Origin of the sequence: Aquimarina sp. MMG016 (assembly GCF_018100805.1) — a bacterium.
GTDB lineage: Bacteria > Bacteroidota > Bacteroidia > Flavobacteriales > Flavobacteriaceae > Aquimarina.
Genome location: NZ_JAGJEA010000012.1, coordinates 1 through 57671 on the forward strand (window position 1 = coordinate 1; position 57671 = coordinate 57671).

54 protein-coding genes (1 of these 54 running past the window's edge) are annotated in these 57671 nt (G+C 33.8%); 22 read left to right on the top strand and 32 right to left on the bottom strand.

Going from position 1 to position 57671, the window contains the following annotated elements:
• Positions 1–88 precede the first annotated feature (88 nt).
• On the top strand, positions 89–349 hold the full coding sequence (locus tag J8M14_RS18160; RefSeq protein WP_211076247.1) for a hypothetical protein: 261 nt from the start codon (positions 89–91) through the stop codon (positions 347–349).
• Positions 350–726: 377 nt separating this feature from the next.
• Here the strand turns inward: J8M14_RS18160 and J8M14_RS18165 are convergent, their stop codons facing one another.
• Positions 727–1239, bottom strand: coding sequence for a hypothetical protein (locus J8M14_RS18165; RefSeq protein ID WP_211076248.1), 513 nt, complete (start codon positions 1237–1239; stop codon positions 727–729).
• Between the two features lie 770 nt (positions 1240–2009).
• On the opposite strand from J8M14_RS18165, the gene J8M14_RS18170 reads away from it, so the two are divergent.
• Positions 2010–5780, top strand: coding sequence for a T9SS type A sorting domain-containing protein (locus J8M14_RS18170; RefSeq protein ID WP_211076249.1), 3771 nt, complete (start codon positions 2010–2012; stop codon positions 5778–5780).
• A 202-nt stretch (positions 5781–5982) separates the two neighbouring features.
• Here the strand turns inward: J8M14_RS18170 and J8M14_RS18175 are convergent, their stop codons facing one another.
• The 5 genes from J8M14_RS18175 to J8M14_RS18195 all read right to left on the bottom strand — a co-directional run bounded on the left by J8M14_RS18175 (position 5983) and on the right by J8M14_RS18195 (position 9191).
• Positions 5983–6732: a DUF6503 family protein gene (locus J8M14_RS18175; RefSeq protein WP_211076250.1), complete on the bottom strand. Its 750-nt coding sequence runs from the start codon at positions 6730–6732 to the stop codon at positions 5983–5985.
• Between the two features lie 13 nt (positions 6733–6745).
• Complete coding sequence (locus J8M14_RS18180; RefSeq protein ID WP_211076251.1) at positions 6746–7606, bottom strand: hypothetical protein; 861 nt, start codon at positions 7604–7606, stop codon at positions 6746–6748.
• Between the two features lie 94 nt (positions 7607–7700).
• A complete protein-coding gene (locus J8M14_RS18185; protein ID WP_211076252.1) occupies positions 7701–8066 on the bottom strand; it encodes a TfoX/Sxy family protein in 366 nt (121 codons plus the stop codon).
• A complete protein-coding gene (locus tag J8M14_RS18190; RefSeq protein WP_211076253.1) occupies positions 8066–8731 on the bottom strand; it encodes a DUF2461 domain-containing protein in 666 nt (221 codons plus the stop codon). The genes J8M14_RS18185 and J8M14_RS18190 overlap by 1 nt, the downstream gene beginning before the upstream one ends.
• A 97-nt stretch (positions 8732–8828) precedes the next feature.
• Entirely contained in the window at positions 8829–9191 is a 363-nt protein-coding gene (locus J8M14_RS18195; protein ID WP_211076254.1) for a VOC family protein, read from the bottom strand.
• Between the two features lie 92 nt (positions 9192–9283).
• Here J8M14_RS18195 and J8M14_RS18200 point away from each other — a divergent pair, with 92 nt between their 5' ends.
• A complete protein-coding gene (locus J8M14_RS18200) occupies positions 9284–10672 on the top strand; it encodes a hypothetical protein (RefSeq protein WP_211076255.1) in 1389 nt (462 codons plus the stop codon).
• Positions 10673–10817: 145 nt separating this feature from the next.
• Here J8M14_RS18200 and J8M14_RS18205 read toward each other — a convergent pair whose 3' ends face one another.
• Together J8M14_RS18205 and J8M14_RS18210 are read right to left on the bottom strand one after the other, a co-directional pair.
• Positions 10818–11528, bottom strand: a complete 711-nt coding sequence (locus J8M14_RS18205; protein ID WP_211076256.1) for a LytTR family DNA-binding domain-containing protein — start codon at positions 11526–11528, stop codon at positions 10818–10820.
• The gene (locus tag J8M14_RS18210) at positions 11518–12564 is read right to left on the bottom strand and encodes a histidine kinase (RefSeq protein WP_211076257.1); all 1047 of its coding nucleotides are present in this window, start codon (positions 12562–12564) and stop codon (positions 11518–11520) included. Before J8M14_RS18210 ends, J8M14_RS18205 begins: the two co-directional genes overlap by 11 nt.
• 207 nt (positions 12565–12771) lie before the next feature.
• Here J8M14_RS18210 and J8M14_RS18215 point away from each other — a divergent pair, with 207 nt between their 5' ends.
• From J8M14_RS18215 to J8M14_RS18230, 4 genes are all read left to right on the top strand, one after another.
• Positions 12772–13353 carry a hypothetical protein gene (locus J8M14_RS18215; RefSeq protein ID WP_211076258.1) on the top strand — a complete coding sequence of 194 codons (582 nt, stop codon included), beginning with the start codon at positions 12772–12774 and terminating at the stop codon, positions 13351–13353.
• A gap of 122 nt (positions 13354–13475) precedes the next feature.
• Positions 13476–14507 (top strand): SMP-30/gluconolactonase/LRE family protein, encoded by a 1032-nt coding sequence (locus J8M14_RS18220; RefSeq protein ID WP_211076259.1) that lies wholly within the window; start codon positions 13476–13478, stop codon positions 14505–14507.
• Complete coding sequence (locus tag J8M14_RS18225) at positions 14476–15003, top strand: hypothetical protein (protein WP_211076260.1); 528 nt, start codon at positions 14476–14478, stop codon at positions 15001–15003. Before J8M14_RS18220 ends, J8M14_RS18225 begins: the two co-directional genes overlap by 32 nt.
• 182 nt (positions 15004–15185) lie before the next feature.
• Complete coding sequence (locus J8M14_RS18230; RefSeq protein ID WP_211076261.1) at positions 15186–15443, top strand: SRPBCC domain-containing protein; 258 nt, start codon at positions 15186–15188, stop codon at positions 15441–15443.
• A 72-nt stretch (positions 15444–15515) separates the two neighbouring features.
• On the opposite strand, the gene J8M14_RS18235 is transcribed toward J8M14_RS18230, so the two are convergent.
• On the bottom strand, positions 15516–17810 hold the full coding sequence (locus J8M14_RS18235; protein WP_211076262.1) for an N-acetylmuramoyl-L-alanine amidase: 2295 nt from the start codon (positions 17808–17810) through the stop codon (positions 15516–15518).
• Between the two features lie 256 nt (positions 17811–18066).
• Here J8M14_RS18235 and J8M14_RS18240 point away from each other — a divergent pair, with 256 nt between their 5' ends.
• Positions 18067–18957, top strand: a complete 891-nt coding sequence (locus J8M14_RS18240) for a hypothetical protein (protein WP_211076263.1) — start codon at positions 18067–18069, stop codon at positions 18955–18957.
• A gap of 82 nt (positions 18958–19039) precedes the next feature.
• On the opposite strand, the gene J8M14_RS18245 is transcribed toward J8M14_RS18240, so the two are convergent.
• Complete coding sequence (locus tag J8M14_RS18245) at positions 19040–20617, bottom strand: solute:sodium symporter family transporter (protein ID WP_211076264.1); 1578 nt, start codon at positions 20615–20617, stop codon at positions 19040–19042.
• A 377-nt stretch (positions 20618–20994) separates the two neighbouring features.
• On the opposite strand from J8M14_RS18245, the gene J8M14_RS18250 reads away from it, so the two are divergent.
• Complete coding sequence (locus J8M14_RS18250; protein ID WP_211076265.1) at positions 20995–21561, top strand: hypothetical protein; 567 nt, start codon at positions 20995–20997, stop codon at positions 21559–21561.
• A 13-nt stretch (positions 21562–21574) separates the two neighbouring features.
• Complete coding sequence (locus J8M14_RS18255; RefSeq protein WP_211076266.1) at positions 21575–22075, top strand: nuclear transport factor 2 family protein; 501 nt, start codon at positions 21575–21577, stop codon at positions 22073–22075.
• Here J8M14_RS18255 and J8M14_RS18260 read toward each other — a convergent pair.
• The 6 genes from J8M14_RS18260 to J8M14_RS18285 all read right to left on the bottom strand — a co-directional run bounded on the left by J8M14_RS18260 (position 22072) and on the right by J8M14_RS18285 (position 30931).
• Entirely contained in the window at positions 22072–22752 is a 681-nt protein-coding gene (locus J8M14_RS18260; RefSeq protein ID WP_348772858.1) for an HAD family hydrolase, read from the bottom strand. The two genes, J8M14_RS18255 and J8M14_RS18260, sit on opposite strands and share 4 nt — an antisense overlap.
• A complete protein-coding gene (locus J8M14_RS18265; protein WP_211076268.1) occupies positions 22742–25168 on the bottom strand; it encodes a TonB-dependent receptor in 2427 nt (808 codons plus the stop codon). Before J8M14_RS18265 ends, J8M14_RS18260 begins: the two co-directional genes overlap by 11 nt.
• On the bottom strand, positions 25152–25871 hold the full coding sequence (gene recO, locus J8M14_RS18270; RefSeq protein ID WP_211076269.1) for a DNA repair protein RecO: 720 nt from the start codon (positions 25869–25871) through the stop codon (positions 25152–25154). The genes J8M14_RS18265 and recO overlap by 17 nt, the downstream gene beginning before the upstream one ends.
• Complete coding sequence (locus J8M14_RS18275) at positions 25871–28105, bottom strand: two-component regulator propeller domain-containing protein (RefSeq protein WP_211076270.1); 2235 nt, start codon at positions 28103–28105, stop codon at positions 25871–25873. Before J8M14_RS18275 ends, recO begins: the two co-directional genes overlap by 1 nt.
• 240 nt (positions 28106–28345) lie before the next feature.
• Positions 28346–29689, bottom strand: a complete 1344-nt coding sequence (gene gdhA, locus J8M14_RS18280) for an NADP-specific glutamate dehydrogenase (protein ID WP_211076271.1) — start codon at positions 29687–29689, stop codon at positions 28346–28348.
• Positions 29690–29791: 102 nt separating this feature from the next.
• Positions 29792–30931 carry a cystathionine gamma-synthase gene (locus J8M14_RS18285; RefSeq protein WP_211076272.1) on the bottom strand — a complete coding sequence of 380 codons (1140 nt, stop codon included), beginning with the start codon at positions 30929–30931 and terminating at the stop codon, positions 29792–29794.
• 114 nt (positions 30932–31045) lie between these two features.
• Between J8M14_RS18285 and J8M14_RS18290 the strand changes: the two genes are divergently transcribed.
• Positions 31046–31825: a DUF3298 and DUF4163 domain-containing protein gene (locus J8M14_RS18290; protein WP_211076273.1), complete on the top strand. Its 780-nt coding sequence runs from the start codon at positions 31046–31048 to the stop codon at positions 31823–31825.
• 233 nt (positions 31826–32058) lie between these two features.
• Positions 32059–32676: a hypothetical protein gene (locus J8M14_RS18295; RefSeq protein ID WP_211076274.1), complete on the top strand. Its 618-nt coding sequence runs from the start codon at positions 32059–32061 to the stop codon at positions 32674–32676.
• On the opposite strand, the gene J8M14_RS18300 is transcribed toward J8M14_RS18295, so the two are convergent.
• Positions 32671–33126 carry a DinB family protein gene (locus J8M14_RS18300; protein ID WP_211076275.1) on the bottom strand — a complete coding sequence of 152 codons (456 nt, stop codon included), beginning with the start codon at positions 33124–33126 and terminating at the stop codon, positions 32671–32673. The genes J8M14_RS18295 and J8M14_RS18300 overlap by 6 nt on opposite strands.
• An 89-nt stretch (positions 33127–33215) precedes the next feature.
• Between J8M14_RS18300 and J8M14_RS18305 the strand changes: the two genes are divergently transcribed.
• Together J8M14_RS18305 and J8M14_RS18310 are read left to right on the top strand one after the other, a co-directional pair.
• Positions 33216–33563 (top strand): ArsC/Spx/MgsR family protein, encoded by a 348-nt coding sequence (locus J8M14_RS18305; protein WP_211076276.1) that lies wholly within the window; start codon positions 33216–33218, stop codon positions 33561–33563.
• A 3-nt stretch (positions 33564–33566) separates the two neighbouring features.
• Entirely contained in the window at positions 33567–34460 is an 894-nt protein-coding gene (locus J8M14_RS18310) for a DMT family transporter (RefSeq protein ID WP_211076277.1), read from the top strand.
• On the opposite strand, the gene J8M14_RS18315 is transcribed toward J8M14_RS18310, so the two are convergent.
• A complete protein-coding gene (locus J8M14_RS18315) occupies positions 34452–34928 on the bottom strand; it encodes a thioesterase family protein (RefSeq protein ID WP_211076278.1) in 477 nt (158 codons plus the stop codon). The genes J8M14_RS18310 and J8M14_RS18315 overlap by 9 nt on opposite strands.
• A 92-nt stretch (positions 34929–35020) precedes the next feature.
• Here J8M14_RS18315 and J8M14_RS18320 point away from each other — a divergent pair, with 92 nt between their 5' ends.
• From J8M14_RS18320 to J8M14_RS18335, 4 genes are all read left to right on the top strand, one after another.
• Positions 35021–35929, top strand: coding sequence for a helix-turn-helix domain-containing protein (locus J8M14_RS18320; protein ID WP_211076279.1), 909 nt, complete (start codon positions 35021–35023; stop codon positions 35927–35929).
• A gap of 116 nt (positions 35930–36045) precedes the next feature.
• Positions 36046–36813, top strand: coding sequence for an SDR family oxidoreductase (locus J8M14_RS18325; RefSeq protein ID WP_211076280.1), 768 nt, complete (start codon positions 36046–36048; stop codon positions 36811–36813).
• Between the two features lie 97 nt (positions 36814–36910).
• Positions 36911–37912 (top strand): bestrophin family ion channel, encoded by a 1002-nt coding sequence (locus J8M14_RS18330; RefSeq protein ID WP_211076281.1) that lies wholly within the window; start codon positions 36911–36913, stop codon positions 37910–37912.
• Entirely contained in the window at positions 37912–38877 is a 966-nt protein-coding gene (locus tag J8M14_RS18335) for an alpha/beta fold hydrolase (protein ID WP_211076282.1), read from the top strand. The genes J8M14_RS18330 and J8M14_RS18335 overlap by 1 nt, the downstream gene beginning before the upstream one ends.
• Positions 38878–38926: 49 nt before the next feature.
• On the opposite strand, the gene J8M14_RS18340 is transcribed toward J8M14_RS18335, so the two are convergent.
• The 9 genes from J8M14_RS18340 to hemB form a co-directional block, all read right to left on the bottom strand.
• Positions 38927–39640 (bottom strand): 3'-5' exonuclease, encoded by a 714-nt coding sequence (locus J8M14_RS18340; RefSeq protein WP_211076283.1) that lies wholly within the window; start codon positions 39638–39640, stop codon positions 38927–38929.
• Positions 39630–40790 (bottom strand): serine hydrolase, encoded by a 1161-nt coding sequence (locus J8M14_RS18345; protein ID WP_211076284.1) that lies wholly within the window; start codon positions 40788–40790, stop codon positions 39630–39632. Before J8M14_RS18345 ends, J8M14_RS18340 begins: the two co-directional genes overlap by 11 nt.
• 77 nt (positions 40791–40867) lie before the next feature.
• The gene (locus J8M14_RS18350; protein ID WP_211076386.1) at positions 40868–41344 is read right to left on the bottom strand and encodes a methylated-DNA--[protein]-cysteine S-methyltransferase; all 477 of its coding nucleotides are present in this window, start codon (positions 41342–41344) and stop codon (positions 40868–40870) included.
• A complete protein-coding gene (locus J8M14_RS18355; protein WP_211076285.1) occupies positions 41344–42429 on the bottom strand; it encodes a CNNM domain-containing protein in 1086 nt (361 codons plus the stop codon). The genes J8M14_RS18350 and J8M14_RS18355 overlap by 1 nt, the downstream gene beginning before the upstream one ends.
• A 193-nt stretch (positions 42430–42622) precedes the next feature.
• On the bottom strand, positions 42623–43747 hold the full coding sequence (locus J8M14_RS18360; RefSeq protein WP_211076286.1) for a T9SS type A sorting domain-containing protein: 1125 nt from the start codon (positions 43745–43747) through the stop codon (positions 42623–42625).
• 213 nt (positions 43748–43960) lie between these two features.
• A complete protein-coding gene (locus J8M14_RS18365; RefSeq protein WP_211076287.1) occupies positions 43961–44476 on the bottom strand; it encodes a DinB family protein in 516 nt (171 codons plus the stop codon).
• The gene (locus J8M14_RS18370) at positions 44476–44874 is read right to left on the bottom strand and encodes a c-type cytochrome (RefSeq protein ID WP_211076288.1); all 399 of its coding nucleotides are present in this window, start codon (positions 44872–44874) and stop codon (positions 44476–44478) included. Before J8M14_RS18370 ends, J8M14_RS18365 begins: the two co-directional genes overlap by 1 nt.
• A gap of 8 nt (positions 44875–44882) precedes the next feature.
• The gene (locus J8M14_RS18375) at positions 44883–45272 is read right to left on the bottom strand and encodes a TerB family tellurite resistance protein (protein WP_211076289.1); all 390 of its coding nucleotides are present in this window, start codon (positions 45270–45272) and stop codon (positions 44883–44885) included.
• A 15-nt stretch (positions 45273–45287) separates the two neighbouring features.
• A complete protein-coding gene (hemB, locus tag J8M14_RS18380) occupies positions 45288–46262 on the bottom strand; it encodes a porphobilinogen synthase (protein WP_211076290.1) in 975 nt (324 codons plus the stop codon).
• A gap of 132 nt (positions 46263–46394) precedes the next feature.
• Here hemB and J8M14_RS18385 point away from each other — a divergent pair, with 132 nt between their 5' ends.
• The 4 genes from J8M14_RS18385 to J8M14_RS18400 all read left to right on the top strand — a co-directional run bounded on the left by J8M14_RS18385 (position 46395) and on the right by J8M14_RS18400 (position 54230).
• Positions 46395–47276, top strand: coding sequence for an ABC transporter ATP-binding protein (locus tag J8M14_RS18385; protein ID WP_211076291.1), 882 nt, complete (start codon positions 46395–46397; stop codon positions 47274–47276).
• A 2-nt stretch (positions 47277–47278) separates the two neighbouring features.
• Positions 47279–50878, top strand: coding sequence for a M1 family aminopeptidase (locus J8M14_RS18390; RefSeq protein WP_211076292.1), 3600 nt, complete (start codon positions 47279–47281; stop codon positions 50876–50878).
• 203 nt (positions 50879–51081) lie between these two features.
• Positions 51082–52596: a carboxypeptidase-like regulatory domain-containing protein gene (locus tag J8M14_RS18395; RefSeq protein WP_211076293.1), complete on the top strand. Its 1515-nt coding sequence runs from the start codon at positions 51082–51084 to the stop codon at positions 52594–52596.
• Positions 52597–52760: 164 nt separating this feature from the next.
• Complete coding sequence (locus tag J8M14_RS18400) at positions 52761–54230, top strand: carboxypeptidase-like regulatory domain-containing protein (protein WP_211076294.1); 1470 nt, start codon at positions 52761–52763, stop codon at positions 54228–54230.
• A gap of 8 nt (positions 54231–54238) precedes the next feature.
• Here J8M14_RS18400 and J8M14_RS18405 read toward each other — a convergent pair whose 3' ends face one another.
• The 5 genes from J8M14_RS18405 to J8M14_RS18425 all read right to left on the bottom strand — a co-directional run.
• Positions 54239–54637: a hypothetical protein gene (locus tag J8M14_RS18405; protein WP_211076295.1), complete on the bottom strand. Its 399-nt coding sequence runs from the start codon at positions 54635–54637 to the stop codon at positions 54239–54241.
• A gap of 72 nt (positions 54638–54709) precedes the next feature.
• A complete protein-coding gene (locus J8M14_RS18410) occupies positions 54710–55318 on the bottom strand; it encodes a membrane lipoprotein lipid attachment site-containing protein (protein ID WP_211076296.1) in 609 nt (202 codons plus the stop codon).
• A 75-nt stretch (positions 55319–55393) separates the two neighbouring features.
• On the bottom strand, positions 55394–56296 hold the full coding sequence (gene hemF, locus J8M14_RS18415) for an oxygen-dependent coproporphyrinogen oxidase (protein WP_211076297.1): 903 nt from the start codon (positions 56294–56296) through the stop codon (positions 55394–55396).
• Between the two features lie 23 nt (positions 56297–56319).
• A complete protein-coding gene (locus J8M14_RS18420; protein ID WP_211076298.1) occupies positions 56320–57108 on the bottom strand; it encodes an EI24 domain-containing protein in 789 nt (262 codons plus the stop codon).
• Positions 57109–57195: 87 nt separating this feature from the next.
• On the bottom strand, positions 57196–57671 hold the 3' portion of the coding sequence (locus tag J8M14_RS18425) for a hypothetical protein (protein WP_211076299.1). The gene runs 13 nt beyond the window's last position; 476 of the gene's 489 nt are visible here — the last part of the coding sequence; its start codon lies off the right edge, out of view; the stop codon is at positions 57196–57198.

Sequence of the window (57671 nt, forward strand, 5' to 3'; positions counted from 1 at the left end):
AACTAGCGGCAGCGAGGGGAATGTTAAGAAAATAAAATCTTCTTTGCCAATGGAGTTTTAGTTCTTAATAAGTTTAACTAAATATAGTATGGAGTTGAAGAAAAAAATAGGCGATTTTATAGATAAATTAATATTGCCCAGTGTAGAAACACATAAAAAAAGGTATGCAAAAAATAAAGTGAGCATACAAAAATCTATTATATCTAATTTGACTTCAAATAGAGATGATTTAAAAGATATTATTTTAGATACTTATGAAGATAAAGATTCTGCATATGTTTACTTCAATGATTACGACAATCTAATAAAAGATCTAAAAGAACGTGAACACATATCACCGAAGTATTAAGAGGACGTTGTTAGAAAGGATATTATGCTTAATTTTTATAAGGTTAAAGATAAAAAAGATCAGACATGGTTTTTGGTAGTCGATATAACCAATTCTCCAAATATTGGTTTACGAGATTATTGGAAAGTGAATTCTGATTTATGATATAAACTTAAAAAGATATACCCGATCGCGCGGAATTGCATTCCGTGCCACATAAGAGTATGTAAGAACAGTAATAAATAATGTAAAAAGCCAGCAACAATTTAAGGTAACTGGCTTTTTTAGCATTTTTATATCAATATCATTAATCTATTTCCGGAGTTCATTCATCAAAAAACTAAAACACAAAAAGGCTACTCATACGAGTAACCTTTATGAATTATAGATTAGCATTATTATGCTACCTCTTCTTCTGTAGTAGGATCCCCTTCATCGGTAATAGGTTCCGTAGTATTTCTACGAGCCTTAAACAATACTTTCATATCATTATATACCGTTTTGGCTCCCGGTTCATCCTCATCTGCCAGGTATCTTACCTTACGATGAAAGCTCAACGCATTGGTATAATTATCATGATCCAGTAAGGTTTTAGTATCAATCAACTGCTGCGTATAATTCTCCAATAACTGGATCATCTCTTCCATTTGTTCTCGGGTTATATAATCCCTATCGAACCGCTCTTTGTCCAAAAAACCGGGTATCCAATCCGGATGCTGTTTCATATAGCTTTTAGCTTTAGCTACAATCAGCTTGTTTTGATTGGCAATACGGCCATACTTAGTACGCTCTTCTCCGGTAAGGTTTACCATTTTACCATTCAGGGTTTGTTTGATCCCTGCTAAATGTCCTGTTAACGCAGTTACTTCTTCCTCAGTAAAACTTACGTTTATCAAATTGTTCAACGACATAGTTTTTAGTTTTTTAATTAATAATTCATTTTACTTTGTAAAGTATGCCGTACTATCATTGATACCAATCCCTGGTATCTATCGAGTGCGTCCAAACAACAGATACTAATTATCGATATCGCTGATCGTAATGACAACTTTACTGCCTTATGTAGGTCAAGAGTTGTTCCAAAATGTTAAAAAATCCAATTGGAACAAAGAATTAAACCTAAAAATCGGAGGTAACATTCTTATAGTCAAATATTTGTTTATGAATAAAATTTCGCAACAAAACACCTGACATAATGACAATTTCCTATGTTTTTAACATATATGCTGAATTTTATGCAGGGGTCAGTCCTGTCTCAGAGATACCTATGAGGTATGTTACTGATGGTAAAGAGGTATCTCGCTAAGGGTAACAAGGCATCTGGTCAATGGGTTGTTACCCGTCTCAGGGAGGGGTCAGACCCATCATCATAAGGGGTCTGTCAGGTGGTTGTCACCTATATGAACCCCTACCTGTCATATGATGTATGCGTCTTGTCGAGGGGTACATACCCTTCAGAAACATAGCTCAGAGCTATCTCGCAGATAGGTATAGGGTATCAACCAGGTCGCTCTCTACTATCACAGAGATAATGCTGTGGTAGCATAGAGACAGGTATTTACTGTCTAGCAGATTGCTATAATGCTAGATAAAAGTTCTTAATTATGTGTTTTCAGGTTCTAAAATTTAATTACTTTTACCAATCTCATCTAATTAACTCAATTTTAAACTTATACATAGTATGATGAAAAAAATATTTTTCTTTTTGCTCATCTTTTCTTTTGGAGCACTGCAAGCTCAATTTAACCAGGATGCACCCTGGATGCAAAACATTATTCAGAAAAAAAGTCAAAATCCAAATTATAAACCAACTTTTAAAGAAGTTCAACAAGCTTTTAATGCTTATTGGAAAACCCACGACCCTAACGCCAAAGGAAGTGGATATAAACCATTTAAGAGATGGGAATATATATGGGAACATGTAGTTGACGATGAAGGATATCTACCAACGGTAAAAGATCAGTGGGTGGCTTGGGAACATAAAAAAGCTATACAAAAAGCATCTACAGATCTTAGTAGTTGGCAAGCTTTTGGCCCTTTTACACATACCAATACAGGATCCTGGTCCTCGGGTCAGGCTAGAATCAACACTATTATTGTAGATCCTAATGTATCTACCACCTGGTACGTGGGAGCTCCGGCCGGTGGACTATGGAAGTCTACAAACTCTGGTGTAGATTGGAGCCCCTTAACCGATAACCTACCTCAAATCGGTGTTTCGGGGATTGCTATTGATTATAATAATTCTAATATTATATATATCGCTACAGGAGATGATGATGGAGCAGATACCTTAAGTGCAGGGGTTTTTAAATCTACAGACGCAGGCCAAACCTGGAATCAGACAGGGCTAAATCCCGAAAATACTCCTTCTTCTATGAATGATATTTATATGCACCCTACCAATTCTAATGTGTTATGGGTGGCTACAAATAATGGGGTTTTTAAGTCAACCAATGCAGGTAGTACCTGGAATGTTACCTTAGCTGGTAATATAAAAGATATCAAACTTAAACCAGGGGACCCTAATACGATATATGCAGTTACTACCAATGAGTTTTATAAATCTACTGATGGAGGGGATTCATTTACCCAAATCACCAATGGGGTACCTACCGGAAGTGGTAGAATGGTTATCGATGTTACTCCTGCAGACGCCAATTATGTTTACATTCTAAGCGCGGCTAGTGACCGCACTATACAAGGCGTATATCGTTCTGTAGATAGCGGAACTACCTTTTCTGCAAGAAATACGACTACTGATGTTTTAGAAAGCAATCAGGCATTTTATGACCTTGCTCTAGGTGTGTCTTCTACAGATGCCGAAGAAATCTATGTAGGTTGTCTTAATGTATGGAAATCCATTAACGGAGGTACTTTGTTTACTAAAGTGAACAACTGGAGTTCACCTTTCAGTTCTTCTTACACCCATGCAGATATCCATATGATAAGAGACTTTAATGGTAGCATGTATGTATGCTCTGATGGTGGAATTTATTCAACGACTAACGGAGGAAGTAATTTTACGGATCATACCGGGGGAATCCAAGCAAGTCAATTTTATAAAATCGCAGTATCTCCTGATAATGCCAATAAAATGGTAGGGGGATTACAAGATAATGGTGGACATGCCTATAATAATGGTAATGGTAACTGGCAAAATTATTATGGAGCAGACGGAATGGATACTGCCATTGATCCTACCAATGAAAATAAATACTACGGATTTATTCAGAACGGAGGAGGTTTATACATCTCCAGCACAGCAGGAAGCAGCAGCACAGGATATGCTGACCCTCCAATAGGAGCTGATGGTAATTGGGTGACTCCCCTGGCTATGGATTCTAACGGAGAACTGTATGCCGGATATGATAAATTATATCGTCTCAATGCTGACGAAAACGGATGGATCGAACTAGCAGATCTTGGGGCCTCTGCTAATCAAATGGAGATTGCTCCTTCTGATGATACGGTATTGTATATTGCTGTGGGCACAGTCCTTAAAAAAAGTAACGATTCCGGAAGTACAGTCGCTGATGTATTTACTTTTGCAAATACAATAAAAGGAATAGCCGTTCATCATACAAATCCCAATATTGTATGGGTTACCACATCCTCTGCCGTTTTTAGATCTGATGACGGAGGAAGTACTTTTGATAATATAACAAAAAATTTACCTGCAACTGATAAGTACTTCTTTCTTAATGACATTGTGCATCAAAGCGGAAGTGCTCAAGATGCTATTTATTTGGCAACCAGTATTGGAGTATACAGAAATGTTACTGATGGTGTTTGGACTCCATTTTTTAACAACCTCCCCACCACCATTGTAACCGATTTAGAAATCAATATCCTGGACAACTCTATTACAGCAGCCACTTATGGCAGAGGAATATGGAGATCATCACTCCCCAGCTGTACCACTGTTGTAGCAGATCAAGCAACATCAATAGATGGAGCAACATTTGAAGAGCGTTTATCACTAGGACTCTGTACCGGTCAATCCGCTACATTACAACTAACCGTTACTACCGGTAATAATCCTACCTATAACTGGTCAGGCCCGAATGGATTTTCTAGTAGCGCTTCATCTGTAACACTAAGTGATCTTAGTATGAACCAGGCAGGTCTATATACCGTAGCGGTTAACTCTCCTGAAACATGTGGTGCTGTAGATTACAACTTTTCTATAGACTTACAAGAGGCAATTCAACCTATTGCAACGGATATTGATATTTGTAATAATAATACCGCTACTTTAACCGCTAACGGAAGCGCAGGTTACAAATGGTATGATTCAGCAAGTAGTGGAACAGAAATAGCAACAGGCTCTTCTTTTACCACTCCTGCTTTGAACACTAATACTACATATTTTGTGTCAGGGTTATCAAAAGTAATCGTTTCTGAAGCTTCACCATCGCCAGCAGTAAATACTGCTGCTGATTATAATTTTCCTCAAGGATTGATTTTTAATGCTAATGATGATATCGTTTTAGAATCATTTACTATGTCTGCCATGTCATCAGGAGATAGACTTATTCAAGTGAATGATGCATTCGGAAACATTATAGCATCTACTACGATAAATATCCCTGCTGGTGAATCGCTTGTAACTGTTAATTTTGATATTCCGCAAGGTGATGGTCACGTACTTTCTATTCCAAGCGGTTTGGTAGAAATGAGAAGGACTCCATCAGGAAACGGAGTAAGTTATCCATATACCTCACCATCGGATGTGGTTTCAATTATCGGGAATACTGTAAACGCTCCGGAGTTTTATTACTTTTTCTATGATTGGAATTTTACTTCTAAAGGAGGACGCTGTGAATCCGTAAGAACGCCAATAAATATCAATGTAAATGCTGACAATCCAGATCTATCTGATGGAGATACACTATATGCTATTGATGGAGGAAGTACTACTAGTTTTAGTGATGGAGCTACAATAATGATAGGAGAAGATTCTGATCTGGAATTAAGTTTACCTGCTTCTCAATTTAGTGGTTCATTGATATGGACAGCTCCCGGTGGTGCAACTTATACTACAAATACTGTTAATCTAACGAATATTCAGGATAATGGAGATGAGGAAGGAAACTGGACGGTAGCCGTAACTTTTGCCCCTAATTGCGGTACAGCAACCCAAACTATTAATTTTCGCGTTAATGTTGAAGCTACTTTAAGCACCAATGAAAACAGCTTCGAAGAAGGTTTGATCGTATACCCTAACCCTGTGGAGGATATACTTATCATTAATAGTCCGGTTAGTTTAACCAATACAGTAGCAAGTATCGTAGATATTCAAGGAAGAAAATTAAGTACTTCTTTTGATGTTCAATATATACATTCTAATCAAATAGAGATCAACACAAAGCCACTGGCTAAAGGACACTATTTTGTTATTATTAAAAACGACCAGAAACAACTGGTTAAGAAAATAGTAAAAAGATAAACCTTAGATCTTATTATATACAGAGCTAATTCTTCATCAGAATTAGCTCTGTATTTTTACACATTTCCTTATCTTCCAATAAATTTATAAAACTTTGCAGAGCTTAGGTAGGTGGCAAAGATACTATATGTCTACATTAGCGAATGGCGGGCACTGTTTTAAATAACTGATTATAAGATTAATATTAACCGAACTCAGGTTGTTATTTAAAGTTCAAAACTTTATAAGAATACTCAGCTCTTAGGAATTTTATGTTCCTAAGACTATCTGTCCTATAACTTTTTCGTTCTGCATTAAGAAACAACCCTGTTTGGTTTTCGTATTTAATATTCTTAATAAAACTGTAAGTTGGGCTATGATGTACCATATTGCCCACTAATTTATTGGTTTTAGTATCAAAATAATACCACCAGGTATTTGCAGGTGAACCATCTTCATTGTTGTACTTTGCTTGTATCACATAAACAGGTTTATTATCTATTTCTTCTTTTCCTATATAGGTGAGTTTAGCTGTTTTATCCAGCAATTTATAGGGTTGCCAAAACACATAATTGGCGGCAATGATACTTTTATAAGATTGTTTTTTGAGTTTCGCATCGGTTTGCAAAGAATCGTTGTGAAACAATGATATCTTCCCTTTTTTAAGAATAACTTTTTTGGTCATGGAATCTTCTTCCCATTCCATTGCTGCAGAGAACTCCGGTTTAAAAATATTTTTATGTTTTTGAACTAGTTTTTTCTCTATGTTCCCAAGGCTATCGTATAAAATAGTAGTTTTTAGATATGAAATTTCCTTTACCTTCTCCCAATTTTCAATTCCTCTGTGAGCTTCTAAAGATTGTATTATTATATCTGAAGGATCAGTTTCTGTTTGTTGGCAGGAAGTTAACCAACCGATCAACACCATTAAAAAAATGATGCCATATTTTTTACCTAAGCATATGAAGTACATGGTTTACAATCTTTTATATATTCCTCTTTGTCATTTGAACTTGATACGGGAAATGCGAAAAACTATATGTTTTATTATCCAGTCCTACAATAGTGGCCTCGGTTTTAAATATTTTAAATCTTTTAGGGGTATCAGTGTTTTCTCCCCAAAGCCTTTTTGGGATGCATAAAAGCAATCCTTTTTCATCTCCCATCGCCCACCAAAAATTACTGTTTTTAGGATACACATCTAAGCCAAATATATCATGTAGTTTTTCTGATTCTCCTTGTTGATCATCTACTACAAAGGCAATTTCGCTAACATTCAGAATGTCATTAGAGGTGAACTCTCCTTCTGTTCCGTTCTTAAGATCATGTCTGGCAATAAACTCTAATAAGTTTCCCGCAGGATCCCAAAAGAAAATAGAATGTGCATTCCAGTTCCTGAAATGTCTAACATCATCCGGAAACTTAGGATCTCTAGCTCTTTTGGGTGTTGGAATTATATCTGTTCTTTCTAGTAACCATCGTCTAGACCTTAGTAGCTTGTTTTCTGGAATATTAAAGGCAAAATGATACCAGGGATTACCAAGATTTGGGTTAATTTTTATAAAGGTAATTGTAGAAACTCCTGCAATAAATGTTATTTCCGCATCTTCCTGGCTTTCAATTGAAAAACCTAATTTATCAACATAAAAAGCTTTCATTTTATCCAATGAAGTACTGGTTAGTAATCGGATATTTTTGATGAGATCAAATTTGGAAAGGTTTACTGCTGCGATATTTTTAGGATGATTGTCATAAGCAAAACAAGACTCAGGGTGTAATGCTATAAGCATCATTCCTAGTGAAGTATTTTTTACAAATGCTCTTCTAGATATATCAGAATCCTTCATCACTTTGGATTTTAATTGCAATAAGTTACCCATTCCAATTAACAAAGCGCGTTAATAAATCCTGAAAAGATATATATAACAGACTTTAGAGATACTATTTTTTTCTTTTCTTACTCCGCTTAGCCAAAGGATTAAAGTCTAAACATAGCTGTATCCAATACTCTAGATCTATATCCAGATCAAAACCATCCGGAGTTACAAAAACATAACCTCTCATAGGACGACCTGTAAAATCCATAGGTAGACAACCCTCTTTTTGCATGGCTTCAGGGGTAGCTTCTTCTCCTATCCTGGCCATCAATAGATCTGTCTCCTTCTTTTTATCATAATGAATACCACAACACATTTTATCATCTACCATAAAACAGAGCCCTCCCATCATTTTCTTTGCATAATAGTTCACCTTTTTTTCTTTTAAGACCTGATGAATCCGATCTGCCATATATTCGCTATAAGCCATTATTGTATTGCTTTGGTTAAATACTCATTTACCGGCCACATCACTTTCCAATAGTTCATAAGTTCTTCAACCAAGGACTCACTCGTAATAAGTGATGGAGCTTCTTCTCCCACAAAATAAAATTGTTTATTAGCGATCAGCGGTTCTTTTTTATGAGCATCCTGCCATTCCTTAGGAATCCGCTTTATGGTTTCTCCTCTAATCTCACCAAATTTCTGAACAAAATCCTTATCCTCTAACAACTTCCTAAATCCCGAACCATCACGGCTAATGGTAGTCCTTATGTTATGAAGTTGCTCTTTTGAAGGTCCAAAACAGCCACCCATTATACCAACCATCTCAGGAGAAAAACGTAAAAAGATACCAGGAATGCTTTTATCTTTGCGACCTCCTCTAGAAATAAAAGCGGTGTAATGCAGATTATACGGTGATTTATCTTTAGAAAAGCGAATATCCCTATTGATACGAAGTATACAATCCTTAGGTTCAACCTTTAGGTCAGGATCATATCGCTGTATTGCTGAAATCATAACACCCACAAATACCTCAAAAGGTTTTTTTACACTAGCTTCATACCGTTTTTTATTCGCATGAAACCAATCCTTATGGTTGTTACTAGATAATTCTTGGAAAAAGCCAATAAAATCTTCTGTAAAATATTGCATAAGTTAGCATATAACATTTAAATATAACCAAACTGTCATCTTGAGCCTGCCTGCCATTCGCCGGGTAGGCAGGCTCAAGATGACAGTTAACATAACACTACCCCATAGAGTGAAAAGCTACTCTATTTCCTTCGGTATCAAGGAAAACAGCCATAAAACCATTTTCTCCCAAAGAAGTTTTAGGCATTACTATTTTTCCTCCTGCTTTCTCCACACGGGCTAATGGTACCGATAAATCATCTCCTCCATTAAGATAAGCAAAGGTTCCTTCTTGCGAAGGTTGATTACCATTGCCATGAGTAACACAGCCTCCTACTCCCCCATCTTTATATGGAAAGAAAGCCATTTTAAAATCCATTTCCATAGGTTGTAACTCAGCAGCTAAAATTTCATTATAAAACTTTACTGCTCTCTCGAAATTGGTGCTTGGTATTTCGAACCAGCTAATTGCACTTGACATGATTTGTTGATGTATTGATTAATAACTATTCAAATGTAAATGATCTCTAGCTCGAAAAAAATTATATTTTTGAAAAAACATAGGTTTCTAAAATGAAGAAAAACGAAGAATTATTCTACTTAATCAAATCATTGTCCAAAAGTGAAAAACGCTATTTTAAGCTAAACTCACAAGGAAACGAAGCTGCAGAATACCTAATTCTATTTGATGCCATTGAAGCTCAGAAAACGTATAACGAAGCCGAAATCAAAGATGTCTTTAAGGATAAAGCATTCGTAAATCAATTGACCACCATCAAGAACTACTTAAAACATCGTATTCTACAGTCTTTAAGAAACTATCATGCTAAACTCTCAAAAAATGCAGAGCTCATTGATATTATACGTAACGTAGAGATCTTATTTTACAAAGGGCAATATGCAATTTGCGAAAGCGAACTAAAACGCGCTGAGAAAAAAGCAAAAAGCTTCCAAAATGACTTATTACTATTTCATATTCAAGACTGGAACAGAAAAGTTTATCAAGCACTATATCCTCAGGATTTTTCGGGACTCAAATCTATCATACAACAACAAAAAAGCACATTGCAATCCACTAATGATTATATAGATCTTTTATTAGCTAATACTGATCCTACACAATTTTCTATATCACATAAAAAAGGGGTTTCTCTTCAGAACAAAACACTAAAAACATTACATAAATACAGAAAACTACTGATTTCTAAAGATCATGACAAAGCAAAACGGATTATTGAAGAATTAATTAAGGAATGGGAACAATATCCAGAATTATTAAAAGAGTTCTTTCCGATGTATTTTTCTGTTAACAATAACTTACTCGGTTTTTTGGTCTTCAAAAAACACTACAAAGAAGCTTTTGTGAGAATACTATTAATTAAACAAAAGGCTGAGGCTATAGAAAATATTTCTGCCTCATTCATTAAAGAAAAACTACGCCTCTATAATATAGAATTAGAAATCCATAGAACGCTCAAAGAACTCCATACCACCCATGAGGTTATTGATGAAATCCAGGATTTTATTGCTACTCATAAAACATTAGTTCCAGACAACTATTGGCTTTCTTTTAGGTTTCAGTTTGCTAACATTTACTTCACGAAAAAAGATTACAAAAAATCACTGAGCTGGATTAATGACATCCTTAATAATCAGACCAAAAAAGACAGAAAAGATCTTATCAATTACACACAATGGCTTAATCTACTGGTTCATTATGAGTTAGGCAATGGGTTTTCTTTACGTTATTTGATCAATAATATGAAAAAACTTCTAAGAAAGGATAAAAACATAGATTTCTATGAAAAGGTGATCTTAAAATTTTTGTCTAAAACAGTAGAGCATTCTTCTTCAGAAAAAACAAAAGCTTTTGTAAACCTTAGTGAACAATTATTAGAACATCCTATTCCAGAACAAGTTCTGGGATATGTAGATTTTAATGAGTGGATGGAGAGAAAATAGTTAACCTAAATTGCTGATTATTTCAGTTTGTGGTTTCTTCTCCTTCTGAGAGAGGACTAAGGTGATGGTTTTGATATAGAACCTCCTCATCCTAACCTTCTCGCATAGGGAAAAGGAACTTCTATCGTTTTGTAAAAAGCTTAAGTTAACCATTTTTATTCTTCTCAGATAATTTTGAAAAAAAGTGATCTTTATAGGTATTCCCAATGGATAGCTGTTTGTCTAATATCTCTACATAATCATTGCCATAAGCTTTGATTTTATCTACAGCTATGATATAAGACTTATGAATACGAATAAATTGATTGTCTGGTAATAATTTTTCTAAATCAATCAATTTATGGTACACCACAAGATGCTTGTCCTGTAGATGAATCTTTACATAATTACTTAATCCTTCTATATAAATAATATTATCGTAATCAACCCTGATATTTTTGCGATCTACTTTAAAATATTCATAGGTTTTGGAAGAAACTTTAGTTTCGTTATGTTCTCCTGCTTTGTGATCACAAACTTTATTTACGGCTTTTAGAAATCTTTCGAAAGAAAATGGTTTTAACAAATAATCAACGACATCCAGCTCGAATCCTTCCAATGCAAACTCTCGATATGCCGTAGTAATGATTGTAGCAGGTGGTTTGGACAATGTTTTTAAGAAACTTAATCCTGTGATTTTTGGCATTTCGATATCTAAAAACAGGATGTCTACCGATTGCTCCTGAAGTATCTTCAGGGCTTCCATGGCATTGTCGCACACACCTAATACCTCTAGATTAGGAATATCAGTGATAAATCCTTTGACAATATTCTGAGCAATAGGCTCATCATCTACTATGAGGCATTTAAGATTCATGCGCTAACAATTTGATAGTTAAATCTACAATATATGTATCGTCTGTTTTATGAATCAACAATTCTTTTTGGTCTCCATATAATAAATCCAACCTTCGAGATACATTCTGAAGCCCTAATCCTCCTCCATTATTATTCTCTTCATCTTCAATTTTAGCAATGCTATTCTCGATTCTAAAAGATAAAGTACTCTTTAGTGCTTTGATATTAATCTTAATCCAACCTTTTTTTACTTCATTCTTTAACCCATGTTTAAAAGCATTTTCTATAAATGGTACAAGTATCAAAGGTGGAATTTTAATCCCCTCAATATCTCCTTCTAATTTATAATCAATTACAACTCGTTTCTCATATCGTTCTTTTTCTAAGGCAATAATGTTTTCAATAAGGGTTAATTCTTTACGCAGTGTTACTCTTTTGACATTGGATTCATATAATGTATAGCTTAGAATATCCGAAAGTTTTAAGATCAAGCTTGGTGTTTTTTCAGACTTTTCGAGTGCTAATCCATATATACTATTCAATGTATTGAACAAGAAATGAGGATTAGTCTGAGATTTCAAAAACTTTAACTCCGCATCAATTTTTTCTCTTCTTAGAGCTTCTGTTTCCCTTCGTTCTTTATACCAATCTATAAACAACTTAAAACCTGTAGTAAACGCAACTGGTGATATAATGATCAGCGCAGTCTGAACCAATCGAGAAAATTTCCATACTTGAACATATTCTCCATCCATCCATTGTGGAAAAAACTTAGGATAACCCCAATACAACACAAAATACCTATGCAAAACCGAAACAACTGCCAGAAGTAATACTAACTCAATAAAATAAATCAAGAATTTGTTTTTATACAAAACCATCGGGATCAACACAAACCAATTGACATATACAGCAATTATTCTAGATGGTAGGTATAACAGTTCAAAAATAATAGCATCGGCAAAACTTTGTCTGTATCCCCATTCTGATATGGCGAACGAAAACATAATAACCAACCAGAAAATAATATGATATGTAACCTGCTTAATATTCAAATCAATTACAATATAGTAAACAAAGCTACTTTTTACGTTTCCTCTTTCTGCTTTTTATGTTTAACGCTTAATAACTTATGTCAAATACTTATTCCTAATTAACATAAATACAATTCTAGTTCACCCTATATGTATGCTATTTTATATAAAAAACATTCTTTATAAAACAAGGTTAATTAAATTACTATGATTAAAAACCCTAGTTATATGAGATGTACACCATTCTTGCTAGCCTCTGTTCTGTGTATTATTTTTCATTCTGAAAATGTTTTTTCTCAAAAGCAAGAAAACCCTTTGGAGCAATTATCATATTATATTGGTACCTGGGGACCGCCTTCTGATGATCCTATTATTAAGAGAGATGCCAAGTATAAAGACCTGAAGGTAATTGATTTTAAATGGGGTCATAATAAAAGAGTCATTTGGTCTAAAACAGGATTGTTTTCAGATCAAAAAAAGGAGGTCTATTCTGAAGGTATGATTACATATAACCCTAATACCCAAAAGATAGTTTGGTTAGAGTACCAAATTGATAATGAGATCCTTTTTGAAGGAGAATATATTATGCTTGGTGAGCATAAAGTACAACGAGTATATACAGTATTTTATGCTGAAAATTATCCAGACATCCCCAACCCCCAATTAAAAGGATGGACCCGAAAATACCGAGAAACCTTTACTCCTACCTCGGAGCACACTATCAATTGGTTAACTGAAACTTTAATACATGGGAAATGGGTAAGACAAGGCAGAAATAATGAAGACTTTAAAGCTGTTAGAGATCAATAAAACTTAAAATCAATTTGACATAAGAGATATAAAAGTATACAGAAGACCTGTTCTGATTGATATAAAAATTTCTCGATAGGTCATAAAGTTAACTACATTTAATTAAACCAAAGTATATAAGTATGAGAGTCTATCCATCTTTTGCAATCATTTTTTTATGTATTGCCTTTTCCTTTTTCAAGATGCCTGCCCAAAGCTTGAATAATAGTCACATTGCGTTTACAATTCCTGAAAAAGATTTACTTCCAGAAAGTATTGCATATGATTCAATCAAAAACGAATTCTATATAGGAAGCACTAGAAAAGGAAAAATTATAAAGATTTCAAAAGATGGATTACAAAAAGATTTTGTTCTCCCAAAGCAAGATGGATTATGGATGATTATTGGTCTTAAGGTTGATGCAAAAAGACGCCATCTTTGGGTATGTAGCTCCGGTGGAGATAACTTAGAAGGTTACACCTTGAAAGATGATAAAGAAGGGCGTCCGGCAGGAGTTTTTAAGTTTAATCTAGACACAGGTAAGCTGATTAAAAAATATGTCCTGAACACCTCAAAAGAAGTACATTTCTTTAACGATTTGGTCATCAGTAAACAAGGAGATGTTTATATCACCCACATGTTCTCTGAGCACTCTATTTATAAAATTTCCAGTACCGAGGATAGGTTAAAAAAAATCATATCTTCTGATGCTATTGCATATCCAAACGGAATAACCTTATCTGATGATGAATCAAAACTCTACATTGCACATTCTGGTGGTATCGCAACTATGAATACATCAAACAACAAAATCAAACAATTACAAATCCCCGAAGGTTTAAAAATTTCCAAAAAAGAAAGTATTGATGGATTATATTTTTATAACCATGCTCTTATCGGAATCCAACCTGATATTAACACAGTACAACAGTTCCAATTGGATAATTCTGGAAATAAAATTATTGATTCTACTCCTTTAGAAGTAAATCACCCAATGATGAATAATCCTACTACAGGAGAAATAGCAGAAGATATGTTCTATTATATTTCCAACGCACAATTTGGAAGCTTTAATGATGATGGTTCTTTATTTCCACCTGAAAAACTGTACGAAGTATGTATTCTTAGATTACATCTAAAAAATGATAACTCAAAAAATGAACCTCCTGAATAGAAAGCAATTTTTAAAAACCGGTATGATGACAAGTGGTTTTATTGCTTTGTCACCGTTTATAGTATATGGTAAACAGCAAGACGAACAGCAATTAGATAAAAAGCTTGTAGCAGAATTTGTAGGAGCAGGGCATAGTAAGCTTGATAAGGTAAAAGAACTGCTTGAAGAGCATCCGACCTTGCTTAACGCTGCTCATGATTGGAAACTCGGTGATTTCGAGACTGCCCTGGGAGCTGCGAGTCATGTTGGTCATAAAGAATTAGCCCAATATCTTATAGACAAGGGTGCCCAAGCTAACATTTTTACCGCAGCTCTCTTTGGCAGGATAGATATTATAAAACCAATGCTAGATCTTTTCCCAAGTGCATTAAATGCAAAAGGGCCTCATGGGTTTACTCTTTTACATCATGCACAACGTGGTGGCGAAGAAGCTGAAATAGTTACAAAATACTTAACTTCACTGGGTGCTAAAGAAACTAAAGTTAAGTTATACTGATTAAACTCTCCTACAATACCTAACATCCGACATAATTTATTAATCAAAGCTCACCCCGACCAAGTATATAATGCAATAACTTCTGAAAAAGAATTACAAGGTTGGTGGACCATTCAGACAACAGCCAAACCAGAAGAGGGTTTTATAAATCATTTTAGATTTGGCAAAGAATATTTAATAAAATGAAGGTTACCAAACTTAGCGCTCCCCAATTAGTTCAATGGGAATGTGTGGATGGAGATGACGAATGGATTGGAACAGAATTATCCTTCGAACTAGAACAGAAAGATAATACTACATTTCTTAAATTCTTACATATGAATTGGGCAGATGAAACTGAATTCTTTGGATTTTGTAACCATCAGTGGGGACGATTTCTGGACAGCCTAAAATCACTTTGTGAAACTGGAAAAGGTACTCCTGTCATAGCACTATCATAAATAAGAAAAGATGCAATACCTGATTAGGATATTGCATCTATAATAAAGTTGATTTTCATTAAATAAAGGTCACTATTTCTTCATCATTCTTATGGTTTCATTATAAGACCCGGAACTTAATCTAATCAGGTATAATCCTGTGGGAAGAGGATCTGTTAATGAAGTAATGTCTAACTCACTTAATCCCTTATCCATATAATCCTTAGGCATTCTGGCAATCTCTCTTCCTTGCATGTCATACGCCCCGATATGTACAGCTCCATATTCAGGTTGTTGCCATTTTATAGTAGCTTGATCGGTTACTTCATTTGGATATAAGGTTAACTTATCCAACTCTTCAATTTTAGTTAAGAATCTTGAAAAATTCATACTAACATCTAAGTTCCCGGGAGAAGACCAGTTACCGGCATCATCACGAACCATACTCTTAATCTTTCCGGTGGTGGTTCGTAGATCTTTATTATTATCTCCACTTCCAGCAGTAATTAATGCGCTATTTCCTCCTCTATATTTATACACTTTAAGATCATCAAATTCTATTGAAGTCTTATTAGTGCGCAGAGAAATAGCCACTCCGGATGCAACAGGACTACTATCGGTCCAGTTTAATAAATACTCATTGTTTTTCCAGACTTGAAGTACTCCGTATGCAGGACTATAAGTTACTCGATATTTGGCCCAATTATTATCCAAAGACACATCTGCAATCGCTCTGAAGTATAGAAGATTGTTCACAGTCTCATAAATCCGGACTTTGTTATCTTCACCACTAAACCATATCAGATATGAATTCCCCCGTTGACTTAATGTTCCATCAGAAGACATGATATGAATTCCGAATTTACGAGGCCCAGAAGTTGAATTCAGCTTGGCTGCAAATTCGTATAAATAAGGTAATCCTGAATCCTGAATCAGATAAGAACTCCATAAGGTATTATCAGAAGTAGTGTTGGTTTGCTTTAAACGTCCATCGGTCACATTCCAAGTACCGGCTCCTTTGTCATACACCCCAAAGTCCTGACCGAAGTTTTCATTAAAAAAACCTTTTCGTCGATTAGCCAAAAAACTAGAACTATATTTTTCCAATACCTGATAATATCTTCGGGTTACTCCTACATTATCATTATCAGTAAAGTTCACAGTAAAATCTCCTGTCTGAACGCTCCCTCCGCTGATAGAAGTTGTAGGCGGAGTATTATCTGATGGAGGTGGGTTGCCTCCTCCTGAGCAGCCATTAGCTACTAAACTATTTACACCAGTTCTGATTCCTCCTAAAGTAGCATATCCGCCATTTCCTGGACAAGCCGAGCAACCTGCATCACGATGTCCGGCTATATGTGTTAATGAACGATTCACCGAATAATGAAAAGATGATCCTATAGGATTTATATTTTCTTTATCTGCTTTCCAGGCTAATAAATTCTTCAATGAATTTTGGGTAGCTGTAGTTGGCGTTACTGAAGAATAATCACCAAGCATACAAACTCCCATTGTGTTTCTATTTCTACCGCAGAAATGCGCTCCAATAGCATTATCTCCTCCTGCTCTACCTTCATAAATTACTCCGTTAGGATCTACCAAAAAATTATATCCTATGTCGGACCATCCATTGCCATTAATATGAAAGTTCTGTATAGATCTTACTCTTGCAGCCCAATCACTACTGGTGTTAGATCCAAATTCATGATGTACAATCAGATGAGAAACAGCCGACGTAGCTGCCGAGTTTCTGGGAATTGCACCCCATTGCCCCCTACTAATTACTGAAGGTTTACCGCAAGCCATCTTAGCTGTGGTTTTGGCACTTTCCTGCATCTGTTTTTGTAACTTTTTAGACGTTTCTCCCGGACTATAGTGAAATAACTCAACATCAGCTATAGCTACATCTATTAACGATGGTTCCAACGAAACTTTATATTGAATGTACTTTACACGTTTATCCAAGAATTCCATTTTGGATGTAATCCGTTCACTTGTTTGCTCCAGATGACCATCAAATACAGCTGTTTTCCATGCTGACCAGGATTTCCCATTTCTAGAAGTACGGTAATTAAGTTTCATCCGACTATAATCCAGATTTGATCCTTTCCAAACGGTATAAGCAGATATAAATGGTTTTGGTCTTTTTAATTTAATTTTGATAGGTTTTAGAATAAGCTCGGGAGATTTCTGGGTTTTCCCCTTTATTGCCAATCCCTTTTCATGTCTGATAAAAGCTTTGTTTTGGGAGATTACATCTGTATTAGAAAAATTAATAGTTTGAGATGAAGAACTCTCTCCTTTAAAAACATGTCGCTGTTCTTGAGCATAACTATAAAGCACAAGAAAAAAGCAACATATTACCGTGGGTAATACGTTAATTTTCATAGTTGACGATTTGTGTTAGTCGAACTAAAATCGGAAAAAAGTTTGGTTTAAAAAAATTTTAGATTAAAAAACAATGCAGATAAGATGTTATTTATCAATAATTTAATCTAAATTTTATGATCAAAAAATTGCAAGTACTATATATTATTGTTTCGTTAATAACTTCATCACTAGCTTGGATTTTGGTACATTTAATATCGTTTTAGATATCAACCAAAATCTATCAAATCAACAATAAACTCTTAATAACGCCATTATGAAAATCACACAAATCTTCAAAGCAGGAATGCTAAGTCTGCTAGTCTTTGCTTACGCATCCTGTAATCAAAAAAAATCAGAAAAAAATACAGATGAAACCGCTACTTCCGCAGACACTAAAGTTGTGGAAGAAAAAAAACCGGCAAAAAAAGAAATTACTTATGATGTAAATCAACCAAAAACCATTATCAAAGCTATTGCTGAAGCATCAGGTGGTTGGAATACGCTTTGGAATCTGAAAGATGTAGAATACACTTATACTTATGAACAAGCAGACGGTAAAAAAGATATCTCTGTAGAGCGATATATTTTTGATGGAGAATATTCATGGGCCAAATATACGACACATCAGGTAAACGTATTACCAGAAGGTAATCAACCTGTTATACAAAATCTTGCTAAAGGAAAGGTTTCTATGAGTATGGATGGTAAAGAAATGACAGATGAAAAAATGTTAGGAACTACAGATTTTTTACGACAAGTAAACTACTATTGGTTTATGATGAATTTTAAGATCGGGGATCCGGGCACCACCTACAAATATCTTGGGCAAGAACCTATAGGTGGAAAGACATATGATAAAGTAACTGTATCCTATGATCCTCAAAAAACAGGTAAGGAAGCGAATGATGCTTACATTCTATATGTTAATACCGATACTAAATTGATAGATCAATTTTATTTCTCTCTACCAGCCTGGGGAATCAATGATACTGTATTATTAATGAAAGTAAAATATACAGAAATTGATGGAATACAGGTACCAACTCATCGCTATGCATATATCCCTGACGACAAAGGCAAATATTCTGAAGAACCTTCTTTATCTGAAATTTCTACCAATGTAAAATTCAATAATGGATTCAAACCTGAAGATTTTAAAATTTAACTAGTTAAAATAAAGGTCTTAAAAAACACCCCAATACATTATAGTATTGGGGTGTTTTTTTAAGCATATTTTTACTGTTTCTCTATGAAAAATAGATATAGATGCCCACTACAATTACACAAATCGCTCCTCCAATGAGCTTAACACTTTTCCAGGGTGTGATATCCACTTCTTTGGTGTATTGTTGTTCGTAAGCAGTTTCTCTAGGGTACAGTTTACCGATAATCAACATTACAACTATATTTACGACAAAAAGGATAGCCATCACGTGCAAGAAGTGAGGGAATTGACCTTTCATAACAGTAGAATCCAGAACCACATAAATTAAATACAAGACAGCTCCTGAGATAATGGCAATTTTTGCAGCTATCGCAGGAACATTCTTGGTCAAATAGCCAACTACAATAATCGTTAAAATTGGGATACTATAACATCCATTTACCTGCTGCAAATAACTAAAAATACTTTCTGCATGTTGTAAAAACGGTGCAATAATCATGGCGAATAAAGCTAATCCCGTCCCAAAAAGTTTTCCCGCTTTTACGGTTTGTCGTTCTGAAGCTTCCTTATTGAAATATTCTTTATAAATATCTATTCCGAACAGCGTAACAGAGCTATTCAAAGCACTATTAAATGAACTTAAAATCGCTCCAAAGAGGACCGCAGCAAAGAAACCTACTAACGATAATGGTAACACTTTGCTTACTAACATCGGATAGGCTTCATCAGCTTTGTCAAGCGTATCACCAAACATATGAAAAGCAATGATACCCGGTAATACAACAATTAATGGACCAAGTATTTTAATAAATGAAGCTAGTATCAACCCTTTCTGTCCTTCTTTTAGGTTTTTGGCTCCTAAGGCTCTTTGTATAATCGCTTGATTGGTTCCCCAATAAAACAATTGCACTAACATCATTCCGGTAAAAATAGTAGCAAAAGGTACCGATGCCTCACTGGAACCTATAGAATTAAACTTTTCCGGATTCTCTTTAAACAAAGTAGTTATTCCTTCTCCAATACTACCATCACCAATTTCCAGTAAACCAAAAATCGGAATCATAATCCCTCCTATCAATAATCCAACAGCATTAATGGTATCAGATACTGCCACTGCTTTTAATCCACCAAAAATTGCATAGATTGATCCTACAATACCAATTCCAAAAACACATATCCAAATAGAAGCATTTTTAGAAACTCCTAACATTTCAGGAATATCAAACATAGTGCTCAATGCTAAAGAACCTGTGTACAACACTATTGGCAATAACACTATAGCATAGCCCGTAAGAAAAAGTCCAGAGGTAATGGCTTTAGTAGTTGTATCATATCTCCTTTCCAAAAACTGAGGTACTGTTGTAATACCCCCTTTCAGATATCTGGGTAATAAAAATACTGCAGTAATCACCATTGCAATGGCGGCTAGGGTTTCCCAGGCCATTACTAAAATCCCTTCAGTAAAAGCACTACCGTTTAATCCCACGATCTGTTCTGTTGAAAGATTAGTTAATAATAAAGACCCAGCAATAACAACTCCAGTAAGGCTTCTTCCTCCAAGAAAATAACCGTCAGATGTTCTTTCATCTGTCTTTAAAGTAGAAACGTATGCTATTACACCTACTAATAAGGTGAAGCCCAAAAAAGAAATAATACCCATGATTTGTGTTTTAAAAACTTAAATATAGGTAAATACTTTAATTAACAGTTTATCTTTTTATCAGTTACTCAAATATAGTTTTTACCAAAAAGTGTGAAAATCTAACTCTATTTACTAAAGAAACGTTAATCTTAACTAAAAAAAGTAATATCCATTGCCCTTTACTGTTAAAGCTCCTGTGCTAACCATATCACAAACTTAGTAAGTAGTGCATAAATAGAACTTTTCATTATACCTAACATACACTAAAAACACAAATCGTCATATTGTTTAATTTAAGTGTATATAAAAACCTCAGGAAATTGTCCTGAGGTTTTTTAATTTTTGTCACAGTAATAAATACCTTATTTTTGAGTCTTTACTGATAAATCATACTCATGAGATCACTTCTCTTTATAGGAATACTACTAATTTGTTTTAGTTGCAAAAAAGAAAATACATCTATTGCTCAGGAAGAAAACAGTATTATTCCATTAGACAGCCTATCAAAAGAAAAGATTGATTTTAAATTATTAAAGCTTTCCTCACAATCGCAAAAGGACTTAGAGTCTTTTGAGGACTTTCAAAACTTCAACAATCTCATTATATCCTTACATAATTATAATCCATATTATATAAAAAAATATGCAGATAGTATTGATGTATTAATCCAAATTGTAGATGAAAACCTATCCGAGGATTTTAATGTAAATACTATAAATTCCAGACTTACTGTACTATCCACAGAATCAGGTTTATTAAAAAAACTAGCACAGAAAAAACATCCTAGCACAGAAAAACTTCTAGAGGCTAATAAAAGATTGTTAAAAGCATATAACAGTTTAGTTATTCAATTAAATGAACTGTCACTAGCCATACCAGAAAACATTGAGAAAGAATTGTTACGAGATCGAGATAGCCTTAGAGAACCTATTAATGATACCAAAGAAAGGATCCAAGAATAATACAAAATATAGTATGAAAAAAATAATTATATCCATTCTAATGATCACGTGTAGCTTTTCTTTTGCACAGCAAAAAGACAATTCAGACATTGACAACACATTAGAAAAGTGGCATAAAGCAGCTGCTGAAGCAAATTTTGACACATACTTTGGTTTAATGACGTCAAATTCTATTTTCATTGGAACTGATCCTACTGAAAATTGGAGTTATGATGATTTTAAGGTATTTGCTAAACCATATTTTGACAAAGGAAAAGCTTGGAGTTTTACTACTTTAGAACGAAATATTTTTACTGAAGAAAAAAATCAAATAGCTTGGTTTGATGAATTACTTGACACTCAAATGGGGATTTGTAGAGGAAGTGGAATTGTAGAAAAAACATCAGAAGGCTGGAAAATAAGACATTATGTACTTTCTATTGCTATACCAAATGAAAATGTAAAAGAAATCACTGCACTCAAAAAAACATTCGACACCAACTTAATGAGCGTATTAATAGGTAAAAAGGATTAGAATAAGTGTTTTTTAAATTCTATTAGATCATGAAAACAATGTTTAGCTCCATGATCTAGAAGTTTCGCTTCATTCTTGGATCCAATACCTATAAAATCTAAAGATAAGTTCTGTGCGGTTTTTAAATCCCAAAGCCCATCACCGACAGAAATAATTTGATCAAAATCTGATCTGCTATAAAAAGATTTTGACCTTTCAATAGCTTCTATTACAAAACCTTCTCGTGATTCATGTGTTTTAGAAGTGGCTAATATCTGCTCATCATACCAAATATCACATTGGTCTAACTTTAGCATTGCAGGTTTTGGGAGTGCTCCCGTTGCAAAACAAAATGAAATATCATTATCTCTAAAAAATTGAATTACAGATTTTGCACCCATAATTTCTTTTACAGGATCAAAATTAAGCATCTGCCTTACAAGATCTTCTTCAAAATCATCCAGTAAATTATCCGGAAGATCATTCTGAAAATTACGCTCATAATTATAACGAAGCGCATAACTATCCGTATGATGTTTATAATTATTATAATCTGTATCTATATCAGTAATCCCAAAAGACAATAATGATTGTGTCACCGAAATAAGATACATCGATACGCTATCTGTTAGCGTACCATCAATATCAAATATGAATAATTTATTTTTCAGAGTAGAAGACTGGAATTTATAATGAATATTTTAAAGACATAATCAAGTTCCTTCCTGCAGCAGCAATACCCGACGAGTAAGGTCTATATCTTTGATCTGTTATATTTTCAATTGTAACGGTACCTTGAAGACTTGGTGTAAACTGATACTGAGATCTTAGATTCAAAGTATACCAGGATGGAGCATACGGATTTCCATTTTGATCTGCAGCATATAAAAAAGCATTGTTCTGTTGTGAAGGTGCCAATTCATCAAAGTCAAACTGTCCATTATAAACTGCAAAAGCATCTATAGTCCATTTCTGAGACGTATATGTTACATGTGTATTTCCAAATTGTGGAGATACATGTCTAGATGCTTCTGTAGAGCCATCATCAGATATTTCCTCTCCTCCAACAAAAGTATACTGTGAAGTAAACTTAAGATTTTTAGCAAAATTGTATCGTATTCCGGCCTCAAAACCATAAACTCTTGCATTTGCAGCATTTTGTATAGCTTGCACATTACTCAATTCTCCTCCAAATAGTATTTGAGTCTCACCATTTAAACTAAAGTCCCTACGCACTAATGCATTATCCAAATATGTATAATACGTAGCCAGGTCTAATGAAAAATCCTCGTCTATATTAACCCTAAGTCCTAGTTCTCCATTGTATGCATACTCTGGTACTAAATCAGGATTAGGAACTACTACAGATCCGGGTTCTGAATCAAAAATTTTACCGACATCATCAATATTTGGAGCTCTAAATGCTGTGGAAAAATTTAATTTCCATTGAATCATATCGTTGGGCAACCAGCTAAAACCAGCAGTTCCGGTTACAGCATCAGTGTCCAAATTAGCCTCTGTAAATGGAAAATCAAAAAACTCTTTATCAAATTCTGAATATAAAATGATCCTGTTATACCTCAAACCACCTTGAAATCTTAATTTTTCGCTGAAGTTATGCTTTAAACTTCCATAAGCAGCAACAGATTGCCAGGTAGATCCGTCAGGATAGCGTGAAGGCGCATTTACTTGCTCTCCTGTTTCAATGTTATGCTCAGTACCATCAGAAAATACTTGATTCAAAATATACTCAGCTCCATAATACAAAGTAGTTTTTTTGCTTAGCTTTTTTTCTAAATCAAAATTAATAGAATACGCATCAACTTGTTCCTGGGTTCTTTCTAAAATAGAGCTTCCAAAATTTCGATCATTTCTACTCTCCTCAAAATATTGATATGCTCCTGTTATCTTTATTTGATCATACAATATACTCCCCGATTTATGATATGCCTGCAAATTACCCATAAACCATCGTTGTGGTCCATAAAACCATTCTGCAGATCTCAGATTACCATCTATTCTTCTAATCAAACGATCATATCTAGGGTAATCTGAGGTTGAAGTATACATTAAACCTAGATTGAAGTCCCAATGTTCATTTGGTAAATAATGCACTTTCTGAAGCAAATTGACTTGATTATAACCAGTAAACACCTGTTTTTCAGGGTCTTCATTTTGTATTACTATATCCTCTCCATTTACGGTTTCTACATATTCATTCCTTAAGTAATCGTCCGGGCCATGGCTACCCATTTTTAAATCGTCAAAATCAGTATAGCTAATACTAGTTAAAAAAGCCCATTTTTCTAGACCTATATTAAAGTCAATATGACCTGTTTTTTCATTACTGGCACTTGCATATCTTACAGAAGCATTACCACTAAGCTTATTCCTGCCACTTATGGCAAATTTAGGTTGAGTTGTATAAAAATTCATCACCCCGCCCACAGCATCACTTCCATAAACCACTGATCCAGGACCTAATATCACTTCTGTCCTATTAACTGCAAAAGGGTCTACTGAGATCACATTCTGTACATTCCCTCCTCTAAAAATTGCCGTATTCATACGAACTCCATCAACCGTCAGTAACAATCTATTGGTTGAAAAACCTCTAATTATTGGACTACCTCCACCTAATTGGCTCTTTTGGATAAAAACCTGACCACTGCTTTGTAATAAATCTGCAGAAGTCTGAGGTGTGGCCAGTGTGATATCATTGGATGATATACTTACTATTTTTTGGGTAACATCTTTTTGTTCTTGCTCCCATTTAGATACAGAAATAACAACTTCAGAAAGTTCATTTTCGCTTGCCTCAAGATAGATTCTATTACCCATCCTTCTAACCTTTGCTTTTGAAAAATTAGTTGTGATATGAGAAACATGAGCAAAGTATAATGTCTCGTCTTCTGAAAACATAGAAATATCAGCAACTCCATCAAAGTCTGTAATTGTACTTTTGGACTTTATTTTATTATATATCGCAACATCCGGAATTGGATCATTATTAGATTTGCTATAAACCGTTACCTCTTGAGCATTAATCTTTGGAAAAAAGAATAAAATCAATAAAAGAAAGGGAAACAGAGATGATTTACTCAAAAACTTCATTCAGAATAGATAGCGATTTAGGTTTTTTAAATTCGTGCAAATGTAATTCAAAATATAATAACAAAACGTTAAGAACTCGACTTCTTAAAGTCTTGGACAGCTTAATATTCATACTTTCCTCAAATGTCGTGCCTAAAAACTCTTTTAGTTTTGAAATATGCTCTCCTTTAACACAATACAGGTTTGTATCATTCTTTTGAAAGTAACCATCTTGCATATTGAAATATTCCGAATCTATTCTGGATAAATCTGGATAAAACCCTAAATATTGAGTGAGTTTTATCATAAAAGAGATATGAAAATTACCAATATTATCATGAGAATCCAACCAAAGTAAAGTAGTTTCCAGGTATTCGAATAAGTCTTTATTGGTTTCCTCTTCACGTATAGAATTTTTAAGAATTTCTGAAAGAAAGAATACTATCGAACTTTTCATTAAATCACTATGTAATGTTAGGTAAGGTTTGCTAATTTTAGCTTCCTTTATTCTTTCTAAAGTACCCTTATCTTTATGAACGGCTTCTATCTCTAATAAGGTTAACGGTTGAAAAAATGAAGATCTTATTTTTCCTCTTTTAGACTTTAGGACTCCTTTTAATAAATACGATCGTAAACCACTTGTTTTGGTAAATAATTTAACTATCAGATCTGCCTCTCCATAACGTAAAGAATGTACTACAATAGCTGGAGAATTAATAATCATTAGCGAACAATCAAAAGCTTAGAAACAGTCGTCTCTGCCTGGTCTTCTCCAGTCACAAGAATCAGATATACTCCTGAGGCTACCTTGTGTCTACCAAATGCCGAGGTATCCCATTGAATACTTCCTCCTTCACTTATCTCTTCATACACAAGATTACCTTCAATATCCGTGATTTTCACACTGGCTCTACTGGTAAGTCCTTTTATGGTTACACGACCACTAAACCCTGGCCTAACAGGATTAGGAAAGGCCACGACATTATCTAAGTTATCTTCTGGTCCCGTAGCAGTACCTTTAAATTCTAATAATCCTTTTTCAGAAGCAAAATAAACAGATCCTGTAGAGTCGTCAATTGAAATATCTAAAATATTATTAGAAGGAAGTGGAGAATTAGCCACAGTAAAATGCTCTAATGTTTCTTGCCCATCAGATGAAAAATAAAATACCCCAGAAGATGAAGTAGCAACCCATTTGTTATTAGAACCATCTACCTCTATATCTGTGATAAATTGATCAAAAAGTAACTCTTGCGGTACACTCTCATCATCAAGAATTATAATTTGGCTCGTTTGAGGGTTACTTTCTTGAAAAACTCCTGAAGCATTAAACAATACTCTTAAGCCTTTAAAAGTACCAATCCATAATTGATTATTCCTATCCATTGCTAATGCACTGACCGAGACACTAGGCAAATTTCCTTCTCTTGAAACTTTCGTTAATTGCCCAGTGCTAATATTATATCCTATAACACCATTAAGGTATGATCCTGTAAAAACATTACCATTTCTGTCCAAAACCACATCACTAAAACCTAGATCTTGATCTGCTGTAGGGATTACACTTGCCAGGTCTACATTAAAAATTTCTTTTGTATCGATATTAAATCGTTTTAACCCATTTTGTACTCGCGAGTTCCCAATCCATAAATCTCCATTCCTATCAAACACAGAACCGTAAAGAAATGTAAATTCAAAAGTAGGATGATCAGGAACAAATGATTCAAAATCACTGTTTGTAGTATTATACAAATTCGTGACCACATTATTATTAATCTCTAACAACCCATCATTTAGACTACTAATAAAAACTTGCTCTTCATTATTTGGGTTGATGGTAATATAACTTAAAGCTCCTGCTCCTAAAACATTATCTCTGGAAATATTTTGCCAAACCCCATTTTTCAACCTACTAATTCCTCTTCGTTGTAATGGAAATGGATTATAATCCACACTATGATCTCCATAAACTACCCAAAGATTATTATTAAACGCTTCTAATGCAAATGGTATATTAAGTAATGGGCCATCTGGTGAAATGAGGTTATTAATCGATGTGTTCATAATATCAACCTCCAATAATCCCTTTGTTCTGGTCCCCAAATATATTTTATTACCTAAAACAGTAGATGTATTAAGAGTAAAAGCATTATCTGTATTGCTAATAACAGTACTTATTTCTTGCAGATTAGTATCATAAACTAAAGTTCTGTCAGCTAATGTTATTGACAAATTTGATTCACTTACCAAAAAATCCAGAATTGCAGAAGTAGTGGTGATAGCATTAGTTAAAACATTCCCTGTCAATAACTGAATGGTTGTTGTATTTTGCCATACGTAAATTTGATTATTAAAAACTTCGATTCCATTAAAATTACCAAGTGCTAGCTGTGTCCATTGGCTAAAATCTACAAGATTAGAATTATTAATATCAGCACTAAAAATACCATTACTGGATGACGTTGCATACAATGAATTTCCTTGAACCGTAGTTCCTGTAATTCTAACTTGACTTCCTTCTGGTCCTATAAGAAAAGTATCTCTGAATTCAATCCTATCCAAATTAAATTCAACTATACCAAAATCGGTGGAAATGTATAAAATATTGTCACTCTCAAAAAAATGATTGATTCTCTTATCCGTTGGCGGTATTGTTGGTTTTTCTACTATATCTATAAAGGTTTTTACATCATCATTACCTAATAGTATTTCTATCAAACCATTTTCATATCCAATTGCAGTTAAATCATAAATAGAGCTATGGTAAACAGAAGAGATGGTTTCTCCAGAAAGACCATCTACTGTCGAAAATGTTTTAGAAGTATTACTTTCTGTATCGTAAACAAAAATTGAATTCTCAGAAGCTGCATAAATTTTAGAGTCGCTAACGTATAAGTCACTGATCTGAAAATAGGAATAATGACCAGTCCACCGATTACTAAAATCTTGCGAACACAAGCATATTGGTATTAAAAAGAAAAAAAACTTGATAAAATTACGCATAATAGTATAGAAACTTTATTCTGTTCTGATAACACGCTAAAATAGTAATTATTGCAGTCATTATATGTAAAAGACTTACTATTATCATTACAACATAAATCTTTCCATTTCGAAATCCATTCATAAAATATAAAAAACTAATAAACCGTTTGAGCTAGAAGCTCAAACGGTTTATTATGTTATAAAATTTAGTATTTATACTACTCCTTGTGCAAGCATGGCATCAGCTACCTTTACAAAACCTGCTATATTGGCTCCCTTTACATAATCAATATATCCATCATCGTCTTTACCGTACTTTAGGCACGCAGAATGAATATCCTCCATAATTTGTTTTAATTTTTCATCTACCTCTTCTCTGGTCCAATTAAAACGTAAAGAGTTTTGAGTCATCTCAAGACCTGAAGTAGCCACGCCTCCTGCATTAGATGCTTTACCTGGAGCAAAGAAAATCTTTGCCTCATGAAATGCCGATACTGCTTCTGGTGTACTTGGCATGTTAGCTCCTTCACTAACACAAATACACCCATTTACTATTAATGTTTTTGCATCATCTCCATTAAGTTCATTTTGTGTAGCACAGGGCAGTGCAATATCACATTTCTCTCCCCAAGGAGTTTTTCCTTTATGAAATACAGCCGAAGGATATTTATCTACATATTCATTGATACGTCCTCGTTTTTCATTTTTAAGTTCCATAACGAACTCCAACTTCTCTTGATCGATACCGTCTTTATCATAAATATATCCTGAAGAATCAGAAAGTGTAACCACTTTAGCTCCTAGCTGTAATGCTTTTTCAGTTGCATATTGTGCGACATTACCAGAACCCGAAACAGTAACTGTCTTTCCTTTAAAAGAATCTCCTTTGGTTTCCAGCATATTTTGAGCAAAATAAACTGTCCCATATCCGGTAGCCTCAGGACGAATCAATGATCCTCCCCAGGAAATACCCTTTCCTGTTAGTACTCCGGTAAACTCGTTCTTCATTTTACGATATTTACCAAATAGGAATCCGATCTCGCGACCTCCAACCCCTATGTCACCAGCCGGAACATCTGTATTTGGACCAATATGCCTATATAATTCACTCATAAAACTATGACAAAATCTCATAATCTCATCATCAGATTTTCCTTTTGGATCAAAATCAGACCCTCCTTTACCACCACCCATTGGTAGTGTAGTCAGGCTATTTTTAAATACTTGCTCAAATGCCAAGAATTTAAGAATACTCAAGTTCACCGAAGGATGAAAACGCAATCCTCCCTTATAAGGTCCAATTGCAGAATTCATCTGAATTCGATACCCTCTATTCACATGAATTTCACCTTTATCGTCTACCCAAGGAACACGGAACATAATTGCCCTTTCTGGCTCCACCATTCTAAGTAGAATGTTTTTACCATTATAAATTTCGTTAGAAGCGATGTAAGGAATTACCGTTTCGGCCACCTCTTGTACCGCCTGTAAGAACTCAGGTTCATGCTGATTTCGAGCTCTCACTTCTTCCATAAATGCATTGATCTTTGCTTGCATATGTTAACAGAATTAATAGATTCTTATTGAATGGTTATTTTTACGAGTCAAATATATGATATTACTAAAAATATATATCTATTTTTTTGAATTTAATAATACTCAATCGATTGCTTGCTCAAGATCTGCAATTAAGTCATCTACATCCTCGATCCCCACACTTAATCTGATCAACGAATCTTCCACTCCAGTCTTTACTCGCTCTTCTTTTGGGATAGATGCATGTGTCATACTTGCTGGATGTCCAGCCAAGCTTTCTACTCCACCGAGTGATTCTGCCAAAGTAAAAACCTTTAAATTCTCGACTATTTTAATAGCTTTATCATAATCACTTCCTTTAGTAACAAATGAAATCATTCCACCAAAACCATCCATCTGCGATTTGGCAATATCATGGTTAGGATGATCTTCAAAACCTGGCCAATATACTTTTTCAATTTTCGGATGGTTCTTCAGGTATTTTGCAATCGCTTCTCCATTTTCGCAATGACGTTGCATACGAATATGTAATGTTTTGATTCCTCTCAAGGCTAAAAAACTATCTTGAGGACCACAAATAGCTCCACTTGCATTTTGGATAAAATATAATTTATCTGCCAACTCTTTATCTTTTACAATCAAAGCTCCCATTATCAAATCACTATGTCCGCCAATATATTTAGTCGCGCTATGCATCACGATATCTGCTCCAAGATCTAAAGGTCTCTGTAAATAAGGAGTTGCAAACGTGTTGTCTACCGCCAATAATACATTATGTTTTTTTGACACTTCAGCCATAGCTTTGATATCTATAATATTCATCATTGGGTTAGTTGGTGTCTCCACCCAGATCAGTTTTGTATTTTTATTCACATAACCAGCTACTTCATCTGCATTTTTCATCCCAATAAAGTGAAACTTAATCCCGAAATCTTCAAATATCTTAGTAAATAATCTATAGGTTCCACCATATAAATCATTGGTAGAGATTACCTCATCACCAGGTTTTAATAATTTAATAACCGCATCAATTGCAGCCAGTCCAGACCCAAAAGCTAATCCAAACTTTCCATTTTCTATGCTGGCTAAAGAATTTTCTAATGCTTTTCTGGTTGGGTTGTGTGTTCTGCTATATTCAAAACCTCTGTGCCCTCCAGGAGTAGTCTGGGCATAAGTAGATGTTTGATATATTGGAGGCATCACCGCACCATAAGCAAGGTCGTGTTCCTGACCTCCATGTATAGTTTTAGTGTTAAATTTCATATAGCCATAAATTTTTGACAAGAATGAATTAACTTGTTCGGTTTTATGTTAAAAAACTGAGCAAATGTATGATTTAATTCGTTCTAATCATATTTCAATGAATACCTTTAGTAGATGATTAACACAAAACCTAACATCAGTCTTACAACCATTTTTTTGCTATTGATTTTTACTAGTTTTTACAACTGTAATACCAAAGAATCTTATATATTCGAGAAACAACGTTTTGATGCTAAGACCATAATTGATTGTGAGGGAACTGATTGTGCTTCTTTAGAAATTAATTTAATCCAATCTATTAATGACAACTCAATTTCGGCTGCAATTAATAAAGAGATTGAAAGTGTGGCCTGCGCAATACTTAATATCGGAGAAAATGACCCAGAAGAAAACATAGAAAATGCGATCAATGAATTCAACTTTTCGTTTTTGGGGATGAAAAAACGATTTCCGGAAGAAACGGTTCCTTATGAAGCTACTATTGACTGTGATCTAAGCTGTCAAAACGAGAATATGATCTCTATCATTATGGATTCTTATGTCTTTACTGGTGGAGCTCACGGATATGGAGGCGTATCATATATAAATATAGATGCAAAAACCGGAAAGCGTATCTCTAATCGTGATCTTTTTAAAAAATATAAAGAATTTGAGAGTTATGCCGAAAAAGCATTCAGGACTCAACATGACATCTCTAAAGATAAATCCATAAATAGCACTGGGTTTTTCTTTGAAAATGACACCTTCAGTTTGCCTTCGACTATTGGTTTTACAGATAAAGAAGTTGTTCTTCTCTATAATTCGTATGAAATTAGTTCATACGCTGAAGGACCTATCGAACTTAAATTAAAAAAGCAAGATGTAGCTTCTTTTTTTGCTTTTGAAATTGAATAAAATACTTTAATTTAAAAAAGAAGTTATAATCATTTTCCATATCGACACTGTAATATATGATAACTGATATCAAAACTAACATTATCTCAAAATTCTTTTTCTTAACACTAACTTTAATAGGATTCTATAGTTGTAATAATTCAAAACCTTTGGTTTTTGAAAAACAAAATTTGAAAATAGACACACTAATTAATTGTAAAAAATTTAATTGCGATTCAGTAAAAATCAATTTATTGAACATTGCGGATAATGACGAAATCTCAAAAAGTATAAATCAAGAAGTAGAAAAAACTGCTTGTACTGTTATAAACATTGGACGTGTTGAACCGCATAAAACCCTAAAGAAAGCAATAGATGAATTTCATGACTCTTATCTAAATCTTAGTAATAAATATCCTGAAGGCATAAAACCCCCTTATGGTATTTTCATTGATTACGAAAAAAGCTTTCAAAACAATGATATCATTTCTTTAAAGATGAAATCTCAAATTCATGAAGGCGGTTTAAGCAGGAACGACAAAATCACATATCTTAATATCAACACTAAAACTGGCAAACAAATCATAAATGATGAGCTTATCAAAGATCATAAACTTTTTAATGATTATGCCGAAAAAATAATAAGAAATCAATACAACATCACCCAAAACAAACCTTTTAGAAAATTCAGAGAGGTTAATATATTTTTTGATGGCGATAGATTCTATTTACCTAAAAACATAGGAATCACTGACAAAGAAGTCATTCTTTATTATAATCCAAATGAAATTAATGTCTCGACAGAAGATGGTATTGTTTTAAAACTAAACAAACAGGAAGTAGCTCCCTTTTTTACTATCAATATCTTATAATGACTTTTTAAGCGCCAAAACATATCCTAAATGAATACCTTCGTGAAAATTATTGAAATTCAAAGCACCTTGTAACGATTTTAATACAAAACCTGTGCTGGTTGGATACTCTTTAAACCCTTTAAAAATATCAGCTTTGAGGTCTTTTTCAGTTTGATCCAAAGTAGAAAATAACAAAGCTTTTACTTTATCTACTTCTTCCTGGTTTACTACTTCTTCAGTTTTTGTGCCTTTCCTATACTTGTCTACCATTTCATCATCAATCATCATTGGTAAACCACTCAATTTATAGACTAATAATTGCTGAGTAACCACCACATGAGCAATATTCCATATCAAATTATTTGAAAAACCCTCGGGAACTTTATTTAGTTGCTCTAAAGAATGATTATCTAATATTTTCTCTAAAATTTTTCGGTTGACTCGTGCGATTTCTATTGGATCTTGCATAGGGTTCTTAATTTTTAGCCAAAAATATAAGTTTTCATCGTGAAATGAATTTCCTTTGTGATGATTTTGACACATAAACCATTTTCACATTGAAAAAAATATATCACCTATCCACTTGTGACACCTGTAAAAGAATCATTAGTGAATTAAACCCTCCTTCTGATTATGTATTGCAAGACATTAAGAATGACGCTATTACGGTAGCCCAAATTGAAGAAATGTATGCGCTAGCAGGAAGTTATGAAAGCTTGTTCAGTAAACGTGCCAGATTATATAAAGAACGTGATCTCAAAAACCAAAATCTAGAGGAAGAAGATTACAAAAATCTAATTCTTGAACATTATACGTTTCTAAAACGTCCCGTAATTATTGCTAATGATCAAATCTTTATTGGTAATAGTAAAAAAGTAGTTGAAGCGGCAAAAGCAGCAATATAAACTATGAGTAAAAGAGCTTTAGCACTCATAGCAGCAAGTTTTGTGGCCATATTTTATGGAGCAAATTATACGATTGCTAAGGATGTTATGCCTCATTACATAAAACCTTTTGGATTTATTGTACTGCGTGTTGCCGGAGCTTTTCTGTTGTTCTGGGCTATTAGTTTTTTAGGGCCCAAAGAAAAAATAGAGCGTAAAGATTTTGCTCAGATCGCTTTAGCTTCCCTATTTGGAGTAGGAATAAACATGTTAGCTTTTTTTGAAGGGCTCAATCTAACTACTCCGATCAGTGCATCTGTTTTGATGGTGACAACTCCTATCATTGTGCTCATCTTAGCTGTAATATTTCTAAAAGAAAAAGTTAGGCTTCTAAAAATATTAGGTGTTTTAATTGGGCTTTCAGGAACACTGCTTATTATACTCTACGGCACAGGAAATTCTGCCACTGCAACTAATCCCTCATTAGGTAATTTTCTGATTTTTGTAAACGCTACTTCTTATGCTTGCTACATTATTGTGGTAAAGAAGATAACTCAGAAATATCATCCTTTTACATTTATAAAATGGATGTATGGTATTGGTTTTTTCTTTGTGTTACCATTTGGACTCTCTCAACTACTAGAAGTACAACCAGATTTAATTCCCCTTGAAGGATATTTAAAAATAGGATACGTTATTCTATTTGCAACTTTTGGAACGTACATTCTTAATATTTTTGCAATACGTGAACTAAAGCCTACTACCGTAGCTGTTTTTATTTATCTTCAACCTTTATTGGCATCCATATTTGCTATCGGATTGGGTAAAGATAAACTTGATATTATTAAAGTCACGGCTACGCTCTTAATTTTTATGGGAGTATATTTGGTCACTAAAAAACCAAAAGCTTTAGGTTAAATCCTTAGGAGTTTTATTAAACCTTCGTGTATCTTCTTTGGTGAGCACTTTAAAGTTTTCTGGACGTTCTATCTTATCTAAAAATTGTTGCATTTCCTCCGGAAGTGGAATTAGTTTTCTCGTGCCAAGGTCTATCCAGGCTCCCATCATCTCACATTGTGCAAAGTTTCTTCCTTTATGATCATAAAAATTATGTCTGAACTCAAAAAACTTTCCATCTTCGCTTAAACCAGAAAGTTCTAAAGAAACTCTTATCGGTCTTCCGTAAAAAACCTCCTTAAAATAATAAATGTGTTCATAAAAAACTACAGGTCCTATATTAAATTTACCAAGCAGCCTTCTATCAAAGCCCTGTTCTGAAAGAAAAGACATACGAGTATGTGCTGCAAATTCTATATATGCTTTATTAGCTAAATGACGATTCGCATCAATATCGTTCCATCTAATTTCATATTCTTTTATATACATATCTATTACCTTTTTGGAACTACAAAAATACGAAATGTTTTACTATGCATGCATAGTAAAATAGACTTGAAATTATGTATATTTATACATAGATGAAGGCAAATACCAATATCAAAGCATATAACAAATTATCAGATCTCTACGAAGATGAAAAAGTTGGTAACAGTATAATGCAAGATTCGGACTTTACGATTCATCGCATGGAAATAGTGCACAATAAACCGATAGAATCACCTATATTTAGAGCCAACTACTTCTCTTTTCTATTAATTAAATCCGGAAAAAGTTTTTATACTATTGATGACCACCAATTTCGTACTAAACCGCATACCTTATACTTTACTAATCCGGGACACCTCAAATCCTTTGGCATTGAAGAGGTTGTAACCGGTTTTATTATCACTTCATCAGAAGAATATCTAAAAGAACATATCCATAACACAGTTTTTGACGAATTTTCTTTTCTATTGACTGAAATGGTTCCTCCTTGCTTCTTAGATCGGAAGCGATTCGAAGAGCTTCACCACCTGGCAGAACAGATTCTGGAAGAACAAAACAAAAAATCTACCTTAAGACATAAAATTGTGAGTTCACTATTCATGGTTTTTCTGTTAAAAGTAAAAGAGTTTTTATTGGAAGACGATTCTTTTAAAGTTGCGTATGATCGAGACAGTGAGATTGTGAATCAATTCAAAAAAGATCTGGAAAGTATTTTTAGATCAAAAGATCTTAAAAACGGCGTTTTACAGGTTGCTTTTTTCGCAGAAGCGCAACAGCTACATCCAGCTTACTTCTCTACGGTTATTAAAACCAAAACTGGTAAATCTGCTAATCGATGGATCCAGGATAAAATATTAATTGAAGCTCAAGCATTACTTTCTAAATCTTCCATACCCATAAAGCAAATTGCCTATCAACTTGGTTATAATGAACCTACTCATTTTTCAAAGTTCTTTAAAAAACAAACCGGACTGACTCCTAATCAGTATCGAAAACAGTAAAAAATCTCTTTTCTTAAAAATATACCATACTTCCTAAAAAATGTGCCTTTATCAGCATTGATTTCTGAAAGATATTTGCAGTGTAATTATTTAATAATCATATAAAAACACAAATAATGAAAACTTTAGAAAACAAAATCGCATTGGTTACAGGAAGTAGCCGTGGACTAGGAAAAGAAATGGCTATCAGATTAGCACAACAGGGTGCAGATATTTTGGTAACTTACAATGCTAACAAAAACCAGGCAGATGAAACTGTTAAAGAAATTGAAGCTTTAGGTCAAAACGCTGTAGCATTTCAATTAAACGTTGGTGATAGTTCTACTTTTGACACTTTCTTTGCAACAATAAAAAGCACTTTAGAAAAACATTGGAATACTTCAAAATTCGATATTTTGGTAAACAATGCCGGTATTATTGCTCACGAAATGGTCGCTGAGACGTCAGAAGCTACATTTGACAGCTTAGTAAATATTCAATTAAAAGGTCCTTTCTTCATCACCCAAAAAGCGTTAGGATTATTGAACGATGGAGGGAGGATCATCAACATTTCTACAGGATTGGCAAGATTTAGCCTTCCGGGATATGGTGCATACGCCTCTATGAAAGCTGGTATCGAAGCATTTACCAGATATTTAGCAAAAGAGCTTGGTGCTCGTCAAATCACTGCTAATGTAGTTGCACCCGGAGCCATTAATACCGATATGAATAAGGATGCTCTTGAAAACAATCCAGAATTAGAAAAAATATTATCATCTGTAACTGCTCTGGGAAGAGTTGGGGTTGCTGAAGATATTGGCGGTGTAGTTGCTTTTTTAGCCAGCGAAGATGCTAGATGGATTAATGGTCAACGAATAGAAGCTTCGGGAGGAATGTTTTTATAATATCTATTGTATACCTCAAATGATCATAAAGACCTTCAAGGTTTCAGAAACCTTGAAGGTCTTTATATTTTTATTATTTTAGAACAAAAATTCACACATGTACATCAAACGTAATATTGGTTGGGGGCTTATACTTCGTTATGCCTGGAAAAACTTATTGTTTTTCATTATTTACACAGCCGGAATTTTCTCGATCTACTATTTTTTAGACTGGACATTCATTGACATCCCATTTCAACCTTTATCCGTTATTGGTATTGCGGTGGCTTTTTATATCGGTTTCAAAAACAGTCAAAGTTATGATCGTTTCTGGGAAGCTCGTAAAATCTGGGGAGGTATCGTTAACTATTCGAGAACCTGGGCGAACCAAATAGTAAGTTTGGTTAATGATGATCAGGAAACTAAAAAAGTGCTTATACATCGTCATATAGCATGGATCAATGCTTTAAGAATTCAGCTAAGACAACCCACTTCTTTTTCTATCAAAGAAAATGCTGCAGTAGAAAAACTATTTAAAAAACATGGAGAACAAAAGCCTGCATGTGACGCTACCAGAGATTTTGTACACGATGAAGAATATATAGATTTATTGCAAAGAAAAAATACAGCCACTCACATTGTAAAAAATCAAGGCTTACACATCAAAAAACTATGTGGTGAAGGAAAAATAACAGAATTCGACAAACAACTTTTACACGGTGTACTTGAAGAATTATATAACCTTCAGGGGAAATGTGAGCGTATAAAAAACACACCATTTCCAAGGCAATATGCTTATTTTAGTACTGTATTTACCTGGATTTTTGTTTTACTCCTTCCATTTGGCATGCTAAATGTTTTTGAAAATGAATTAAAAGACATGTCTCACGATATCCAACCCTGGTTTATCTTTCTAATGATCCCTTTATCGGTTTTAGTATCATGGATATTTACTACGATGGAAAAAATAGGAAGTAATAGCGAGGATCCATTCGAAGGAAGGGTAAACGATGTACCTATGACTGCATTATGTAGAACTATAGAAATAGACCTGAGAGATATGCTGGATGAAAAAGAATTACCCGAAAAGGTACAACCAAAAGATAATATTTTGTACTAATGCCTTTAGTTCAATCCGATTACAAACCTCCTTTTCTATTCAGGAATGGTCATTTTTCTACCATTTATCCTAATCTAATGCGTAAGATCAATGGTATCCAGCAGCATCGAGAGCGCTTGGAACTGGAGGATGGCGATTTTATAGATTTGGATTGGAGTTATGCTTCTACAAAGCCTTCACAACACATGACTATTATAATTCATGGACTCGAGGGTAACGCACAACGTCAATATATGGTTGGGCTTGCCAAGCATCTCAATGTTAACGGATGGGATACCGCTGCAGTTAATCTAAGAAACTGTAGTGGCGAAGTGAATCGAAAATATAGATCTTATAATGCCGGTGTAAGCGACGATCTTGATGCTATAGTTACTTATATCATTTCAAAATATGAATATTCATCGATTACTATATGTGGTTTTAGTTTAGGTGGAAACATTATGTTAAAGTACTTAGGGGAAGAAAGACAAATTCCCTCACAAGTAAAGTCAGGTGTAGCTATTTCGGCTCCCTGTGATCTTCATGATTCTTTGAAAGCTATTAATAAACCTAACAATTTTATCTACCAACAAAGGTTTATAAGACACCTCAAAGCTAAGTTGATAGAACGACAAGTCGTTTTTCCTGATAAAATAACCAAATCAGATATAAAAGCTTGTAAGTCACTTATAGATATTGATAATTTATACACAAGTAAAGCTCACGGATATATTGATGCTATAGATTATTATACAAAATGCAGTAGTAAACAATTTTTAAACAGTATCCGGATTCCTACACTTATAATTAATGCAAAGAATGATTCGTTTCTGGGGGACAAATGCTATCCAATTGCCGAAGCCAAAAACAATCCAAATTTATTCTTAGAAACTCCGGATTATGGAGGACATGTTGGATTCTATCTTCCCAAAGAAACATTTTATAATGAATTAAGAGCTTTTGAATTTTTTAGTCAATACATATAACTTATATTGTATGTCATATAATATCAAAAACTAAACCCCTTAGATCAACTTACACTGAAATCACCTCATCATCATCCAATAGTTCTTCCTGTCTAAGTCTAAGCAAAATCTGAGCCACAGCTACTGTATCTTTTTCGCAATAAATGACAATCCGATCGATATCTTTTTCTTTATAATACACATCTCTTACCTGGCTACCATCGATGTCATCTTTTGGAGAAGGAATACCCAAAATATTTGTTAATAGTTTTAAAGAAGTATAATGTTTATAGTCTCCAAATTTCCAGAGGTCCAAAGTATCCAGATGTGGGACTTCCCAAGGTTTTTTACCAAAAAGATTCAACTTATAAGGTAATTCAATACTATGGATAATCATTCGACGCGCTATGTAAGGAAAATCAAATTCTTTTCCGTTATGAGCACAAAGCAAATGATGTGGTCTGTTAAAGTGTATTTCAATCAGGTTTTTAAAATCTATAAGGAGTTGTTTTTCTTCTCCATAAAAAGAAGTTGTTCTAAAAGACCTGGTTTCTCCTTTAAAAGTGAAATAACCAACAGAAATACATACAATTTTACCAAACTCAGCCCAGATTCCTGCGCGATCATAAAATTCTTCTGGAGAGAAATCTTCTTTACGCTGATATTTGGTTTTATCAGCCCAGAGATATTGCATCTCTTCACTTAATTCTTCATGATTTTCTTGCTCTGGAACAGTTTCTATATCTAAAAAGAGAATATGTTCCAGGTTTAACTTATGAAGCATTATCTAACATTTTATACGCTTCTTCGATAAAAACAAAAAAGTCATTGGTAAAAGATTCTCCTGGTACAAACTGCCCTCTATTATGTCCTAGCCTCACAATGATGACATCATCTTCGGGAATACAGATTACATATTGTCCTAAAATACCACGCATCGTAAAAATCTCTTTATCCAGATGATCAGATAACCAAAATCCATATCCGTACATATCATCTTCTTCGAATCGTTTTTTGGTAGCTAACTCTGTAAATTCAGCTGGTAAAATCTGTTTTCCATTAAAAACGCCTTTGTTTTTAAACATCACTCCGAACTTGGCAAAATCCCTTGCATTACTGGCAACACAACAATACGCCTTTTCCATCCCACTATCTTCGCTATCCAATTGCCATAAGGCATCCTGCTCCATCCCCATAGGAGCCCAAAAGCTTTCATATAGGTAATCTGATAAATTTTTCCCTGTTGCCTTCTCAATAACCATTCCCAGTAACTGAGTATTACCACTTAGGTATTTAAATTCTTTACCTGGCTCTTCTACTACTTCTAACCCTAATAATACTTCTCTAATATCTGTATCATAATATGCTTTGGCAGTAATAGAAAAAGGACTTTTATAGCTTTCATCCCAATTCAATCCAGAAGACATTGACGAAAGGTCTCCAACCGTAGTTTTTGCTGCTAATCCTTCAGAAAATTCTGGAAAAAAATCACCAAGTGGCTCATCCATACTTTTTATATAACCATCCATTATAGCTTTCCCCAACATGGCAGTCACCATACTTTTAGCCATAGAGAAGGAATTGGTTTTGGACTCAGTACCATATCCATCAGCATAATTTTCATACCAAATACTATCATTTTTGATAATCATATAAGCCACAGTACCTAATCGATCATTAATTTCGTTTAATCTATCTGTACTTTTAGCTTTATTATAATCCTGATGTAGGTTCCAGGCAATTGGGTTTTTAGATTTTGTAATTGTACGATTATCAAAATGATCATAATCATCAATATATGCCGTTGTATGACCAGTCATATAAACTACTCTGACTCCCTTAAAGATATATTCATAATCAAAAATGTATAATACTACTACACAAAGTAGAATAATAGCTAATAGCCCCTGGAGCAAACGTTTGATTACCTTCATAAATGTAATTTGTTTTAACTTTAATGAATGAGATGTTGAGTTTTAACTCTACTAAAGTATGAAAATTAATTTCACCTTTAAAACAAAGACTGTTGCTTCACGGGGTTTTCATGATCCAATAACCATTTTTTACGCCATAATCCACCAGCATAACCTGTTAACGAGCCATCACTGCCTATTACACGGTGGCAAGGTACAATGATCCATAACGGATTCTTACCATTTGCAGATGCTGCTGCCCGAATACATTTTGGATCGCCTAATCGCTTAGCCATATCCAAATATGTTGTGGTTTTACCAAAAGGAATATTCAGGAGTTCATCCCACACTTTTTTCTGAAAATCGGTTCCTGCAGGGTTTAATTTTAAATCAAAATCAGTCCGATTTCCCTGAAAGTATTCTTGCAACTGAAGCGCTCCGTCTTGTAATATTACAGGGATTTTTGTAGAAGGTTTTTCGGAAGACTCTTTTGTTACAGAAACACTAGTAATTCCATCTTCATCTCCTGAGATAGAAGCAATCCCCAGTGGTGTCTCTATATAAGCAGTTTCGATCACTCTTCTTTTTTATCTTCCAGAATTCCAAGTCTTCTTGCACGATCTTCCCAATTTTTACGAGCCAGTTCTTGCATATTCGAGTCAGTATCGCTTTCATCCATAATTTCTAACCCTAAAAGGGTTTCGATTACATCTTCCATACTTACTAAACCACTTACAGAGCCGTATTCATCTACCACAAGTGCTACGTGCTCTCGTTGTTCTACCAATTTCTCAAACAAATTAGGTACTGCCATACTGCGATCTACCACAAAAAGTTGTCTCTTAAGATCTCCTAACTTTTTATCGTGATGATCTTCTGCCATTTCCTTATACACCTCATCTTTGAGAACATATCCTGTAATATTATCTGGATTATCTTTAAAAACTGGTATTCTAGAAAATCTTAAATTCTTATTATTTTCAAAAAAGTCTTGTACATTTTGATCTTCGGGCGCCATTTTTAGCACAGTCCGTGGAGTCATAATACTCTTAGCTGGGATAGCTTTAAAATTAAGCAAGTTTCTAATCACTTTAGACTCTGACTCTTCAAAAACACCTTCTTCTTCAGCAATATCTGCCATTGCAGAAAAATCTTCTCTGCTCAGAACACTCCCATGATGTCCCTTTCCTCCTATGAGTTTGGTTGTTAATTGTAGAAGCCACAATATACCTGTGTATTTTAATGGAGCTATTAGTATTATTAGTGCTTTAGACGTGAAATTAGCCAATTGTTTCCAAAAAGTAGCTCCAATGGTTTTAGGAATGATCTCCGAAACTACCAAAATTAGCATTGTCATAATAGCGGAAACAATTCCAACCATATTTACTCCTAGTATTTCAAATTTATAAGGCAATTGTTCTGCTTGCACCCCTACCAGAATTGCACCTACAGTATGTGCAATTGTATTTAGTGTCAGAATAGCAATTAGTGGCTTGTCTACATCTTTCTTTAGGTTTTCTAAAGTAGTAGCATATGTTTTTCCTTCTTTCTTTTTAAGATTAATAAATGTTGGAGTTACGCTTAGCAATACCGCTTCTAAAATTGAGCATAAAAAAGAAAAAAAAATAGAAAGTACTGCGTATATAATTAGTAAGGTCATCAGATGTAAATTGTAGCTGCTAAGGTAATAAATAATTTGGGTAGGAATAAGCGTAAAATAGTGAACTTATTTGTAATTCGAATTCAAAGACGATTTTAAAAGTAATGCATGTTCGCTAATTTAAAAATCAAAAACCCCACACGTTTTAACAGTCTGTAAGGTTTTATACTATCATTTTTTTGAGCCTTTAAGCTTATTCCGTTTTTAATATTTTTACAACTTGATTGTCAACTTTTAATAAGTAAATATTTGGTGTTAATGATGACAAATCAATTTCCTCTTTATTCGAGTTAATTTTACCGGTAATTAAATGCTTCCCTATAATAGAAAAAACATCATATTTCTTAGTGTTTGTATACCTGCTTTCTAAAGTAATAATTGAATTTGTTGGATTAGGATACACACCTGATATGAACTGATCATTATTATACTCATCAACGGATAATGTTCCGCAAGAAATATTTGTCTGAATTAATGATGCTGTTGATGAATTATCTAACAGATCATCTGTGATTAAGGGACAATAACAATTATTACTATCCAATTGCAGCCTAAGCCATGAAATTGTTAATTTACCCACACTTCCTTGTGCTGCCGAAGGACTGTTGGCAACAGAATGATTTCCGTTTTTTACTTCGTAAAGTAATTTATTGGTTGCATCAGGGGTTTGGTTATAGTGAATATTAGCATGCTGAGATGGTTGTGCAGTATTATCGTTCTGCCCACTAAAAATAAGAACTGGAGTCGAATGATCGAGACTTGGCCTATTAAATGTTTGCAACCAAGGACATAAGGCTACTACCGCTTTTATATTGGAACCCAAAACTGCTGCTCTCTGGGCACCACCTCCTCCCATGGAGTGACCACTTACAGCAAATTTATTCGTGTCAATTTGCCCAGCAAGTGGAGAAGACACACGTGTATTCTCTTGTCGTAAGGTTTCTAACGCATCTAATAAGGCATTTGCCCTAGCATCAGGAAATGCACGTCTGTCATTAGTTCCTATAACCATAGCTATGATTCCATGAGAAGCATAATACGGTCCCCAAGCTCGTACTGCTCCCGGACCGGAAGTAAACCCTGGTACAATAGCAATACTGGGATATGGCGGTGTTCCGTTTGTAGGATAATATACTGTTGCTTCTAAATAGTCTGGGCCATTTCTTAACCCATCAGCTTCTGTTAGGGTTTCTACGTTGTATGGTCCGGGATTTGTTATAGATGCCAAGGTCACGTCATTACATTGAGCATGAACTGAATACAAAGAAGTCACGGTTACTACTAAACTAAGTAGTAGTGCCTGTAAATTATTAATCATGAGTTTGTGTTTTTAATAAGCCATATTAGTTTGTGTGAATTATTAATTTAAAAATTAACATATTCTAATTCCTTCAACTGTAAAATGTTAATTTTATTATTCACGCATATAAGTATATGTTTCTTATACTAAAAACAATTGATTATGTTGTGTTTTATCTTATAATAAAGAGGAAGTTGAAAGTCGACTAAATATAAAAACTGTTTGTAAAATTCACCAACCTACATATTTTGGTGGTTTAATCTCATTCAGGTTTAGATATACGATTAGTTGCCCTCGATGATGTGTCACATGATCCTGAAGCAAATTGAGAATCTGAAGTTTTGATTTTTTACCAGCAAAAAAATCTACTTCGGTTTTAAAATCAGCTGGGTCAGTATTTTTTATCTTTTCATATACAAAATCGAAAGCTTGGGTTAGTGCCTTAATAGCTTTGACTTTAGTCTGTGGAGGGTTTTCTCTTAACTTATCCCTATCAAATGTTTCTGAAGAAAAATAAGTTGTCCCCAACCATAACATATTCCCACGAATGTGAAGCAATTGATCCTTAAAATTCATTTCACGTTCGGTAGGCTTAAAGTCATACATATCTTCCGGCATAGATTCAGCAATTTCCAGCAGATATAATTTAGAATTATTCCATTTTTTCAGAAAAGCTTCTTTAGGAGTTGTTTGTTGAGCCATTATATTGCCAGAGATTATAAAAATGATGATCAGTAGTCTGCTCATTACTCCGTTTTACCATTAGCAACTTCATTCATATATACTTCGACAGCGTTAAGCTCTTCTTCTGTAAATGTTTTGATAATTGCAAAATTAGTTTTCATCACAGCATAAGTTTCAGGATCTACGATGGGTTCTGCTTCTTGCTTAAGAAAAGCAATTAAATCACCTTTTTGATCTTTATAAACTTTCATAATATCAATAACACCCGGGCCAATAGATTTTTTGTCAATCTTATGGCAGGTATAACATTTCCCTTTACCATTAAAAATAGCCTTACCTGTATCGTAGGGTGATGCTTTTTCTTTCTTTGTACCTATGGTAATCTGCTTTTTTTCTTTTTTCTCTGATTGACAACCTACAGCTAACACAACTAAACTGAGGAGGAGGATTAGTCTTTGCATATACCTTACTATGAATTATATTTTTCTTTGATTATTTCAATATCTTTTTTGAAACGCTCTAATAAATCTCTTGAGAAGTTTTGAATTACTGCTTCTTCCTTGGCATCGGTACCTTTACTAGCTTCAGCAATTTTACTCAATGCATAAATCATAAAATCATATTCTTCATCAGGTCCGTTATCAGAAAACACTTCTATCACTTTTTTATAAAGTGTTTCGATATCACTTTGCTGATCATTCTCGTAATCAAAAGACCATTTGATTTCATTTCCCTTTGGGTGCCCCATTAAAATTTCTTCAAGTGTTTGGATTTCTTCTTTTTGGATCACTCCATCACTCATTGCCACAACATACAATAACTCTCCGAATGTTTGATATAATCTATCCTTGCTTACCATAGTCTTACAATTTTATTATCCTAAAAGCTTCACCACATCTTTGGCAAAGTAACTTGCAATAATGTGTGCTCCTGCTCTTTTCATGGCAATCACTTGTTCCATCATTACCGCATCGTGATCTAACCAACCTTTTTCTGCTGCAGCTTTTAACATAGCATATTCTCCACTCACCTGATACACAGCTACAGGAACATCAACTGCATCTCTAACATCTCTTACGATATCCAAATAACACAATCCCGGTTTGACCATAACGATATCTGCACCTTCTTCAATATCCATAAGGGTTTCTTTGATAGCTTCATCTCTATTAGAAAAATCCATCTGATATGTTTTCTTATCCCCAAAACCCGGTGCAGAGTCCAGCGCATCCCTAAAAGGACCATAAAAAGCCGAAGCGTATTTGGCACTATAGCTCATAATACCGGTATTCTTGAAATTCTCTTTTTCCAACAATTCTCGAATTGCCAAAATACGTCCATCCATCATATCACTAGGCGCTACAAAATCAGCCCCAGCTTGTGCATGAGACAGGGACATTTCTGAAAGAACGTTGCAAGTGTCATCATTAACAATGTAACCATCTTCTACAATTCCATCATGACCATAAGATGAATATGGATCCAAAGCCACATCAGTCATCACCAACATATCCGGAACAGTTTCTTTTACTGTTTTGATTGCTCGTTGCATTAATCCATCAGGATTCAAAGCCTCGGCTCCTTTATTATCCTTCAAATTATCAGGCACTTTCACAAAAAGAAGCACTGATTTTAAACCTATAGACCAAAGTACTTTAACCTCATTTTTTAATAAATCCAGACTATATCTATAATAGCCAGGCATTGAAGCTATTTCTTCTTTTATTCCTTTACCTTCTACCACAAAAAGTGGAACTAAAAAATCATTAGGTGTAATGGTATTTTCTCTGACTAAAGAACGAATCGCATCGTTGGTTCTAAGTCTTCTGTTTCTGCGGAGTTGTTGCATTCGTGATGATCGATTAATAGTCGTAAAGATACTGATCTCACCTAATTTTATTCAAAATATGCTAAACTTTGTAACAAAAACTTAACAACGACTACTAACATTTCAATACATAAACTCAAAAAAACTGAATATATGCTCACCATAAAAAACCTTAATAAAACCTATCCTAACGGTACCCAAGCACTCAATGATGTCAATTTAACTTTAGACAAAGGAATGTTTGGGCTTTTAGGTCCAAACGGTGCCGGAAAATCAACGTTAATGAGAACTATAGCTACATTACAATTAGCAGATTCAGGCGCTATAGAATTTGATGGAATAGATGTTTTTAAACAACCGGAAGAATTACGTAAGGTTTTAGGATACTTACCACAGGATTTTGGTGTATATCCAAAGGTTTCTGCAGAAATGATGCTTAATCATATTGCAAAGGTTAAAGGAATTACTAATGCAACCGAACGAAAAGGGTACGTAGCAGACTTATTGAATAAAGTAAACTTATATAAATTTAGAAGTCGTAATCTGGGGGATTACTCCGGAGGGATGCGACAGCGTTTTGGAATTGCTCAAGCATTATTAGGTAATCCAAAACTAATCATCGTAGATGAACCTACGGCGGGGTTAGATCCTTTAGAACGTAACCGTTTTCATAATCTATTAAGTGAATTAGGTGAAAATGCAGTTGTTATTCTTTCTACGCATATCGTAGATGATGTGACTAATTTATGTCAAAATATGGCGGTTTTTAATGAAGGTAGAATTCTTGCACAAGGAAACCCTCAGGAACTGTCTAATACACTGAACGGAAAAGTATTCAAAAAACATATTGAAAAGTCTGAATTGGAACATTTTGAAAATGAATTTACTGTATTGTCTAATTACCTAAGAGGGGGGCAATTTTTCGTAAATGTATACAGCGACTCCAACCCGGGAGAAGGATTTAAGATTGTAGATAACAATCTTGAGGATTTTTATTTTTATAGTATTAACCAAAAACAAGAACAGGAGGCATAATTATGAAAGAAATGTTCTTATTTGAGTTAAAATACCGTCTGGGGAGACCTGCAACCTGGATATATGCAGGATTAGGATTAATTATTGGTGTCATTCTAGCATTAGTCCAGCAATCCTCTACTGCTCAATATGTAAATAGTCCAGATAATATTACAGGAGTCATTGGAGTAATTTCTATTATTTCTATTTTCTTTTATGCCGCCATTATGGGTGTGCCTATTTTTAGAGATCAGGACCATAAAACTGCACAGACTTATTTTACATTTCCGATTAGTCAAAAATCATATGTATTAGGTAGATTTTTTGGAAGTTTCACTATTACCACAATGCTTAATGTTTTTATAGTATTGGGAACAATGATAGGTTTTACCATCGGAATGTTTTGGGATCGTCCTGATTATGGAGAATATGATATGTTCAACTTCTCTTCCTATCTTCTTCCTTTTATCTTCCTTTTAGAAATCAATGCTTTATTGGTAGGTTCATTATTCTTCTCTTTAATGGCTTTTTTCAAGAAAATGCCAATTATCTACCTTGGAGGTATTTGTCTGTTTATTATGTATGGAATAGCTGAGGATTTCTTAGGTGATCTTGATAATCAATGGTTAAGTGTATACTTAGATCCTTTTGGAGGACAAGCCTATGGTTTTGTGAAAAAATATTGGTCTATCAACGAACTCAATGTTAATCAGTTACCCATTTATGGTAAATTCTTATTAAATAGGCTACTTTGGTTAGGAGTGGGATTAGTGTTTTTCTTGATTACTCTTTTTAAGTTTGATTATAAAAAATTCTTACTTACCGGATCAAAAAAACAAAAAACGAATAATGATGCTTATACCCCATCTTTAATATCTTCTATAACACAAGTATTTAACAAAAAAGAAGAACGTAAAAACCTGTTATCTTTAAGCAAGATTGAATTCTTATCCGTTCTTAAAGATCCCGTTTTTATTATTCTAATTATTATTGGTATCGCAATATCATTAATGACTATTTTTTATGGAAATGAAACGTATGGCACACCTAACCTTCCACTTACCAGATTAGTGATTCAATATATTTCTGGAGGGATTATACTACTTTCTATTATCATTTTAGTGATTTACTCCGGAGAGGCGGTTCATAGAACTCGAAAGAATAAAACCTTCGTATTTTATGATGCATTGCCAATCAGCAATGCCAGCATGTATTTTTCTAAAATCATTTCATTAGTAGGTATTGCCGTTCTATTAACGCTTGTTAATATTATAATTGGGTTATTATTTCAAACCTTTAATGGTCATTTTGAATATAATTTGGGGATGTATTTTACCTATAATTTTATGTTAGTGTTTCCTAATTATGTAATGACTATACTTATGGCTTTCTTTGTTCATGTATTAGTGAACAATAAGTTTTTAGGGCATTTTATTGTTATCCTTCTATATCTGGGGCTACCTCTGTTGGTTACCCTAGCTTTTAAGAGCACCAATCCGCTTCTTATTTTTAGAGGTACTACTCCAATATTTATTAGCGATCTTAATGGGTTTGGCCACTATCTTACGGGTATTCTATGGTTGAGTCTATATTGGATTTTACTTACTGCAATTCTGATGATTATTGGTAAACTTTTCTGGACCCGAGGATTTTATTCTACCGCAAAAGAACGTTTATTTCTTGCAAAACAACGGTTTAATGCTAAAACCATTGGAGCTCTTACAGTAGTAGTCATTGCTTTTATATCCGTAGCAGGATATAGCTATTATAATCTTAAAGTAGTCAATAGAATTGAAAGTGGAGATTATATCAATAAAGTTCAGGCTGATGCTGAAAAGAAGTACTCACGACTTATCAATCAGGCACATCCACAGGTAACAGATCTAAAAGCATATATCGATGTTTTCCCTGAGGAAAGAAATGTAAAAGCTAAAGGAGAGTTCCAGATAATTAACAATTATGATACTCCGATAGACACTTTATTACTTAATGTTCAATATCCTATTTTGGGCACAACATTCGAAAAAATAGAATATAATGGTACAGAACTAAAGCCTGTAATTTCGGATTCTACCAATCGGATGTACTTCTATAAATTACCAAAAACCTTACAACCAGAACAAAAAGCAGAACTTATTATCAATATAACTGCTGAGACAAAAGGTTTTTCAAATGACATGGAAACCCAAGTATTATATAATGGTTCTTTCTTTAATAGTTCTATTTTTCCTAGTTTTCATTATGATAGAACCCTTAGTGATAACGGAATACGTAAAAAATACGGTTTAGAAAAGCTAGATTATTTATTTCCACCAAGAACGGATTCCACAGCATTAAAGAAAAATTTGTTTAATGAGGATGCCAATTACATCAATTTTGAAGCAGTAGTTAGCACCACCAGTGACCAAACAGCGATTGCACCAGGTAAATTGATTAAAGAATGGAAAGAAAATGATAGAGCATATTATCATTATAAACTAGAATCGCAGACTGATCTTTTCTTTAATGTTGTTTCCGCTAGATACGACGTAGAAAAGTCTAATTGGACAGCTCCAAGCGGGAAGAAGGTAGATATCGAGATCTATCACTCTCCGAAGCACAAAAGAAATCTAAAATATTTTATAGACGGAACTAAGGTGGCTTTAGACTATTGTTCTAAAAATTTCTATGAATATCCTAATTCAGTAATTAGAATTGTAGAATTTCCGGCCTATGCTACTTTTGCTCAATCTTTTGCAACAACTATTCCTTACTCAGAAAATTTTGGATTCTCGGCAGATTTTGACAGAGCAGAAGACTTTAATTATGCGTTTAGAGTTACCGCTCACGAGGTAGCTCATCAATGGTGGGGACATCTGGTGACTCCTAGTAAAACTTCCGGCGCAAACATCATTTCAGAAACTTTGGCAGAATATTCTTCATTGATGACAATGAAGCATCAATATGGCGAAAATGGAATTAAAAACTTCCTAAAATATTCCCTAGATGAATATCTGAGAAGTAGAGCTTTTACTTTTAAACCTGAACGTTCTTTAATGAATGTAGAAACTGGAGGTTATATTTGGTATCGAAAAGGATCAATGATTATGTATGAATTACAAGACATCATTGGAGAAGATAAAATCAATAAGGCTTTGAAAGAATTTGCACATGAATATAAAAACTTTGAGAAAGGAGTATATCCGACCTCAGAAAACTTATTTGATGCTATCTATAAAGTAGCTCCAGACTCACTAAAGTATTCGGTAGAAGATGGTTTTAAAGAAATTGTATTATATGAAAACAGAGTTACAGAAGCCAAAACTAAAAAATTGGATAATGGTAAGTATGAAACCACTTTTACAGTAGATTCTAAAAAGATATACTACACCGATAGCGGTAAAGAAGATCGCACTGATGACAAAACCAATTATATCGAAGTAGGCCTTTTTGGAGAAGATATTATTGATGATCAGGAAGTACCTCTTAAAAACCCTTTCTATCTAGAAAGAAGATGGCTAAAATCCGGTGAGAATACTTTTACAATTATCACTAACGAAAAGCCACTAAAAGCAGGAATTGATCCATATAATAAATTAATCGACAGAAACTCTGACGATAACCTAAAAACGGTATTGGAATAAAAATTTAATTAGTTAATTAAGTTCCGAAAATCACGGTTAGAATGCGCTGTTCTAACTGTGATTTTCTTTTTTAAATCTACTCTTGTAACAAGATCTTCTCATTTCAGTCTTAATTTTATAAACTCACAGGCAACTATTATAATAAGAATTGCGTCTATGTTAGTAAACATAATTTTATCAATCAGAAATAAGATCATCAACACATGAATATTCAAAAATTCACTATTACATCTATTGCTTTTTTATTAGGTTTTGCATCTATAACTGCACAAACCATTAGTTCCACAATTATTGACAAAAAAACTAATCAACCTATCCCCTATGCAACTATTGAGTATGCAAAAAATCAAGGAGTCATTACCAATGAAGAAGGAAAATTTAGTTTTACACTAGATAAGAAAATTACGAAAACAGATTCTATATACGTCTCTTCTATGGGATATGAAAAGGTAATTATACCATTAGGTAATGCAACAGATAGTATTATCTATATTGAACCTAAAGCTATCGAACTCAGCGGGGTCTTTATTACCAATAAGAACCTAACCATCGATGAGATTATGGATAATGTAAAAGAGAGGTTAGATCAAAACTACAACAAAGATTTATCTCATAAAAAGCTATTTTTAAGAGAGTCCGACTTTACTGACATCAACAAAATCAATGTTAAACTAAAAAAATCTACCATTGAAGAGTTTGATAGAGAATTCATAGATAGTGTCATATCCATTATCCCCAGAAAATCATCTTATTATACCGAATCCCTATGTGATTTCTACGGTAATTTCGAAAAACAAAAACTAGGTATCGTAAAAGGCGCAGAGCTTTATGATAAAAGCAATGACGGTTCTATGAATGCCTTATCTGATCGATTAGAAAACATCCTAAAAAAGAATGTAAAACAAAACTCTTATCTAAAGATTAAATCTGGTTGGCTTCCTGGTGCTAAAATTCAGGTGGATTCTATTATCCAAAATAATGCTGAGGCAGCAGAAGTAAAAGAAGAACTAGAGGATAAAGATAAAAGTCAAGAAAATCATTTTCATAAATACAGAAAATCCACAATAGAAGGTCTCCTGTCCAACATATTTTTTCAAGAAGATTCTAAGCTTAATTTTATTGATAAATCCGGCAGATATAAATTTGAAGTTACAGACTATACTACAATAGATGATAGTAGTGTATACATTATAAATTTCGAACCTAAAAGAGGAGCAGATTTTAAGGGAACTCTATTTATAAATACCGAGGATTTTGCTATTATGAGAGTTGATTATGAAAATGTAAAAAACCTAAGAAACTTTAGCTTACTGGGAATTAGTTTTTATGACACTCTTTATAAAGGAAAAACAATTTTCGCCAAAGGTTCAGATGGCAAATACAATCTGAAATATATAGAAAAAACCCGAGGTAATGTTTTTGGGATTGATCGACCTTTAAAAATTGTTGAAAAAAATAAGTATGTGAAAGGAAAACGTAAACAAAATGAATTGTCCGTAGCATTAGATATTGGAGCTGGAGAAATTAGCAAATATGAATTAGTCGTTTTTGATTCTCAATCCATAACCGAAGGAGAATATGAAACCAGTAAAGAAAATGAAGTGATACAGCCTCAATATCTATCTAAATACGACCCAGAATTCTGGAAAGGACATAACATTATAGAACCTAATACCGCAATTAAAGAATTTACAGTTCTAGAAGGAGAAGAGTCTTAAAAAACCTTATAGAAAACAGCTTTATATTTTAGGAATTTTAATACTAAGTTAAATTCAAATACATAATTTAACTTAGTATTAAAATTTTAAGTCTTACCTTAGAAATATGATCTAATGCATAAAACCGTTATTCATATAACGTTTTGCATTTTTAATTTGATTATATGACGTTACAAAAAGCTGTTTCTGCCTTAATTCTGCTATTTTTCACTACTCTTATTAATGCGCAAAGCATAAGCTCCAGGGTTGTTGACAAAAAAACAAATAAACCCGTCTCATACGCTACCATCCAGTTATCAGAAAACACAGGGATTATTACTAATGAAGAAGGAAGATTTAGTATCACTTTAGAGGATACAACACCTAAGTCTGATTCTATTTATATCTCATCCATGGGATATGAAAAACTAGGTATCTCTATTAAAAGCACAATAGATAGTATCATCTATATAAATCCAAAAGCCATAGAATTAAGTGGTGTTTTTGTGTCTAATAAAAACCTAACAGTAGATGAAATTATTGATAACGCCAAAGATAATTTGGAGAAAAATTATGACTTGGATTTAACAAAAAAGAGGTTGTTTTTTAGAGAAACCAATAATAATTACATGAATAAACTAGAGATCAAGTTTAAAGAATCCTCTATAGAAGAATTAGACAAAAAACTTATTGATAGTATTGTACAAGTAATCCCCAGAAATTCTCAATTTTTTGCTGAGGCTCTTTGTGATTTTTATGGAAACGAAGATCAGCAAAAACTTCATGTTGTTAAAGGCGCTAGGTTATATGATAAAAACAATACTGGTTCATTAGAAGGTTTATATAAAAAACTAGAAAAAATATTCAAAGACAATGTAAAACCTAATTCTTATTTAAAAATAAAGTCTGGGATATTTAGTCAAAAAGTTCAGGTAGATTCTATTCTCAATGCTAATAAGAGTGATGGAGATAAAGAAAATATCTTCTTTAAGTCCAGAAAGATGAATATTACCAATTTATTTAACGACCTGTTTTTTCAAAGAGGTACAAAACTCGATGTGATCAGAAAATCAGGTCGATATGAATTCGAACATACAGATTTTACATCCATTGGTGAAAACAGTGTATACATAGTAAATTTTTCTCCTAAATGGCGTGGAGATTTTAAAGGAACTTTATATATCAATACAGAGGATTTTGCAGTAATGCGAATTGATTTTCAGAATGTAAAATCTCTTAGAAAAATAAAACTACTAGGATTTAGTTTTGAAGAAAAAACTTATAAGGGCAAAGCTTTTTTTACTAAAGGAAGCGACGGTAAATATGGTCTGAGATTTATAGAAAAATCCACTGGTAATAAAATAGGTGTTGATCGACCATTAAAGGTGATCGAAAAAAACAAATATGTTAAAGGTAGAAGAAAACAAAATGAACTATCACTTGATCTTGATGTAGTAAGTACGTTACGCAACAAATACGAAATTGTAGTTTTTGATTCTAACAGGATCAGCGAAGCCCAATTCAATGATAGTAAAGAAAATAAAAACGTAAAGGCAACATACTTATCCAAATACGATCCTAATTTTTGGAAAGGATACAATATTATAGAACCCAATCAAGCTATCAAGGAGTTCTCTGCTCCAGAAGAGAACTAACTGCCCCCCTATTTTAATTTTAGGGTCTTAATTAATGCTTTAAAATAAAAATCTTCCTGATCCGGAGTGATAACCGTTTTGTAGGCTGTATTTTTGATGATATAATGTGGTGAAACTTCAGGATTTAATTCACCAGAGTGAAGATTAACAAGTTTTTGAATAAAATCATTAATTAGCAATACCTCTTCATACGTAATCTCACGACGAATGGTGGGCTTATTGCTTTTATATACTAAGTAGTCATTTCTGAAGCTTAGAGACTCACAGGCACCGTCTGTTTTATGAAACTCAAAAGTAAAGTCCTGAGATGAAAATATCTTATTAATATTCTCCACAGTAGGTTCTACATTACGAGCACAACCACTCATAATAAAAACAAAAAGCAAACACATAATGATCTTTTGCACCATCCTATTTTTTAGGATAAGGTATAAAAAATCATTATGTGTTTGCTAACCTAAGAAAATTAATTCTACTGACTATTTCGAAGCCAATCGTTTTATTGATTTCTCGAAATCAACATTATCTACGTTGCTTACGTGTAAACCAATACCTCCTGTTTTTAAAGAAACGATATATTCTGCTTCGAACTTTCTTTCTTTTTTATGTGCTTTAAGATATTTTAGCTTTACAATTTTAGAATTCGGAGTAAAGAAATATCGTCCGTGAATCCTTTTGTATTTTATCTCCTGTTTGTTCGCTTCATCCAGAAATTGACCATTTAATTTTGATACATACTTCGCAGCACTATGCTCATCAAACTGAACAAAATCACGAGTATATATAAATACATAGTTCTCTACGTTAGTATCATCAACAAATAATTCAAAATCAACTTTTTTAGACTGAACTCTTTCTAATTCTGCCAAAGCAAGTTTTTTAAATTTTAGTTCATCATTAAGTGAATCTAATCTTTGGGTAAATTCTTCCGGGGTAGTTTTTGTATATTCATCAGAAAGTACAATTTTATTATCTCTAAACTCAATAACATGCTTAGAGTAATTAGTAAATCCTGTTTTTGCTTTCGGAAGAAATTCACAACTTGTCAAAGCCAAGGTTGCGACTATTAATAGTAAAAGTTTTTTCATAGATTAAGATTTATGTTGATTAAGGGCTTGTTGGTTAACTACTTAAACCGACGCAATATAGGAAAAAAAAACAACTTATTGCCATTCAACTGGTTTTTTTAGCACTTTAACCAGTTTTTCTTCCTCGCTTTCCGGTTTAGGATGATGATCGTACCTCCATTGTACATTGGGCGGAAGGCTCATTAAGATACTTTCTATTCTTCCATTAGTTCTAAGCCCAAATAATGTTCCTTTATCGTGAACCAAGTTAAATTCTACGTATCGTCCCCTTCTGATTTCCTGCCAATCCCTCTGTTCATCAGAATATTGTAAGTTTTTTCTTCGTTCAACAATCGGTACATACGCCTCAAGAAAACTATTTCCTACTTCAGTTACAAAATCATACCAATTCTCCATTGACATCTCATCACTGGCTTTACAATAGTCAAAAAATAAACCTCCGATACCTCGCGCTTCTCCGCGATGGGCATTATAGAAGTATTCATCACATTTCTTTTTATACGTTGCATAAAAACTTGGATTGTGCTTATCACAAGATGTTTTACAAATTTGATGAAAGTGCTTAGCATCTTCTTCAAACAAGTAATAGGGTGTCAAATCCTGACCTCCCCCGAACCAGCTATCTACAATATTGCCTTGTTTATCATACATTTCAAAATATCTCCAGTTGGCATGCACAGTAGGTACCATTGGATTTTCAGGATGTAACACTAAAGACAATCCACAAGCAAAGAAATCTACATCTCCGACCTTAAAATAGCTTTGCATCGCTTTAGGCAAGGCTCCGTGAACTCCAGAAATATTTACTCCTCCTTTTTCGAAGACATTACCATTCTCAATCACCCGGGTTCTTCCTCCACCACCTTCTGGGCGTTTCCAAATATCTTCTTGAAACTTTGCTTTACCATCTATTTCTTCAAGTTTTGAGGTAATCGTATCCTGAAGGTCTTGTATGTATTGATAGAATTTATCTTTCATTGGTTGTTTCGTTTTGAGAATAACTATCCTCTTATTTCTTTAGGTTTTTCTTCGTTACTGTTATTTGCGATAAGTTTATTTTTATCCAAAATTTTCACAGTTTCGGTAGAAGCTGCTACTACTGATATAGGTAAAGTAATAATGAAACCTATTATCGGAATAAAAAGCATCAACATAAACACTAATCCATTACCGATAGCTGTTCCTCTATTTTTTCTAACAAACTGAATACTTTCTTTATAACTAAAATGACGCTCCATTGTGTAATCCATATTACCAAACCCTACATAGTAGGCTTGTATCACAAAAATCAAAATGGTACATACTATTCCTATTACCGGAATAAAGCTAAAAATTAATAGCGGTACCATAAAAAGCAATTCTCGAAATAAGTTTCTCACATTGATACGAATACCTCTGGATAATTGTTGTCTAAATGAAGTATTACGGTGTTGATGGTTTGTTTCACCCAACAAATGCGCTTCAACTTTTTCAGAAACAGGACTCATAAATGGTGCAGACAATGCCATCACAATGTGCTTATACAGTACCAAACCTATCACAAGAATTATTGCACCACCTAAAATATTACTGATCGTTGTAAAAGTTTCTGACCCCCACTCCCAAACCCAGGCTTTTGCAATAAATCCCCCTAAGTTATCTGAAAAGAAATAGACCATCCCTACAAAACTTAGCCCTGTAAGCACACTAATCAAAATAGGAATAGAAAAATATTTCCATAATCCGAGTTTTGAGATTAACTTAAAAGTTCCAAAATATGCTTTGACTCCGTTGATGATGTTTTTAAACATAAGTAATGATTTTTACCTTCCTTAAAATAAAAGATTGATTGTTTCCTTCTAATTAGTAGTAATCTGTAGAATTTTGTTTCAATTTATTTATTCTAAAAGATAAACCAAAACATTTTTATGTTTGTCTATCTCCCCAATGGTAGAAACAGATTGAGCTTCTTCTATTTTTTTTATCAAAAATGCAATCGTTTCTTCCTCTGAAACATATTGTATAGAAATGAAATAGTTTCTCCCCAACACATTATTATGCAAATCCATAGCTTCCTCCAATGGAGGGTTAGGAGCTAGTTTTTCGTGTAAATCGGTTACTTTTTGCGCCCAGGCAATAGATTTTTCTACATTCTTGGTGATTTTGAAGACTTTTTGGCAAATTAAAAGATTCCATAACGCATGCCTAAAAGCATTTTCCTTTCCATTAGCGTGATGAGCTTTTCCATAAAGATTGTCACAAACGCTCATAGTAAGTTTTGTGGCCTTAAGTGTAGGAAAAATAAGTAATGGTTTTCGGAGCATTAAGACAGCTAGCAAGAACAGCTCTTGTAGGCTTAGTTTCTTTAGAACAC

What these genes read in the sequence shown, in the direction of transcription:
- J8M14_RS18255 (WP_211076266.1), top strand. Translation starts at nt 21,575, where the DNA reads ATGAAAAAAATAATTATATCCATTCTAATGATCACGTGTAGCTTTTCT.
- J8M14_RS18420 (WP_211076298.1), bottom strand. Translation starts at nt 57,108, where the DNA reads ATGTTTAAAAACATCATCAACGGAGTCAAAGCATATTTTGGAACTTTT.
- J8M14_RS18400 (WP_211076294.1), top strand. Translation starts at nt 52,761, where the DNA reads ATGACGTTACAAAAAGCTGTTTCTGCCTTAATTCTGCTATTTTTCACT.
- gdhA (WP_211076271.1), bottom strand. Translation starts at nt 29,689, where the DNA reads ATGCAAGCAAAGATCAATGCATTTATGGAAGAAGTGAGAGCTCGAAAT.
- J8M14_RS18200 (WP_211076255.1), top strand. Translation starts at nt 9,284, where the DNA reads ATGAAGAAAAACGAAGAATTATTCTACTTAATCAAATCATTGTCCAAA.
- J8M14_RS18325 (WP_211076280.1), top strand. Translation starts at nt 36,046, where the DNA reads ATGAAAACTTTAGAAAACAAAATCGCATTGGTTACAGGAAGTAGCCGT.
- J8M14_RS18310 (WP_211076277.1), top strand. Translation starts at nt 33,567, where the DNA reads ATGAGTAAAAGAGCTTTAGCACTCATAGCAGCAAGTTTTGTGGCCATA.
- J8M14_RS18220 (WP_211076259.1), top strand. Translation starts at nt 13,476, where the DNA reads ATGAGAGTCTATCCATCTTTTGCAATCATTTTTTTATGTATTGCCTTT.
- J8M14_RS18395 (WP_211076293.1), top strand. Translation starts at nt 51,082, where the DNA reads ATGAATATTCAAAAATTCACTATTACATCTATTGCTTTTTTATTAGGT.
- J8M14_RS18320 (WP_211076279.1), top strand. Translation starts at nt 35,021, where the DNA reads ATGAAGGCAAATACCAATATCAAAGCATATAACAAATTATCAGATCTC.
- J8M14_RS18370 (WP_211076288.1), bottom strand. Translation starts at nt 44,874, where the DNA reads ATGCAAAGACTAATCCTCCTCCTCAGTTTAGTTGTGTTAGCTGTAGGT.
- J8M14_RS18190 (WP_211076253.1), bottom strand. Translation starts at nt 8,731, where the DNA reads ATGCAATATTTTACAGAAGATTTTATTGGCTTTTTCCAAGAATTATCT.
- J8M14_RS18385 (WP_211076291.1), top strand. Translation starts at nt 46,395, where the DNA reads ATGCTCACCATAAAAAACCTTAATAAAACCTATCCTAACGGTACCCAA.
- J8M14_RS18285 (WP_211076272.1), bottom strand. Translation starts at nt 30,931, where the DNA reads ATGAAATTTAACACTAAAACTATACATGGAGGTCAGGAACACGACCTT.
- J8M14_RS18410 (WP_211076296.1), bottom strand. Translation starts at nt 55,318, where the DNA reads ATGAAAAAACTTTTACTATTAATAGTCGCAACCTTGGCTTTGACAAGT.
- J8M14_RS18175 (WP_211076250.1), bottom strand. Translation starts at nt 6,732, where the DNA reads ATGTACTTCATATGCTTAGGTAAAAAATATGGCATCATTTTTTTAATG.
- J8M14_RS18170 (WP_211076249.1), top strand. Translation starts at nt 2,010, where the DNA reads ATGATGAAAAAAATATTTTTCTTTTTGCTCATCTTTTCTTTTGGAGCA.
- J8M14_RS18365 (WP_211076287.1), bottom strand. Translation starts at nt 44,476, where the DNA reads ATGAGCAGACTACTGATCATCATTTTTATAATCTCTGGCAATATAATG.
- J8M14_RS18335 (WP_211076282.1), top strand. Translation starts at nt 37,912, where the DNA reads ATGCCTTTAGTTCAATCCGATTACAAACCTCCTTTTCTATTCAGGAAT.
- J8M14_RS18235 (WP_211076262.1), bottom strand. Translation starts at nt 17,810, where the DNA reads ATGAAAATTAACGTATTACCCACGGTAATATGTTGCTTTTTTCTTGTG.
- J8M14_RS18290 (WP_211076273.1), top strand. Translation starts at nt 31,046, where the DNA reads ATGATTAACACAAAACCTAACATCAGTCTTACAACCATTTTTTTGCTA.
- J8M14_RS18340 (WP_211076283.1), bottom strand. Translation starts at nt 39,640, where the DNA reads ATGCTTCATAAGTTAAACCTGGAACATATTCTCTTTTTAGATATAGAA.
- J8M14_RS18205 (WP_211076256.1), bottom strand. Translation starts at nt 11,528, where the DNA reads ATGAATCTTAAATGCCTCATAGTAGATGATGAGCCTATTGCTCAGAAT.
- J8M14_RS18215 (WP_211076258.1), top strand. Translation starts at nt 12,772, where the DNA reads ATGAGATGTACACCATTCTTGCTAGCCTCTGTTCTGTGTATTATTTTT.
- J8M14_RS18185 (WP_211076252.1), bottom strand. Translation starts at nt 8,066, where the DNA reads ATGGCTTATAGCGAATATATGGCAGATCGGATTCATCAGGTCTTAAAA.
- J8M14_RS18225 (WP_211076260.1), top strand. Translation starts at nt 14,476, where the DNA reads ATGATAACTCAAAAAATGAACCTCCTGAATAGAAAGCAATTTTTAAAA.
- J8M14_RS18390 (WP_211076292.1), top strand. Translation starts at nt 47,279, where the DNA reads ATGAAAGAAATGTTCTTATTTGAGTTAAAATACCGTCTGGGGAGACCT.
- J8M14_RS18245 (WP_211076264.1), bottom strand. Translation starts at nt 20,617, where the DNA reads ATGGGTATTATTTCTTTTTTGGGCTTCACCTTATTAGTAGGTGTAATA.
- J8M14_RS18240 (WP_211076263.1), top strand. Translation starts at nt 18,067, where the DNA reads ATGAAAATCACACAAATCTTCAAAGCAGGAATGCTAAGTCTGCTAGTC.
- J8M14_RS18375 (WP_211076289.1), bottom strand. Translation starts at nt 45,272, where the DNA reads ATGGTAAGCAAGGATAGATTATATCAAACATTCGGAGAGTTATTGTAT.
- hemB (WP_211076290.1), bottom strand. Translation starts at nt 46,262, where the DNA reads ATGCAACAACTCCGCAGAAACAGAAGACTTAGAACCAACGATGCGATT.
- hemF (WP_211076297.1), bottom strand. Translation starts at nt 56,296, where the DNA reads ATGAAAGATAAATTCTATCAATACATACAAGACCTTCAGGATACGATT.
- recO (WP_211076269.1), bottom strand. Translation starts at nt 25,871, where the DNA reads ATGATTATTAATTCTCCAGCTATTGTAGTACATTCTTTACGTTATGGA.
- J8M14_RS18230 (WP_211076261.1), top strand. Translation starts at nt 15,186, where the DNA reads ATGAAGGTTACCAAACTTAGCGCTCCCCAATTAGTTCAATGGGAATGT.
- J8M14_RS18315 (WP_211076278.1), bottom strand. Translation starts at nt 34,928, where the DNA reads ATGTATATAAAAGAATATGAAATTAGATGGAACGATATTGATGCGAAT.
- J8M14_RS18180 (WP_211076251.1), bottom strand. Translation starts at nt 7,606, where the DNA reads ATGAAGGATTCTGATATATCTAGAAGAGCATTTGTAAAAAATACTTCA.
- J8M14_RS18345 (WP_211076284.1), bottom strand. Translation starts at nt 40,790, where the DNA reads ATGAAGGTAATCAAACGTTTGCTCCAGGGGCTATTAGCTATTATTCTA.
- J8M14_RS18360 (WP_211076286.1), bottom strand. Translation starts at nt 43,747, where the DNA reads ATGATTAATAATTTACAGGCACTACTACTTAGTTTAGTAGTAACCGTG.
- J8M14_RS18330 (WP_211076281.1), top strand. Translation starts at nt 36,911, where the DNA reads ATGTACATCAAACGTAATATTGGTTGGGGGCTTATACTTCGTTATGCC.
- J8M14_RS18160 (WP_211076247.1), top strand. Translation starts at nt 89, where the DNA reads ATGGAGTTGAAGAAAAAAATAGGCGATTTTATAGATAAATTAATATTG.
- J8M14_RS18265 (WP_211076268.1), bottom strand. Translation starts at nt 25,168, where the DNA reads ATGAAGTTTTTGAGTAAATCATCTCTGTTTCCCTTTCTTTTATTGATT.
- J8M14_RS18165 (WP_211076248.1), bottom strand. Translation starts at nt 1,239, where the DNA reads ATGTCGTTGAACAATTTGATAAACGTAAGTTTTACTGAGGAAGAAGTA.
- J8M14_RS18300 (WP_211076275.1), bottom strand. Translation starts at nt 33,126, where the DNA reads ATGCAAGATCCAATAGAAATCGCACGAGTCAACCGAAAAATTTTAGAG.
- J8M14_RS18195 (WP_211076254.1), bottom strand. Translation starts at nt 9,191, where the DNA reads ATGTCAAGTGCAATTAGCTGGTTCGAAATACCAAGCACCAATTTCGAG.
- J8M14_RS18355 (WP_211076285.1), bottom strand. Translation starts at nt 42,429, where the DNA reads ATGACCTTACTAATTATATACGCAGTACTTTCTATTTTTTTTTCTTTT.
- J8M14_RS18250 (WP_211076265.1), top strand. Translation starts at nt 20,995, where the DNA reads ATGAGATCACTTCTCTTTATAGGAATACTACTAATTTGTTTTAGTTGC.